Source organism: Enterococcus sp. BWT-B8 (assembly GCF_020567625.1).
In the GTDB taxonomy this organism is placed as follows: domain Bacteria; phylum Bacillota; class Bacilli; order Lactobacillales; family Enterococcaceae; genus Enterococcus_L.
Genome location: NZ_JAJDJV010000018.1, coordinates 1 through 57,671 on the forward strand (window position 1 = coordinate 1; position 57,671 = coordinate 57,671).

Annotated in this window: 48 protein-coding genes and 1 riboswitch (1 of these 49 running past the window's edge); of the genes, 17 read left to right on the forward strand and 31 right to left on the reverse strand. The window is 39.7% G+C overall.

Annotated features, from left to right (window positions below):
- Nucleotides 1-269: 269 nt before the first annotated feature.
- Complete coding sequence (locus LI951_RS13785) at nucleotides 270-1,076, forward strand: hypothetical protein (protein ID WP_202068081.1); 807 nt, start codon at nucleotides 270-272, stop codon at nucleotides 1,074-1,076.
- 312 nt (nucleotides 1,077-1,388) lie between these two features.
- Here LI951_RS13785 and LI951_RS13790 read toward each other — a convergent pair whose 3' ends face one another.
- The 9 genes from LI951_RS13790 to LI951_RS13830 form a co-directional block, all read right to left on the reverse strand.
- Complete coding sequence (locus tag LI951_RS13790) at nucleotides 1,389-2,270, reverse strand: alpha/beta fold hydrolase (protein WP_202068082.1); 882 nt, start codon at nucleotides 2,268-2,270, stop codon at nucleotides 1,389-1,391.
- 413 nt (nucleotides 2,271-2,683) lie between these two features.
- Nucleotides 2,684-2,866 carry a hypothetical protein gene (locus tag LI951_RS15280; protein ID WP_324254794.1) on the reverse strand — a complete coding sequence of 61 codons (183 nt, stop codon included), beginning with the start codon at nucleotides 2,864-2,866 and terminating at the stop codon, nucleotides 2,684-2,686.
- Between the two features lie 354 nt (nucleotides 2,867-3,220).
- Nucleotides 3,221-3,529, reverse strand: a complete 309-nt coding sequence (gene rhaM, locus LI951_RS13800; protein ID WP_324254795.1) for an L-rhamnose mutarotase — start codon at nucleotides 3,527-3,529, stop codon at nucleotides 3,221-3,223.
- A gap of 93 nt (nucleotides 3,530-3,622) precedes the next feature.
- A complete protein-coding gene (locus LI951_RS13805) occupies nucleotides 3,623-4,465 on the reverse strand; it encodes a sugar phosphate isomerase/epimerase family protein (protein ID WP_229442574.1) in 843 nt (280 codons plus the stop codon).
- Between the two features lie 11 nt (nucleotides 4,466-4,476).
- Nucleotides 4,477-7,125: a beta-galactosidase gene (locus tag LI951_RS13810; protein ID WP_229442575.1), complete on the reverse strand. Its 2,649-nt coding sequence runs from the start codon at nucleotides 7,123-7,125 to the stop codon at nucleotides 4,477-4,479.
- A 270-nt stretch (nucleotides 7,126-7,395) separates the two neighbouring features.
- Complete coding sequence (locus LI951_RS13815; RefSeq protein WP_229442577.1) at nucleotides 7,396-8,508, reverse strand: glycoside hydrolase family 88/105 protein; 1,113 nt, start codon at nucleotides 8,506-8,508, stop codon at nucleotides 7,396-7,398.
- Between the two features lie 15 nt (nucleotides 8,509-8,523).
- Nucleotides 8,524-9,360: a carbohydrate ABC transporter permease gene (locus LI951_RS13820; protein ID WP_229442578.1), complete on the reverse strand. Its 837-nt coding sequence runs from the start codon at nucleotides 9,358-9,360 to the stop codon at nucleotides 8,524-8,526.
- A 6-nt stretch (nucleotides 9,361-9,366) separates the two neighbouring features.
- A complete protein-coding gene (locus LI951_RS13825) occupies nucleotides 9,367-10,311 on the reverse strand; it encodes a carbohydrate ABC transporter permease (RefSeq protein WP_229442580.1) in 945 nt (314 codons plus the stop codon).
- Nucleotides 10,295-11,611 carry an ABC transporter substrate-binding protein gene (locus LI951_RS13830; RefSeq protein ID WP_229442582.1) on the reverse strand — a complete coding sequence of 439 codons (1,317 nt, stop codon included), beginning with the start codon at nucleotides 11,609-11,611 and terminating at the stop codon, nucleotides 10,295-10,297. The genes LI951_RS13825 and LI951_RS13830 overlap by 17 nt, the downstream gene beginning before the upstream one ends.
- A 727-nt stretch (nucleotides 11,612-12,338) precedes the next feature.
- On the opposite strand from LI951_RS13830, the gene LI951_RS13835 reads away from it, so the two are divergent.
- Genes LI951_RS13835 through LI951_RS13845 form a run of 3 tightly spaced genes read left to right on the forward strand, consistent with a single transcriptional unit; the run spans nucleotide 12,339 to nucleotide 16,172 of the window.
- Nucleotides 12,339-12,977 (forward strand): DUF624 domain-containing protein, encoded by a 639-nt coding sequence (locus tag LI951_RS13835; protein ID WP_202068089.1) that lies wholly within the window; start codon nucleotides 12,339-12,341, stop codon nucleotides 12,975-12,977.
- Nucleotides 12,962-14,746, forward strand: coding sequence for a sensor histidine kinase (locus LI951_RS13840; protein WP_202068090.1), 1,785 nt, complete (start codon nucleotides 12,962-12,964; stop codon nucleotides 14,744-14,746). Before LI951_RS13835 ends, LI951_RS13840 begins: the two co-directional genes overlap by 16 nt.
- Nucleotides 14,718-16,172, forward strand: a complete 1,455-nt coding sequence (locus tag LI951_RS13845) for a response regulator (protein WP_229442584.1) — start codon at nucleotides 14,718-14,720, stop codon at nucleotides 16,170-16,172. Before LI951_RS13840 ends, LI951_RS13845 begins: the two co-directional genes overlap by 29 nt.
- A 345-nt stretch (nucleotides 16,173-16,517) precedes the next feature.
- Here the strand turns inward: LI951_RS13845 and ribE are convergent, their stop codons facing one another.
- The 8 genes from ribE to LI951_RS13885 all read right to left on the reverse strand — a co-directional run bounded on the left by ribE (nucleotide 16,518) and on the right by LI951_RS13885 (nucleotide 26,249).
- Nucleotides 16,518-16,985 (reverse strand): 6,7-dimethyl-8-ribityllumazine synthase, encoded by a 468-nt coding sequence (gene ribE, locus LI951_RS13850; RefSeq protein WP_229442586.1) that lies wholly within the window; start codon nucleotides 16,983-16,985, stop codon nucleotides 16,518-16,520.
- 15 nt (nucleotides 16,986-17,000) lie between these two features.
- Nucleotides 17,001-18,182: a GTP cyclohydrolase II gene (gene ribA, locus LI951_RS13855; protein ID WP_202068093.1), complete on the reverse strand. Its 1,182-nt coding sequence runs from the start codon at nucleotides 18,180-18,182 to the stop codon at nucleotides 17,001-17,003.
- Complete coding sequence (locus LI951_RS13860) at nucleotides 18,183-18,803, reverse strand: riboflavin synthase (RefSeq protein WP_229442588.1); 621 nt, start codon at nucleotides 18,801-18,803, stop codon at nucleotides 18,183-18,185. It abuts the gene before it with no gap.
- A gap of 1 nt (nucleotide 18,804) precedes the next feature.
- Nucleotides 18,805-19,863 carry a bifunctional diaminohydroxyphosphoribosylaminopyrimidine deaminase/5-amino-6-(5-phosphoribosylamino)uracil reductase RibD gene (ribD, locus tag LI951_RS13865; protein ID WP_420705941.1) on the reverse strand — a complete coding sequence of 353 codons (1,059 nt, stop codon included), beginning with the start codon at nucleotides 19,861-19,863 and terminating at the stop codon, nucleotides 18,805-18,807.
- 117 nt (nucleotides 19,864-19,980) lie between these two features.
- Nucleotides 19,981-20,115, reverse strand: a riboswitch (FMN riboswitch).
- Between the two features lie 195 nt (nucleotides 20,116-20,310).
- Entirely contained in the window at nucleotides 20,311-21,258 is a 948-nt protein-coding gene (locus LI951_RS13870; RefSeq protein ID WP_202068095.1) for an L-lactate dehydrogenase, read from the reverse strand.
- Between the two features lie 72 nt (nucleotides 21,259-21,330).
- Entirely contained in the window at nucleotides 21,331-22,863 is a 1,533-nt protein-coding gene (gene cls, locus LI951_RS13875; RefSeq protein WP_202068096.1) for a cardiolipin synthase, read from the reverse strand.
- A gap of 907 nt (nucleotides 22,864-23,770) precedes the next feature.
- Nucleotides 23,771-24,931 carry an NAD(P)-dependent malic enzyme gene (locus tag LI951_RS13880; protein ID WP_202068097.1) on the reverse strand — a complete coding sequence of 387 codons (1,161 nt, stop codon included), beginning with the start codon at nucleotides 24,929-24,931 and terminating at the stop codon, nucleotides 23,771-23,773.
- 49 nt (nucleotides 24,932-24,980) lie between these two features.
- Nucleotides 24,981-26,249, reverse strand: coding sequence for a 2-hydroxycarboxylate transporter family protein (locus tag LI951_RS13885; protein WP_202068134.1), 1,269 nt, complete (start codon nucleotides 26,247-26,249; stop codon nucleotides 24,981-24,983).
- 248 nt (nucleotides 26,250-26,497) lie between these two features.
- Between LI951_RS13885 and LI951_RS13890 the strand changes: the two genes are divergently transcribed.
- Together LI951_RS13890 and LI951_RS13895 are read left to right on the forward strand one after the other, a co-directional pair.
- On the forward strand, nucleotides 26,498-28,027 hold the full coding sequence (locus LI951_RS13890) for a Spo0B domain-containing protein (RefSeq protein ID WP_229442590.1): 1,530 nt from the start codon (nucleotides 26,498-26,500) through the stop codon (nucleotides 28,025-28,027).
- Entirely contained in the window at nucleotides 28,024-28,692 is a 669-nt protein-coding gene (locus LI951_RS13895) for a response regulator (protein WP_229442592.1), read from the forward strand. Before LI951_RS13890 ends, LI951_RS13895 begins: the two co-directional genes overlap by 4 nt.
- A 282-nt stretch (nucleotides 28,693-28,974) precedes the next feature.
- On the opposite strand, the gene LI951_RS13900 is transcribed toward LI951_RS13895, so the two are convergent.
- Entirely contained in the window at nucleotides 28,975-29,214 is a 240-nt protein-coding gene (locus tag LI951_RS13900) for a hypothetical protein (protein WP_229442594.1), read from the reverse strand.
- Nucleotides 29,215-29,437: 223 nt separating this feature from the next.
- Between LI951_RS13900 and LI951_RS13905 the strand changes: the two genes are divergently transcribed.
- Entirely contained in the window at nucleotides 29,438-32,068 is a 2,631-nt protein-coding gene (locus tag LI951_RS13905; protein ID WP_229442596.1) for an HAD-IC family P-type ATPase, read from the forward strand.
- 423 nt (nucleotides 32,069-32,491) lie between these two features.
- Here the strand turns inward: LI951_RS13905 and LI951_RS13910 are convergent, their stop codons facing one another.
- The 5 genes from LI951_RS13910 to LI951_RS13930 form a co-directional block, all read right to left on the reverse strand.
- Complete coding sequence (locus LI951_RS13910; protein WP_229442598.1) at nucleotides 32,492-32,950, reverse strand: S-ribosylhomocysteine lyase; 459 nt, start codon at nucleotides 32,948-32,950, stop codon at nucleotides 32,492-32,494.
- Between the two features lie 51 nt (nucleotides 32,951-33,001).
- A complete protein-coding gene (locus LI951_RS13915; protein ID WP_229442600.1) occupies nucleotides 33,002-33,463 on the reverse strand; it encodes a class I SAM-dependent methyltransferase in 462 nt (153 codons plus the stop codon).
- Between the two features lie 146 nt (nucleotides 33,464-33,609).
- On the reverse strand, nucleotides 33,610-34,755 hold the full coding sequence (locus tag LI951_RS13920; RefSeq protein WP_202068103.1) for a cystathionine gamma-synthase: 1,146 nt from the start codon (nucleotides 34,753-34,755) through the stop codon (nucleotides 33,610-33,612).
- 1 nt (nucleotide 34,756) lies between these two features.
- Entirely contained in the window at nucleotides 34,757-35,689 is a 933-nt protein-coding gene (locus LI951_RS13925; protein ID WP_229442602.1) for a PLP-dependent cysteine synthase family protein, read from the reverse strand.
- A 445-nt stretch (nucleotides 35,690-36,134) separates the two neighbouring features.
- Nucleotides 36,135-37,067, reverse strand: coding sequence for a helix-turn-helix transcriptional regulator (locus LI951_RS13930; protein WP_229442603.1), 933 nt, complete (start codon nucleotides 37,065-37,067; stop codon nucleotides 36,135-36,137).
- A 167-nt stretch (nucleotides 37,068-37,234) separates the two neighbouring features.
- Between LI951_RS13930 and LI951_RS13935 the strand changes: the two genes are divergently transcribed.
- Nucleotides 37,235-37,726, forward strand: a complete 492-nt coding sequence (locus LI951_RS13935; RefSeq protein WP_202068106.1) for a cysteine hydrolase family protein — start codon at nucleotides 37,235-37,237, stop codon at nucleotides 37,724-37,726.
- Nucleotides 37,727-38,200: 474 nt separating this feature from the next.
- Here the strand turns inward: LI951_RS13935 and LI951_RS13940 are convergent, their stop codons facing one another.
- The 3 genes from LI951_RS13940 to LI951_RS13950 all read right to left on the reverse strand — a co-directional run bounded on the left by LI951_RS13940 (nucleotide 38,201) and on the right by LI951_RS13950 (nucleotide 41,065).
- Nucleotides 38,201-39,079 carry an AraC family transcriptional regulator gene (locus LI951_RS13940; protein WP_202068107.1) on the reverse strand — a complete coding sequence of 293 codons (879 nt, stop codon included), beginning with the start codon at nucleotides 39,077-39,079 and terminating at the stop codon, nucleotides 38,201-38,203.
- Between the two features lie 623 nt (nucleotides 39,080-39,702).
- The gene (locus LI951_RS13945) at nucleotides 39,703-40,014 is read right to left on the reverse strand and encodes a hypothetical protein (RefSeq protein WP_229442606.1); all 312 of its coding nucleotides are present in this window, start codon (nucleotides 40,012-40,014) and stop codon (nucleotides 39,703-39,705) included.
- Between the two features lie 46 nt (nucleotides 40,015-40,060).
- A complete protein-coding gene (locus LI951_RS13950) occupies nucleotides 40,061-41,065 on the reverse strand; it encodes an amidase domain-containing protein (protein ID WP_229442608.1) in 1,005 nt (334 codons plus the stop codon).
- 316 nt (nucleotides 41,066-41,381) lie between these two features.
- Between LI951_RS13950 and LI951_RS13955 the strand changes: the two genes are divergently transcribed.
- The 3 genes from LI951_RS13955 to LI951_RS13965 all read left to right on the forward strand — a co-directional run bounded on the left by LI951_RS13955 (nucleotide 41,382) and on the right by LI951_RS13965 (nucleotide 42,605).
- Entirely contained in the window at nucleotides 41,382-41,681 is a 300-nt protein-coding gene (locus LI951_RS13955; protein WP_229442610.1) for a hypothetical protein, read from the forward strand.
- A complete protein-coding gene (locus LI951_RS13960) occupies nucleotides 41,681-42,172 on the forward strand; it encodes a hypothetical protein (protein ID WP_229442612.1) in 492 nt (163 codons plus the stop codon). Before LI951_RS13955 ends, LI951_RS13960 begins: the two co-directional genes overlap by 1 nt.
- 121 nt (nucleotides 42,173-42,293) lie before the next feature.
- Nucleotides 42,294-42,605 carry a hypothetical protein gene (locus LI951_RS13965; RefSeq protein WP_229442614.1) on the forward strand — a complete coding sequence of 104 codons (312 nt, stop codon included), beginning with the start codon at nucleotides 42,294-42,296 and terminating at the stop codon, nucleotides 42,603-42,605.
- A 178-nt stretch (nucleotides 42,606-42,783) separates the two neighbouring features.
- Here LI951_RS13965 and LI951_RS13970 read toward each other — a convergent pair whose 3' ends face one another.
- The 5 genes from LI951_RS13970 to LI951_RS13990 all read right to left on the reverse strand — a co-directional run bounded on the left by LI951_RS13970 (nucleotide 42,784) and on the right by LI951_RS13990 (nucleotide 47,974).
- Nucleotides 42,784-43,944, reverse strand: coding sequence for a glycoside hydrolase family 88/105 protein (locus tag LI951_RS13970; protein WP_202068113.1), 1,161 nt, complete (start codon nucleotides 43,942-43,944; stop codon nucleotides 42,784-42,786).
- A 19-nt stretch (nucleotides 43,945-43,963) separates the two neighbouring features.
- The gene (locus LI951_RS13975) at nucleotides 43,964-44,398 is read right to left on the reverse strand and encodes an RDD family protein (RefSeq protein ID WP_229442616.1); all 435 of its coding nucleotides are present in this window, start codon (nucleotides 44,396-44,398) and stop codon (nucleotides 43,964-43,966) included.
- Between the two features lie 23 nt (nucleotides 44,399-44,421).
- On the reverse strand, nucleotides 44,422-45,279 hold the full coding sequence (locus LI951_RS13980) for a carbohydrate ABC transporter permease (protein WP_202068115.1): 858 nt from the start codon (nucleotides 45,277-45,279) through the stop codon (nucleotides 44,422-44,424).
- 15 nt (nucleotides 45,280-45,294) lie between these two features.
- Complete coding sequence (locus tag LI951_RS13985; RefSeq protein WP_202068116.1) at nucleotides 45,295-46,176, reverse strand: carbohydrate ABC transporter permease; 882 nt, start codon at nucleotides 46,174-46,176, stop codon at nucleotides 45,295-45,297.
- A 454-nt stretch (nucleotides 46,177-46,630) separates the two neighbouring features.
- Entirely contained in the window at nucleotides 46,631-47,974 is a 1,344-nt protein-coding gene (locus LI951_RS13990) for an ABC transporter substrate-binding protein (RefSeq protein ID WP_202068118.1), read from the reverse strand.
- A gap of 485 nt (nucleotides 47,975-48,459) precedes the next feature.
- Here LI951_RS13990 and LI951_RS13995 point away from each other — a divergent pair, with 485 nt between their 5' ends.
- The 6 genes from LI951_RS13995 to uxaC form a co-directional block, all read left to right on the forward strand.
- Nucleotides 48,460-49,791, forward strand: coding sequence for a glycoside hydrolase family 28 protein (locus LI951_RS13995; RefSeq protein ID WP_229442618.1), 1,332 nt, complete (start codon nucleotides 48,460-48,462; stop codon nucleotides 49,789-49,791).
- Between the two features lie 737 nt (nucleotides 49,792-50,528).
- Nucleotides 50,529-51,899 carry an MATE family efflux transporter gene (locus LI951_RS14000; RefSeq protein ID WP_229442620.1) on the forward strand — a complete coding sequence of 457 codons (1,371 nt, stop codon included), beginning with the start codon at nucleotides 50,529-50,531 and terminating at the stop codon, nucleotides 51,897-51,899.
- A 162-nt stretch (nucleotides 51,900-52,061) separates the two neighbouring features.
- Nucleotides 52,062-53,075, forward strand: a complete 1,014-nt coding sequence (locus tag LI951_RS14005) for a LacI family DNA-binding transcriptional regulator (protein WP_202068120.1) — start codon at nucleotides 52,062-52,064, stop codon at nucleotides 53,073-53,075.
- 460 nt (nucleotides 53,076-53,535) lie between these two features.
- Nucleotides 53,536-54,948 carry a tagaturonate reductase gene (locus tag LI951_RS14010; protein WP_229442622.1) on the forward strand — a complete coding sequence of 471 codons (1,413 nt, stop codon included), beginning with the start codon at nucleotides 53,536-53,538 and terminating at the stop codon, nucleotides 54,946-54,948.
- A 229-nt stretch (nucleotides 54,949-55,177) separates the two neighbouring features.
- On the forward strand, nucleotides 55,178-56,683 hold the full coding sequence (locus LI951_RS14015) for a UxaA family hydrolase (RefSeq protein ID WP_229442623.1): 1,506 nt from the start codon (nucleotides 55,178-55,180) through the stop codon (nucleotides 56,681-56,683).
- A 43-nt stretch (nucleotides 56,684-56,726) separates the two neighbouring features.
- A protein-coding gene (gene uxaC / locus LI951_RS14020) for a glucuronate isomerase (protein ID WP_229442624.1) crosses the window boundary here: on the forward strand, nucleotides 56,727-57,671 show its 5' portion. The gene runs 444 nt beyond the window's last position; the window shows 945 of its 1,389 coding nt (coding positions 1-945); the start codon lies at nucleotides 56,727-56,729; its stop codon lies off the right edge, out of view.

Here is a 57,671-nt window from a genome sequence, read left to right on the forward strand (position 1 = left end):
CTCAGTTTGCGTCATCGTGAGTTCATCCTTTATTGATTGGTGTAAGAACCTCAATAATACATGAAATGTTGCGATGACGTTTTTTTATTTTTCTAGGTGGCTAAGTTCATTATAAAATCCGCCTAAAATAATTTTTCGTGAAAACTCCAAAACTTCATCCAAAGTTATTCGGACCAGACCTTTTTTACCAGCCGTGGTACACTTATAAAGTTAGGAACCGGAATAACCGTTTTGTTTGTATTCAGAAAAACGATGGGAGATGAAGGATATTGAAAAGAGACCGGCAACAGCTTTTTTTTATCTTGTTACTGTTTGTTTTATTTGCGTTAACCAATCTTTTATTATTGTTCTTTGGTGAATCTCCTCGAGGCATTTTGCTTAATCTGATTTCCGGTCTAGCCTTTACACCAGTAGAGGTTTATGCCACTGTTTTTTTTCTGGAAGGCTTTTTACGAAAGCGGGAAGAAAAGATAGAAGAGTTACGGGAAGATACAGACTATTTTTCCATCGCTAAAGAAGAACAGGTACAGCTCATCTGGACAATTAAATATTGCTTGCTGGAAAACTTTTCAACAAACACTTATGAAGATGTTGATGCAGCATTTTACAACTTATATGCCCATCGGAAAACCGCACTTTCCGCTCAATTCTGGGAGAGCACACTGTTGGCCGAGCATTTAACTCCTTCAATGAAATCATACAATTTGGAACTCCTCGGAAAGAATCTCTCTCATCTTTCCGCTCTGGAGCTTTCAACAGAAATCGGCAACTATATGCGAAAGGAGATTACTGATTTTTATGCGATTTACTTAAAATTTATTCCTTTGGATATTTTTAAAGAGCTTCACGGTATCTATAAATCCGTTGAGGTCAGTATTTTATTCAGCGACAACGCCTATCTTCTCCAAACTAAACAAGAGCTTATAGAAAAACAAAAGATGAAAGAGCTGACTTCGGAAGAATACGAAAAACTGGCACAAATTTCTCAAACCTTACTGGCAGATATTTACCGACATATGCAGAATATTTCTGCAATGACGATGGAACACTATACTAAGCTGGCAAATGATGAGTAAAATTAAGCCAAAGAAAAGCAAAACGTTACGTGAACAGAAAATGCAGCTTGAAACAAAAGAACTGCCCCCAAAATATGCTGGGAGGCAGTTCTTTTCAACTATTGAAATTTGGTCATCCGTTTATAATTTAATTGTCCACGCCATTCTTTTCACATAACAATTGAAGCTTGTAGATAACACATACTAAGATATAGCAAAACCATTTTTCCATTACCATCCATGAATAGGTAACTAAACCCAAATTACCTGCTTCCACTAATTAAAAATGGCGGCTACTATCCAATTTTCCGGTTTGTATATTCATTCATATTTTTATTTGATTTCCAAAAATAAATCTGCCTCTTTTAAAATCTGCTGCATTCCTTCCATACTTGGAATGTGTCCACTCCTTTCAATTATTTTTGCACTTAAATTAGAGTTTTTACTATTATTCACGAAGGATTTAACCATCATCGTTGAAGTTACACTATCAGTATCTCCTTGTAAAATACGGTATGGTACCTGCATGTTCTTTAACTCTTCAGTTAAATTTACATTCATTAAATCTGTCAATAACCCTCTATTTCTCATACTTCTGTTTATAATTGCAGCTCTTGCATCTTTCAATGTATAATCTGGACTGTTTAAAATTCCTAATAATAATTTACTTAATGACATCTTTTCCCCTTCTTTTGAAAGATATCCGTCTGTATATTTTCGAATCCACCCCATAACTTTCTCTAAATCTTCTATTGTTTTTGGTTCTTTTTCCCACATTGACTTTAATTGTCGCTTTTTCTTCTCAGACATTTTAGCATTCAGTAACGTACCAAATGTTTCCTCATTAAATGCCAGTTCCTTTAGCACCTGCCCGTATATAAGTACTTTATCCACTAAATGCGGGGCTTTTTCAGCTGCTTTAGCTGCCAGAATAGACCCCCAGGATATACCAAAAAGAGTAATCTGATTTTCAGGGAATTTCTTTTTGACCTTTGTAACTAAATCTATAGTCATATTTACAAAATTGTTAATCTTAAAATTTTTGTCTAACCTGCAATTGTTAATCCCGCATCCCAACTGATCCCAATATACCATTATAAATTTATCTGTAAATTCTGGAAACATCCCCCGGCTTCCCGCACAAAAAGGAAAAGGTACTCCAGGCCCGCCATGTAAAAAAATCACAACTGGATTTGTCGCCTTCTTTCCCTCCATCAATATCTTCTGTCTGTACCCTGCCAAGGAATATATCGCTATTTCTGATATTCCATTGTTCTGTATTATTTTTTTTCTCTTTTTATTCATCTTGATCACCTTACTTTTCTTTGATAGTTTTTGTATTCTTTTGAACAAAGCTCTTTAACATTCTTCACTGGCGATTTAACTATCTAAACCATTTAGTAATTAGATGCCTCATTACCATAATTATCTATTTAATCATTAATTTTAAGGCTCTGATATGAAGTTGTTGGATGCTGTTATATCGTTTTTAATAAGCAGCCTAATGTGTTGACCGATCAAAATCTAAGTTATGCGCCAATATAAATGAACAGCTGCTCCTATTAGGAGATGAATACTTCACATTCAAAGATTGTCATACGCATACAGCTATCTCTTCGTAACTGAAGTCAATCAGTTAACAAAATATGAATTCTCTTAATTTTCTGAACAATCAGCGGATGTTCTTCTCTCAGCAGTTTTTCCAAGTACTCAAATAGTTGTTTATGATTTTCAATCTCGTAAAATTCACGAATACTTTTGCTTTTACCATGAAGGAGTCCTTCTAAAATGACAGAAATTGTCTGAGGCAAAGAAATCGTATTTCCCTTCTAGCACACTGGGATGCATATGCCATTCGAACAAGAACATCATTCAAATAATCTTGTGAGCGATTCGGACTTCATCCTATCTTTTTCAAGTCATTACTGTTCTTAATTATACAACAATCTATTTATCAAAACAGAGATTAAGCGAGATACTGATTCAGATTTATAACCCAAGCAGGCTTTTCACCGTCAAAACAGCCGTATCCATTCATTCGGATACGGCTGATCTTCCAATATACATTATGCACGTTTAAACTTTTTCTATATACCCCGATCATGGTTGGCTGCTTTACTCCCTGAGTTGATATCTTTCTTTTCTGCCGCAGTATACACTAGTGTCTACAGCTCAAATACCTTTATCAAATCAGCAGCAACTGGCGAATGATCTTCATTCGTTTCCATAATATCCGCCATATATTCCCACCATTTTTGATTAATCTCTGCAGCAGCTGTTTCCTGCCAACGTTGTTCATCTTCTATTTCCAGATAAGCAAACAACTGGCTGGTTTCCTTTTCTAAAAAAATGGAGTAGCTGATTGCCCCGTATTCATTAAGCATCCGACGCATCTCCGGCCAGAGTTGGGCGTGCCGTTGTTCATATTCCTGGTGTTTATCAGGGTAGACCTGCATAACAAACGCTTTTTTCACCTTTCAACTGCTCCTCTCCTGTATATCTCTTTATCTATGAGACTGGTTATTTCTTCTCCACTTCCCAATACTCTATAAAACAAACTTACCATTTTATAAGATGCCCTGTCTCCTTTCATTAATCAGCTTAAGTCCTCTGGCTGCTCCATCATCTTTAGTCTCCTCCAGAACAACATAGGAAAGTGGGCGGTACTTTTCAATGATTTCAAGAATTGCCAGATAGTTGATCCGTCCTTCTCCAAGATTTACAGGAACAATTCGATCCTTTTGAATTTCAAAATCCTTCAAGTGGACAGCAACAATTTTTTCACCAAAGCTTTCAAAGGCTTCCTTAACAATCCCAACTTGCTCCTGATCATTGCCGCTGTGAATCAAATTGGTAGGATCTAAAATAATACCCAGATAATCAGATTTAACAGCCGTCAAAAGCTGTTTCACCCGCTCAACGGAATACAGCGGATGATTTAGCCCAGGTTCAATCCCAACCATCATCTGATACTTCTCGCCAGTCTCAACCAGACGTTTAATGACGGAAACCAGGTCTTCAAAGGCTTCTTCAGTAAAGTTTTTTTCAGTATAGTATATCTCCGGCAGGACACAGCCGGTTTCAGATGCAACCATTGAAGCACCAAAATAGTGTGCATACTTCAGATATGCTTCAAAGCGCTGCAGCAGGCTCTCTCTTTGAATAGGATCAGGATGAAGCATGTTGATGTAACAACTTAGAAGTCCCACCTCAACTCCCTTCTCGGCCAGCTTGCGTTTTATGAACCGACCCATTCCGGGATTCAATTTATCTGCTCCAGACCATTCCGGAAAAGAGATTCCCAGTGCCAGCTGTAGAGAATAAATGCCCTGAGCTGCTGCTTGTTCTGCCATTTCTTCAATCGTGTTGCATGTTGTCAGATCATGTCCGCGAATCGCATAATTTAACATGTCTTTCCCTCCTAGTCTGAGCATTTCAGCAGCAAGGTTTCATACGCCTGCAGCTGATGCGCTCCCATGGAAAGCAATACTCCGCTCTCCATTTCCATTTCCTTAATCAGTTGATACTCTGCAGACACTCCGCTTAAATTGACCAGATAGAATTGCCGTACACCTGTTTCCTGTTCAATTCGCTGATATTTGACCAGACCATCAGATATCTGCACATACGCAATATCCCGATCATGACACCTGATTTCCTTCATCACAAACTGCTGCCAAGAGGTGGAACTGTTCAGGTTTTCAGGTAAACCACCTAAATAAAAAACTTCGCCAGTACCCACAGGACGTTTCGCCCACATCGCATTTCCTTCAGCAGTTCGCCGCAGAACTTGCCATTTATCAGTCAGAGTCAGAACAGAGACCAAGCCTGCCAATACTTCCTCTGAATTTTCCAACAAACAGGGCTGCTCTTTAGAAGTCGCAAACTGCAGTATATTCTCAACCTCAAGCCAGTCACCAAGCCGATCCAGACCATTATGCTCCGGCCAGGTCAGCATCTCCGTACGATCGCCAGTCAGCGGACCAAAAACAATGCGCCCACCGTCTTCAGCAAAAGCTTTCAGCTTTTCCAGCAGCGTCTGACTGATATAGCGGATAAACGGAACCAGCAATATTTCAAAGGAACCGAAATCGCTGCTTTCCTGTATAACCTCCGCCGACACCCCCTGATGAATCAGAGAGCCGTAGTACTCTGTGATCAAGCTGCGATAATCATAGATACCTCCAGATTCAATTGTAAAAAATCGTTTGGCACAATCGGAATAAATCAGCCCGATTGTCGCCGGCTGATGGATACTGCATAACAGTTGAGGCTTAAGCTGCTGCAGCATCTTTCCAATCTCCGCCACTTCCTGATAACCTTTCCCCGGTTTGCCCCAAGGAGTCACGACAGTACTGTGCGGCTGCTCAACACCGAAGCGATGGCCACGGAAATGCCAGTAACAAAAGCTTCTCAGTCCGCCTGCAAAACCGGCAAATGCCTCAGCAGTCAGATAACCATTAGGATGCGGAGCAATGTAGTTTTCGATATGTCCAGCATGCGACGTACTCGTCTCCAGCAGCATTACTTCCGATACATCTGTTTTCACATTTTTCCAAAGATCCAGATTTAATGTAAACCCGGGATAATTTGCTGCCGGTGCATAGGTATCAAAGGATACGAAATCCAACTCACTGAACAGCTCCTGATTTATCAGGTGAAAGCCCAATGCTGTATTATGAGTAATCGGTATATCCGTTTCCATACGAATCATATGACACAGCCCATGAGCAAATTCATTGAGAGATTCAGCAGTAAAGAGCCGAAACGCATTCATCAGGGAGGAGTTATGAACAAAGGGTGTTCTTAGCGGAAGCGGAATCTCAGCGAAAGAGGTGTATTCCTCACTCCAGATTTTAGTTCCCCACTGCTGGTTCAGATAGGCAATTCTTCCATATTCTGATTGAAGTGCTTTGTGCCACTTTTCCTGACAGGAACAACAGAAGCAAAGGTCCACATGACACTTAAATTCATTGTCCAGCTGAATCCCTATAATATTGTCAAACTCTTTTGTCAGTCGAGCAACTTTTCTGGTTAATAAATAAGCACGATGACGGAAGTACGCATGATTAGTGCAAACATGCTGACGGGAGCCATGTACCATAATAGTTTGATCCTGATTGTGAATACAGCGCTCTGGATGGTCCGCGGTCAGCCAGCGCGGCGGTGTAGGTGTTGGAATACAAAGAAGCACCTGAATCTCTGCTTCGTGATACCATTTCAGATAATGCCTCAGTGTTGAAAAATCATACACCCCTTCTTCGGGTTCCAGACTACTCCAGATAAACTCTCCAATACGAGCAAAATTCATGCCCAAGCACTTCATATGCTGAATATCTTCTTTGACAATCTCCTCCTCCCACAATTCAGGATACATACACGCACCGTAGTAGAGATCATCAAATAATGTCTCTGACCCGGATTCTCTTAATAAAGGCTGCAAACGTAAATACATATAATGTCCCAAAATATCTCCGCCTTTAACAGAAAAGCGCGTATCATCGTAACTGCCTCCGGGATAATTTGCTGCTTCTCCGGGAGCCAGCCAAGTGAAATAAGAACGGGTCTCTTCAATATTCGGTGAATAAGAATAATAGAAATAAGAATACTCATTCAAATCGATTAAGGGAATCTCCTGCTCCTTGGCCAACCTTTTAATTAACAAACACTCCCGCTCCAGGGTATGCTGAAGCATTCCTTCCTGAATTTCGTACCGTTCCGGCGGTGTACAAAGTACCGGTTGTCCACCTGCCTTCCGGGTAGTCAGCACCATTTGCTGCAGATTGCGATAATAATCATTAGGAGAAACTCCACTCATGAATTTTTGGTCGTTGTGCCCAAATTGAATGACTACAATATCATTGTTTTCGATTGCTTCAATCAGCTGCTCCCACCAACCTTCCTCTACGAAGGAGCGAGTAGTAGCACCTGACTTGGCAAAATTTTCCACTTGAATCTCCGGATGCTCTTCTTTCAATTTTTTGCTGAGTCCATCCCCCCAGCTGCTCATGGGATGATTTTGGGAACCATAGTGCGCAACGGTTGAATCTCCGGCTAACAAAATTTTCATAAGACCTTCCCTTCTTTAACAAATAATAAAGACCGGGACTTCGGTTTCAGTCCCGTCCCAGTCTTTTATCATGATCGTTTGTTTTGCTTACAGGCTGATCCCATAAGTCTGAAATGACTCAAGACAACTATCTGCAATGAATGCCAACCATTCCTTCTGCATGAGATCAAAGCCGATCGAATGGACAACCCGTTTGTACCATCATTTCCCGGAAAGTTCCAAAACAGCTCAAAGTTAGGAGCTTTTTTCTTGAAACTCCTCTGGCAGCCATCAAATAAAGTCATACAGATATTCCGAAAATGCTAAAACAACCAGCGATTGACCATAAGCCATGGAAGTCAACGGAATCGTCCGGTAGTAATCCAGATTCTCACCAATAGCAGTACCCACAGAAACCTGCTGCACCTCGCCGGAAGCTGCTACCTGATCAACCAGCGCCTGAATGGCACGTTCGCCGTTCATCTGATATTTCTCATCAATGTATCCTTTGCGCACAGCTTTTAGAATTCCGTATGCAAAGCCGGCAGTCGCCGAACTTTCCTCATAGCTTTGCGGTTCATTGATCAATGTGGACCACAGTCCGGATGCATGCTGATATTCAGCCAAGGCTGCTGCCTGCCGCTCCAGAGTATCAATAAGAAAGGCACGGAAACCATCTCCCGGCTTCAAATCCAGAATATCAATTACCTCGGGAATCGCTATTGTAATCCAACAGTTGCCCCGACCCCACAATGCTTCAGAAAAATTATGATTTCCCTCAAACGTCCAGCCATGGTACCATAACCCGCTCTTTCGATCCGTCAGGTATTTAATATGCAGCATAAACTGCCGCTTAACCTCTTCAAGATAATCATCACGTTGCAACAGTCGACCGATCTTGGCCAACGGCAGCACTGTCATCATCAGGGTATCATCCCACAATTGCTGGAAGCGTTCAGGTCCATAGGTGAGATGCTCGAACCCGTGCTCGCGGGTGCGCGGAAGCTTTTTCATCACCCATTCAGCCCATACTTCTAAATAAGGCAGATAACGTTGATCTCCTGTCTTTTCATACAGGAAAGCCATTGTCAGAAGAGGAGCCATCGTATTGACATTTTTGGGAGGGGCGCCCGTCTGCAGCTGTTTCTCAAACCATTCAAGAACCACCTGATATGCCTGCTCATCCTCTGTCAGCTCATAATACTTATACAAGCCGTATAACCCAACACCTTGAGGCCAGTTCCAGACATTCCAGCTCTTGTCATCAACGACTACATCCTCAAAATGTATAAAGAAATCTCCATTATCCTGAATCGTTGTAAGATTTTCGATAACCAGTGCTATTTTTTCCTGAATTATCTGTTTTGAAACAATATGTTCGACTACGTTGTGATCTTTTTTCATTCTATCAACCTTTCTTTACTTCAGCCCTGTAGTACTGATCCCTTCAACAATATATTTTTGAAACATGAAAAAGATAACCAGCACTGGAATCAGAGAAACAACTGACATGGCAAACATTGCGCCCCAGTTGGAGCTGCTTGAGGAATCGAGAAACTGCTTCAATGCAATAGAAACAGTGTAGCTTTCCGGTTTTGTCAAATACAGCATCGGACCAATCAGCTCTTCCCACTTCCAGTAAAAAGAGAAAATTGCTGAAGTTGCCAAAGCAGGCTTAATCAGAGGAAGGATAATCCGAAAAAAAGTTCCGATCCGGCCGCAACCGTCAATTTTTGCTGCTTCATCCAGGTCCGTTGGAATTCCCTTAATGAACTGCACCATCAGGAAAATAAAGAAGGCCTGTCCAAAATAAGAAGGAACGGTTACTGGTAAAATCGAATTGACCCAGTTCAGCCTATTGAACCACAGATATTGCGGTACCATAATAATTTCCTGAGGAAGCATCATGGTAACCAGTACACAGGCAAACCAGAAGCCCTTCCCTTTGAAAGGAATACGGGCAAATCCATAGGAGATAACCGCAGAGGAACAAACAGCCCCAACTGTAGCAATCAATGAGATTCTCAGTGAATTGCCTATATAGGTCAGGAAAGGCGTTCCTGCAATACCCTGAAAGCCCTTGGTGAAATTCGCCAGGGTCCATTCTCGCGGGAACAGCTCCGTGGCGTTTTTAAAGATATCCGTATTTGGTTTCAGTGAGCTGAAAATCAGCCAAAAAATCGGATAAAGCATCAGTAGGGCGATAATCAAAATACAGACATCAAAAATAATGCTTTGTTTTTTCACTTGTTGCATAATCTCCTATACCTCCTCTGATTCTGAGAATACCCAGAATTTTGATGACGCAAACAACACCAAGGTCACAAGCCCAATGATAATCAGTAAAATCCAGGCCAATGCCGATGCGTACCCCATCTTGAAATCATTGAAAGCCTTTTGATAGACATACAATGAGTAAACCAGGGTACCGTTTCGCGGAGCTCCGGTCCCATTCGAAATAATAAAGGCCGGTGTAAAGGTTAGAAATGATTGAATTGTCTGCATCACCAGATTAAAGAAAATGATCGGGGTCAGGCAAGGCAGTGTAATACCAAAAAACTGACGAATCTTACCGGCACCATCAATCTGGGCCGCTTCATAATAATCAATCGGAATGTTCTTCAACCCTGAAAGAAAGATCAGCATCGAAGAGCCGAACTGCCAGCCGGCCAGCAATACCAAAGTCAGAAGAGCTGTTCCGGGATTCTTAAAGAAATAAACCGGATCAATCCCGATTGATGTCAGTATTCCGTTAATCAGACCTGAATCGCCAAAGATGTTGCGCCACATGATGGAAACCGCCACACTTCCTCCAATGATTGATGGTATGTAAAACAGCACCCGGTATAAGCCGGAAAGTTTAGAGGGACGGTTAATCAGCATTGCGACCGCCAAGGCGATGACCAGACGCAGCGGAACTGCGGTAATTACATATTTAAGAGTGACACCCAGTGACTGACGAAATTTAGGGTCATCAAAAATAATTTTCTTGAAATTATCCAGCCCGCTAAATGTGGCTTCAGTCAGGAGATCATAATTGTGGAAAGCCATAAACAGGGAAATCCCCATTGGTACCACGATAAAGGTCAAAAAGCCGATAATAAAAGGGGATATAAACATATACCCCGATACTGTGTCCTGTTTTTGGGTGGAGAGGCGCCGGAAGCACCCACCTAACCCTTTGATCGAATTACTCATAGTTTTCATCGAATATCTCCTCAGCCTTCGCTGCAAAATCATCATACGCTTCCTTCGGCGTCATGGTCGCATAAGTGATTTCTGCGTACAGGTCTTTAAAGTGACTGTTCAACTCAGAATACCCTACCGGCGGTACAGGTGAAGCAGCGCCAACCATTGATTCGATTTTATCCAAATAATCAGAAGTTGCTTTTTCTGTCTCTGTCATTTCTTCATAAATCGCTTCTTTAGCTGCTGCATTCGCTGGAATTCCACGTTCGGTTCCAATGATCTTATTGGCTTCTTCATCATTTACAATAAAATCAACAAATTTCGCTGCGGCGTCCTTCTCCTTTGACGTTTCTGAAATAGAATAATAGAAGGTTGGACGGTAGTACATTGCTCCTGTTTTTTCTGCATCAAATGGCAGCTCAAGTGAGAACTCCACTCCGTCACTGGCAGACTCCTGATACGTTACGTACTGATTCGTCCATGTTTGTAAATACGCAGCTTCGCCCAAAGAGAATGGGTATTCATCGAAGCTCTTAAGATTGTTTACAACTTCTGCTGTCGGCAGAGCTCCAGATTCGGCAAGTTCTTGAATAGCTGTCATAAAGGTTACGAAGCTCTTCTCAGAAAAAGCCAGTTTGGGTTTGCCGTTTGAATCATATTTATACAGCTCTTCTCCTTGAGTACGCAGATAATACTGCAGTAAAACAGAGTTGTCAGAAACATCCATCCAACCGTATTTGCCGGTTGCTTTTTGGGTATCTGAAACAGATTTGACAAAATCATCAAATGTATACTTACTGAAATCCACCGTTGTTCCCGCTTCATCAGTAATTCCTTTGTTTACCAGCATGGACATGGCATTCATTGACGGTGCAATAGCATACAGCTTATCATTCATTGCTGCAGTTTCGATCAGAGATTCATTGATGTTGGAAATATCGATACCTCCGCCGTCTGCCACAAAATCTGTCAGGTCTGCAAGCTGATTTTTCTCTCCATACTGTGCCAGATAGGACGCATCCATCTGCATCACATCAGGCAGTTCACCGGCAGCTGATTTGGTCGCCAGCTTTTTCCAGTAATCATCCCAGGCACCATACTCATACTCAATATCGATATCCGGGTTCTGTTCCTCAAAAACTTCAATTGCGGCAATGTACTTTTCATGTCTGACTTCGGCTCCCCACCATGTAAAACTGATCTTTGTCTTATCATCGCCGGAAGCTGTCTTCTCTTTTTCCTCACTCCCTGAACCACAGGCTGCCAGTCCTAAAGCAAGTGCACTGATTCCTAAAAAAGCTAAGATTTTTCTTTTCATTTTTTGTTCCTCCTATAAGTCATACTTTCTCTCCGTGTCCGCTTACAACTTTGATTTTATGGCATTTCCTGTAGAATAAAAAGGAAAAAATCAGAGGAAAAATGTAAAAAAACCGACCTCCCTTTTTTTACCTGAAAAAGATAGACACCAGATGTGCTATACTCAAAATATACTAGGGCCGGTCGGAAAACTATCAAGAATCGAACAAGGTCCTTCAATTCTTAGTGGCTTTGCCATTTAGAAATTGATGAGATCAAAACGAAGTCCTTCAATTCTTAATGGCTTTGCCATTTAGAAATTGATGAGATCGAAACGAAGTGTAGTGTAATGTAGTGAGACTCGTAGATACAAGGATTTCCCACTGTTGCAGTAACAGCTAGTGGGATGGTATGCAATGCTCTGATTGAAATAAATGGGCAAACATTTATTTTTCTCACTAAGAGATTACTAGTATGCGAAGCGCTGATGGGGATAAATTTATTACAATTTATTCCATATACAAAGAGGTAGCTGTATGCAGACGACAAGCTTTGAATAGTAAATAGTCATCCCGGAATAGGAGCAGCTGTTCATTTATATTAGAGTACATCCATCAGCCTCATATATAATACTACTGGATATGTTCCATGTTTCTTCGATTAGAAGCATAACTTAGGTTTAAATCGGTCGATACACTAGGGTTTTTATGCAGGTCCTAAATCACATGGCTTATAGGGAGGATGCTTTCATGTTCAAATTCACTTCTTCATTAATGGATATTTTTAGTTACACAGCGTATTTTGTCTATCTTAATCTGTTGTGGCTTCTTTTTTCGGCACTAGGATTGGGATTATTTGGAATCGCTCCGGCAACGGCTTCTTTGATAACGCTTACCTCTGAATTAAGAGAAGAAAAGAACTATCACGGTATCAGGAAATTCTGGGATTTATACAAATCCTGCTTCTTTAAGACAAACACCTATTTCCTTTTAAGTACCTTCTTTTTTTGTCTATTATTATTGAATTTTCGGATCACAAACGTATTTCTCGGGGGAAACCAGCTGCTGAATATCTTGTATCTGGCAGCAGGGGTGTTCGGCTTCTTTATTATCTGGAATTTGTTTTTCAATATTGCCAAAAATCCAGAGCTGACTACCAAAGAGAATTTTTCACTGAGCTTGTTTATGCTGACACGCTTCCCTCATTTAAATCTGACCAATGTACTTTCAGTCTATGCCCTGTGGCTGCTGATTAGCCAGAAGAGCAGCTTACTTCTCTTGTGCGGAGCAACTGTGCTCTGTTACTTTACAGAGTTTTTCCACAGTCGTATGATCGAAAAAACAAAACAACTGAAAAAGCAGTGGGATACGCCATGCTCACAACCATAAAAAGGACATTTAAACAGCTGAGCTTTCGCGATAAATTCCGTGTGCTGATCGGCGGAATTATCATCGTATTTGCTATTTTTTCTCTCATTATCATTCTGGTCTGGCGCAGAGTTCTGGCACAGCAAACCTATGAAAGTGCCTATAATCAGACAATTATGAACTCCCAAAGCCTCTACAGCCATTTTGCCGAGGTAGAGCAGCTGACATATCGGGCTATCGATGATGATGATCTGCAGCGGGAGCTGAAGAGCGCCAATGCAGAGGATCTCTCAGAAGAAGAACGAAATCAGCTGAAGCGCTCCCTGTATTCCAGAGTCAGTCAGTTAACCAGAAACAGCAGCAATATCAACAACAGCTATCTTCTTAATACTAAGGATGATAATTTTGCCAACTTTATGAATAACAGCCGCAATGTCCTTCTTGACCTGTCCGTTAACGACATCAGTAACAAGCTTTCGGATTCGCCGGCCAAAGGGGTTTGGTTCTTTTCAGATTCCCTGTCTCAGGCTGTGTATGCTCGTAAAATTTTTGAAACAAGCGGACCAACACTGAATTTTCTCGGCACGATTATCTTTGTTGTAGATACCAGCTTTATCACTGAAGAGCTGAACAGTAACCCTAATTATTCGGAAGATTTCTTTTTCTTTATAAATTACAGTGATAATTTTCATCATACGCTGCAGCAAAAAGAGGATAAGGATGCTCTGCTGCCAGAGCTCAGGGAGCAGCTGCCCATGGGAAGCAATACCTTTACTCATTTCAACTATCAGGGGACTTCCTACTATGTGACGATTGCCAATCATGAAGCGTTCAATTTCATCTACCTGATTTCGGATAAAAATATTTTGAAGGATTTGGTACGCATCCAAACAATTCTGCTGGCTGCATTGGGGCTTGTTCTCCTAATACTGCTTCAGCTGATTGACCGCTTTACCAACCAGCTGACTCGTCCGATTACTGAACTGGCTGGAAAAATGGCAACTATCCCTCACACCAAACGTCTGGAAGACTTAACCCCCATCAGTGTTCCTGATCAGCAGAATGATGAGATCGTTATCTTGTATAACAGCCACAATGCGATGGTCAATGAGATCAACCAGCTGATTACCGATAATTACAAGATGAAAATTCTGTCTCAGGAAATTGAATTTGTGGCATTGCAAGCACAGCTGAATCCGCACTTTTTGTATAACACACTGGATTCAATTAACTGGCTGGCACTGGCTAACAATCAACAGGAGATTTCCGAAATGGTTACCGCACTCGCTCTGCTGTTTCGAAAGAAAATTGATACCTCGTCTCCAAACACCACACTGCAGGAAGAGCTGGAATTAATCGAAGCCTATGTAACTATCCAAAAAATCAGATTCAGAGAGCGCGTCGAATTCCTTTCACTAATTTTAGTGGAAGATCTGAGCCATCAGATACCCAAGCTGACCATACAGCCGTTGATTGAAAACGCATTCAAATATGCTGTTGAAAAAATGACCGGCTCCTGCCAGATTATCTTAAAAATTGAAAAACAGGCAGAACTGCTGGTTATCTCAGTGACAGACAACGGTCCCGGCTTTGAAGCCAATCTCAATCAAAAAAGCCAATACGGAATTGGACTGAAGAATATCAAGGAACGTCTGGCATTGTATTATGGAGACGACGCAAAATTAACCATTCATTCACAAGCTTATAAAGAAACAACTGTCAGTATATGGATCCCTTTAACTGAACGAAAGGAAGATGAGCATGATAAAACGCATACTGATCGTAGATGACGAACCGCTGATTGCTAACGGGGTCAGTGGTTTGATCAGACAGTTGGAGCTGCCGCTGGATATTGTTCATACTGTTTTTTCCAGCGAACAGGCCCTAACCATCTGTCAATCTGAGAAAATCGATATTGTCGTAACAGATATTAACATGCCTGGACTCAACGGAATCGAACTTATTAAAAAAATCAAAAGCTGTCAGCCTGACAGTCAAATGATTATTCTAACCGGCTTCGGCAGCTTTGATTATGCCAAAGAAGCCATGTCTTTGGGTCTGCGTTTCTTCCTTGAAAAGCCTGTAGAACGTGTGAAGCTGGAGCAGGCTTTAAGCGAATCCATCGAGCTGCTGGATCAGCGGGATATTGAAAACCGTCTTTGGATCAAGCGCTGCATTGAACGCAGCGTCAGCCTTCGGGAAGACATTGATCCTTGGCCCAATGTAATCTCCTTTCCACTCAAAATCATTACCTTTCACAGTGACAGCTATCAACTGATTTCTCAGACAGTTAAGGAAAACAAGCTGTCCAGCCATCTGATCACAGGGTATGTCAAAGATACCGGATACTTGATTACTACACCGAAAAATCAGAATTTTGAGGAACTTTTTGAACAGCTGAAGCAAAATAACCAACTAAATAAGGGGCTTTTTTTCTACCAAACAATTAATAGTCAGCAGGAGCTTCAGACCTGCTTTGAACTCAGCCGTGGAAATTTTGACAAGTCCTACTACTTTGATTCACCGCAGTTTTTTAACGGAACTCACTTGAAAATCAAAGATGTCGTGTACAGCAATGAACAGTTCTCCGGATTCAAAGACCAATTCCTTCACCTGTTGGCTCAAGGTGAGCTGACTAAGTGCAAGATTACAGTGAAGGGGTTTTTCGAGCAGTGTCGGTTAACTTTTTATCCTGTGCAGCTGTTGCAGCTGCAGGTGAACGATCTGCTGAATCTTCTCTTTGAGAAGTACTCCCTGAAAAAAGATTCTGTTTTCGATGACTATTCCTTAAAGGTGATTCTGCTAAGTGACTGCCGTGAGCTGCAGTATCTGCTGATTCACGGGATCGAGCTGTTTGAAAAGCAGACCTGTCTGACTGAAAATACAAGTATTGCTCAAAACGTCAATATCATTATTGAAAGCTACTATAGTCAGGAACACCTTTCCCTCAAATGGATTTCCAACAATCTGCTGTTTTTGAATCCCGAATATATCGGGAAGATCTACTACAAAGAAACAGGTGAACGCTTTAACAGCAAGCTGGCTGCCTATCGCATGGAAAAAGCCATTGATCTGTTGAAAAAGGGCTATCGGGTTTATGAAGCTGCCAATCTGACCGGCTACAGCAATGCCCCGGAATACTTTGTTCAGACCTTTAAAAAGTATACTGGCAAAACCCCTAAGCAATTTGTCAAACAAGCGGAAACAGCTAAATAAATCACAAGGATAGATTCCTTCCTCCAACATAAAAAGACGCTTTTCCCATCTTAAAGGTGGAAAAGAGCGTCTTTTTATGTTGGGGAATCTATTTTTATTGACTGATATACATACATCTTCTCAATTCACTATACAAAAATCTTTACTCTGCAACTATTACTACTTAACCATTAAAATTCTATCAAAATATTTTTATGCACAAAGATATCCCATTATTATGCTATAGTCACTAGTGTTTTACACAAATGATTTGGTACTTTTGTCCAAGAAAATGATAGAAAATGTTAATCTGTGTACTTCAATGAAAAGAACGAGCAGCCCTTCCTCTCACAGTTAATTATATTTTTATCCAATCAACTGTTTATTTAGTGAGATCATCTCAATCAATCCCTGCGCTGCTTCGCTACCCTTGTTCCCAGCTTTTGTTCCTGCCCGCTCAATCGCCTGTTCAATGGATTCAGTAGTCAGCACACCAAACATCACGGGAATATCCGCTTCCAGTCCAATATGTGCTACACCTTTTGCTACTTCATTACTGACCAGTTCATAATGAGTTGTCGCACCTCGAATAACGGTCCCCAAAGTAATTAATCCATCGTACTTTTTGGCACTGACTAATTTCTTTGTAACAAAAGGGATCTCAAATGCCCCCGGTACCCAGTAAACATCAATATTTTCTTCCAGTACGCCATGACGGATTAAAATATCTATAGCTCCGCTGAGCAGTTTGGCATTAATAAATTCATTAAATCGGGCAATGACAATACCAACTTTCATTCCTTTTCCAATAAGCTGTCCCTCAAACGTAGTCATATTCTTCTTCCTCTCTTAATTAGATAATAAATGATGAAATTTTTCTTTTTTCGTTTGCAAATACTTTTTATTTTCTTCTACCGCTGGGATTTCAATTGGAATACGATGCTTCACCTTAATGCCATATGCTTCCAGTTGTTCGATTTTTTCAGGATTATTGGTAATCAAATCAATCTCTTCAACGCCTAAAGCAGCCAGTATATCTGCCGCAAATTGATAATTTCTCTCATCCGGCTGAAAACCCAGAGCCAGATTTGCATCAACCGTATCCATTCCCTGCTCTTGCAATTGATAGGTGCGTAATTTATTTTTCAGCCCAATTCCCCGACCTTCCTGACGCAGATATAAAACAGCCCCCGTTCCTTTCTCTTCAATCATTCGCATTGACTCATGCAGCTGCTCCCCGCAGTCACAGCGATAAGAGCCAAAAATATCCCCCGTTAAACACTCAGAATGAAGCCGAACCATTAACGGCTCCTCCGTATGGCGAATGTCCCCTTTGGACAATACTAAATGTTCTTTATGCTGCTGATCTTCAAAAAGCATTAAGTCAAACTCGCCAAAAACTGTAGGCAATTTAACAGCTGATGTTTTTTCAGCATGAAGATAAGTCACCAGTTCTTCAACTGTAATAAACGGAAGGTTATGCTTCTTTGCAAATACTTCAAGCTGAGGCCGTCTTGCCATGGTTCCATCCTCGTTTAGAATTTCACATATATAAGCCGCTTCACTCCGGTTAACCAGCTTGGCTAAATCAATGGCTGCTTCAGTATGACCACGCCTTTCCAGTACACCCCCTTCTTTACCAATCAGTGGAAAAATATGCCCCGGCCGATTAAACATTTCCGACAGGCTCTCCTTGTTCGCCAACGCTTCAATCGTTTTGGCACGGTCATAAGCTGAAATACCTGTTGCTGTTTCTACATGATCAACACTGACAGTAAAGGCTGTACCAAAGCTGTCCGTATTATTCCCCACCATTTCTGCAAGATTTAAACGATTCGCAATTTTTTTAGAGACAGGAGCACAAATCAAGCCTCTCGCGAAGGTAACCATAAAGTTGACATTTTCAGCCGACACCAGATTTGCAATACCAACTAAATCGCCTTCTGCTTCCCGATCATCATCGTCTGCCACCACAATCAGCTTGCCCTTTTTTAGAAACGCTATGGCTTCCTGAATCTTCTCTCTACTCAATTAAACCAGTCCTTTCCAGTTTGTCGGCTGGTATACACCCAGCTGTGCTTTCACATATTTTCCCAACACATCAGTTTCAATATTTACATAATCGCCACAATTTAATTTCCCTAAATTGGTCTGATCCTTTGAATGAGGAATCAAGCTGACGGAAAAACTCGAACTCGTAATCTGTGTAACAGTTAAACTGACACCGTTAACAGCGATAGAACCCTGAGCAATAATTTCTCCATGAAATGAATCTGGAAAGTCAAATGTAAGAACAAGCGCATTCTCCTGTACTCTTTTTTCTTTAAGGCGAGTCATGCCGTCTACATGTCCGGTAACCAAATGTCCTTCCAAACGCCCTTCATATAGGAGTGCCCGTTCCAGATTTACTTCATCATTCACTTTCAAGCGGGAAAAATTTGTCCGCTGATAGGTTTCCGGCATAATATCTACGGTAAATTGTTGTTGAGTGATTGAAATTGCAGTTAGACAAACCCCGTTTATGGCCATACTGTCTCCAATTTGATAGTCCCTGAGCAATTCTGCCGAAGCTTGGCAGGTAAGCTTTACAGTCTGCCCCATATGGCTCATTCGAATAATTTTTCCTTTTTCCTGAATCAACCCTGTAAACATATCACTCTCTCCTTCCGACAATTCGAAAATCTTCACCGATTTTTTCTATCTCTGTGAACTTCATTGAAGCTAAATGGCTAGTCTCTCGATTACTTGACATCGCCGGAAGACTATTTCCACCCAAGAGAGTCGGTGTCATATAACAAATTATTTCTTCCCAACAATCGCTTGCTAAAAAAGCATCATGGATTATTGCTCCACCTTCTACATAAACAGACTGAATGGTTCTTTCCAGCAGCGCATGGAGTACTGCTGGAATCGTGACTTTTGATAACGAGACTACTTCTACATGCCCTGGCAATTGTTCGGTGTTTACAGCTGCTTCAGTAAAAATCAGTACGGGTGCTGTTTTATCTTTAAAAATATTAAATTGGGGATGCACTAAAACTCGTCCTCTTCGATCCAGCACAATGCGAACGGGAGGAAATGGAGACTTGTTTGTTGATAATAAATTGGGATTATCCGTTAAAATCGTTTCACTTCCCACTAAAATTGACTGATAGCTTCCTCTTTCTTCATGAACCCTTTTTGAAGCCGCTTCCTGCGTTAGCTGTGTTCGTCTTCGGGCAAAAGAAATTTTCCCATCCGCTGACATTGCCTGCTTTAAGGTAACGAACGGCATCTGCCTTTCAAAAAAATAATTGTAGTGTTCGTTTAATGAACGAACCTCTTTTTCCAGAATCCCTGTAATCACCTGGATTCCCTGTTCTCTTAACTTTTCCACACCTTTTCCTGAAACCAGCGGATTAGGGTCCAGCTGCCCAATGACTACGCATTTGATTCCTGAGTTGCTGATTATCGCTGTACATGGCGGCTGCTTTCCATAATGATCACAGGGCTCCAAGGTAACATAGAGTGTTGAATTGAATAATTTTTCGGGAGTTTTACATAAATCAATTGCATTTTTTTCAGCATGCGCTTGTCCAAATTCGAGATGTGCGCCTTGCGAAATCACTTCATTTCCACTAACGATGACTGAGCCAACTAAAGGGTTTGTATAGGTCTTCCCCTGCCCCTTTTTTGCTTCCTCAATTGCCAGCTTCATAAACATTTCATGCAAAATAATTCCTCCTTTCCAAAACAAAACAGCCCCGCACAAATACACAGGGCTGTTACAAATCAAACTCAAAGAAACGATGACAAAAAAAGATACACTTCTCCCGTCAAGTTCTACTAAGTTTTTCTTCTCCCATCCAGACTTTAACTGTCGGTTCCAGAATTTCACTGGATCAACCGCAAATATGCGGGTCACGGACTTCAAGCATTGCTTGTCACCGTCGGTCGGGAATTACACCCTGCCCCGAAGAAATCTATTCAATTAACAGTTTAAGAATACAGTTGTAAAAACAGAATGTCAATCTCTTTCCATACAGCTGATAAATTATTTACAGCAAATAGGTGCCTTCCAATCTTAGAAAAGTAAGTCGATTACAAGATGAGATTTCTTTCCCGAACGTCTTATACGATTTAGCTGCTGAAAGTACCCATCCTTTTATACCAGTCGGCTTTACCTCAATGCCGGATCTTCCAGTATACTGTCCTGCATGTTTTTTAAGGTTTGGATGGAATGCTGCATGCTCTTCTTCTCGTCCTCATCAAGAGGCGTCTCAATAATTTCCCGAATGCCTTCTCTGTTTATAACCGCATTGGAGCCAATACAAACATCTTCACTATTGTATTGTCCTTCCAAATGAACAGAAACCGGCAGCACCGAATTTTCATCCTGCAGAATTGCCTGAGTAATTCGTGCCAGAGCAATTGCTATTCCATAATGCGTAGAGCCTTTATAATTGATAATTTCATAGGCAGCGTTTTTGACATTTTCTGACAGCTTCAAAAGATCCTCCTGTGAAAACTCTGGATGCTGATCCAGCCATTCTGTAATTTTCAACCCTCCGATATTGCCATGCGACCAGACAGGAAATTGTGTGTCTCCATGCTCTCCCAAAATGTAAATATTCACATCTCTTGGATCTATCTGAAATTTTTCGCCTACCGCACTTCTGAGTCTTGCACTGTCCAAAGACGTGCCAGAACCAATTACTTTTTTTGGAGGAAATCCAGTCAGCTCTTTTACATAATGCGTCAACACATCCACCGGGTTGCTGGCAATCAGAAATATTCCATTAAACCCCTCCCGAATAACAGCTTCAACAATGGACTTCATAATAGCGGCATTCCGTTTCACCAGATCCAGTCTGGTTTCGTTTTCTTTTTGAGCAGCTCCGGCTGTGATCACGATCATATCCGCATCAGAACAATCTGCGTAAGTCGCAGAATAGATATTTTTGGGTCCGACATAAGCCAGTCCGTGAGTAAGATCCTGTACATCACCGGCGACTTTGTTCGCATCCAGATCAATAATCCCCACATCACTTCCTACCCCTTGGGCCATCAAAGCAAAGCTGTAGCTTGAACCGACATCTCCATTACCGATTACAATAATTTTATTCATACTCGTTCACCTTCCTGTCTAATAAATATGTTGATTTCAGCAATTATACACTAGGCTTATCTGTTTGCTGCCTTAAAGAATCGGCACAAACAACGCACTGATTTTTTCCTTACATTTTTCAAGCAGCGTTCTCTTTGCCTGCATGGCTTCATTCACTTGACCGGAATTGCTCAGATCAGCAGCAAACTGGTCAGTCAACTCCTCAATCGCCGGTGAAGGACCATAAATAAAGAGTGACAGTTCATGATTAAGATAAAAACTGCGGATGTCAAAATTCGTCGAGCCAACTGTTGCTGCATGATCATCAATAATCATATATTTACAGTGAATAAAAGAAGAGCGGTCATAGGCATACACTTCTATCCCTGCTGAAAGCAGCTCGTCAATAAACGAATTTGTTCCATGATACGAAATCCCACGATCCCCTTTTCCGGGAATGATCAGCTGGACCTTTACACCGCAGCGCGCTGCCCGTCTTAAAGCGCCCAATGTTTCTTCATCCGGAACAAAATAAGGCATGGCAATTTTGATGGAAACAGCAGCCTTACTGATCAGATCGACAAATGAATCTTTAATGACCCGCTCCTTGTCATACGGTCCGCCGTAAATAACCTGAACAATTTCAGAATCTATTGCTGCAGTTTCATTCTCCACTAATGGAAAATAGCGTTTATCATTAACCAGAAAATGAGATAGAGTATACTGCCCTTTATCCAAAAACAGCCAGTCATAAATAAAGCATTCCTGTACCTCAATGACTGAGGGTCCTTGTAAACGAATATTGGTATCTCTCCAGTAGACAAATTTTTCCCCTCGCCCGCTGTATTCATTTCCTATATTCATTCCGCCGACATGAGCAATTTCTCCATCAATAATAACCATTTTTCTATGATTGCGCCAGTTGGCCTTGTTACTCAACCAGGGAGAATTCAACAGGTCATAGGTTCGCACTTCAATCCCCTGACTGCGCAGCTCCTCCAACAGCTGATTCGGAAAAGCAATGGAACCCAGACTGTCATACATAAAACGAATCTTGACTCCCTCTTTTGCTTTTTCTATCAACGCATGAACCAATTCTGTCCCCGTCTCATCCCCTTTAATAATGAAATAAAAAACGTGGATATGGTCTTGGGCCTGCCCGATATCTTTCAATAAAGAGGCAAATGCTTCTTTTCCTTCACTCAAGATGTTCACATAATTCCCATTTGTTGGATATTTAGAGGAAAGATGAAAAATATCCTCCGACAGAGGATGTTCATTTTGAATAATCTCGGGATATTTTTGCAAATGCTCCGACACAAAGTCCTGCAGCTTTTGCTCATCCTCTATCTGTTTCTTTGGCAGCCTGCGCTGATGCGGTTCCTTTCCCAACAGAAAATATAAAATGATGCCAATCAGAGGCAGGAAGAGGAGTGTCAGTATCCAGGCGAATTTGGAAGCAGCATTCCTCTGATCGAAGAACACCAGCTGACCACAAACCAGAATTGCGAAAAGCTCAACTATACCAAGAATAAAACTGAAACTGCTAAAAAAAACAGCCAGCAGAACTACTGCAAGAATCAGCAGGATCAGAAGAATTTTATATTGTTGTAGTTTGCTTTTCATGGTCTCTCTCCCCGTTTATGATTTGATTTAGTGGAATAGTTTTTTTGCAGTAGTACTCTTCTTATCGTTTCCGTCCGACTGAGTACCTCATTAATGAACTCGCATAGTCTGTCTTTTTGTCGAGAATTGTACCTTCCCCTGGCAGCTTTATGGTATGAGTTCAGCTTTGGTTCTATATTTATTTCTTTGGAATTACTCATGATAATCCTACCTATCGCTCAAAAGAAATACCGTTCTTATTCCCTGCTTCGAAATAAACTATAACAAACAAAGCATCTATTTTGAGAGCAATCTTTTCATAAAGGACTGAAGAAAACTGTCTGCTCTTTTAGCTGTTTTTTTAAGATAACAACAAAAACTGCATCCAGCTGTCACTGAGTTGAGTATAGTCTGTCGTAAAAATGCAGTCAAAAAATTTGATTTTTTTGTATATACTTAATTAAATAGTTCCTTTACTAGTTAGTGTTGTGGTGATTCTATTCTAGCGGAAAAGTTGTGTATCTTCTTTGTTTTTTTATAAAAAACTGGAACCGATAGAATTTTCTCTATCAGTCCCATAAATTATAGCGCCTCTTTTTACCGAATAATTTCTTCTATATTCTTTGGCATCACCGGGTTTGCTTAACCAAAACTTTTATAGCTCCTTTAACATCGAAAAAAATCTTTCCGATTTTTATTTTCGGAAAGATTTTTTTCTTTGGTTACCCCAGCCCATAAGGAAATTTAAAAATATGCTTACTAAGTACAGAAGTCAGCTTTAGCTAAAAAGTCTCTTTATATAGAGATAGAACGCTTACTGATATTCAAACACAGAGAACATAATTATAAAGAGAATATTTTCCTGATAATACTAGGGGAACCAGTTTGATCTGGCGGTTATTGAACAAAGATTTACTTTATTGAGTCATCATTTTATAGCCTCAACAACTGATTTAGCAACAATTTTTGCTACACCGGCTTCAAAAGCATCTGGTATAATATTGGTAGTAGTCAGTTCATTTTCAGGAATTAAACTAGCAATACCTAAGGCAGCAGCAATCTGCATTTCTTCGGTAATTCTAGTTGCCTGTGCATCCAGCGCACCTCTGAAAATCCCTGGGAAAGCCAAAACATTATTGATTTGATTCGGGAAATCACTACGACCTGTACCAACAATATAGGCACCCGCTGCTAAAGCTTCATCAGGAAAAATTTCTGGTACTGGGTTTGCCATTGCAAAGATAACAGGCTTATCCGCCATCTTCTGAATCCATTCTGGCTTTAGAGCCCCTGGCGCAGAGACACCGACAAAGATGTCTGCATCAACCAAAGCATCTTCCAATGTACCAGAAACTTTATCTCTATTTGTCACTTTTGCAATTTCAGCGTGATGCGGCGGCAAACTTGCACAATCATCTTCATTGATAATGCCAATTTTATCAACAATTATAATATTTTTTGCACCGGCTGCCAGAAATTTCTTTGCAACAGAAAGTCCGGCAGAGCCGCCGCCATTGATCACAATTTTAACTTTATCTAATGTTTTATTGATTAACTTCAAGCTGTTATAAACTGCTGCTAAAACCACAATTGCTGTTCCATGTTGATCATCATGGAAAACAGGGATATCACATTCTTCAATTAATCGTTTTTCGATTTCAAAACATCTGGGTGCACTAATATCTTCTAAGTTGATTCCTCCAAAGGTCGGTGAAATAGCTTTAACAATTTGAATAATTTCTTCTGTATCTTGCGTATCCAATACAATGGGTATAGCATCGACATCTGCAAATTGTTTAAACAGAGCTGCTTTCCCTTCCATAACAGGCATTGCTGCTTCTGCGCCAATATTTCCTAAGCCTAAAACAGCAGAGCCGTCACTAACTACAGCAACCATATTTTTCTTAATTGTTAGCTCATGTGCCAATGCCTTGTTATCTGCAATCGCTGAAGAAACAGCTGCAACACCTGGAGTATACGCAACACTCAAATCGTGGCGATTGTTAATCTCAACTTTAGAAACAACAGATAATTTCCCGCCGTATTTCCTTGCTTGTTCTAATGCTAATTCTTTTACATCTTTCTTCATTGTTATTTCCTCCATAACTAAATTAGGGTTTGTCTGAATACTTTAGATTTTAGAAAATCATTCTTAAAATAGCCGTCATGGTTATCACCGTGATAGCACCGCCTAAACGTGTGGCTACTTGAGCAAAAGGCATCAAGTTCATACGATCAGTAGCACTTAAAATTGCAACGTCGCCAGTTCCTCCCATACCACTTTGGCAGGCTGATACAATCCCTGCTTCGACAGGATTCATATTCATAAAACGAGAGATGAAGAAACCAGTCGCAATTACAGTAAAAACAACGCTGATAACAACAATAAAATACTGCCATGTTAGTGTTCCAACTACATCTTTTAAAGGAATATACAGTAAACCTAAGCCTGCCATCAGCGGAAAGGTAAAGTTGCCGGAAATAAATTTGTATAATTGTTTTGAACCTGTCTGTGTTTCCTTAGGAACGATATTTACATATTTTAAGAAAGCTGCAACAAGTATCATCAAAACAGGTCCAGGAAATCCAGTTAAATGCTGCAGCAAGTTCCCTGTAATGAATAATGCACATGCAACTAGGACTCCAGCACCCATTAATTTTATATCAAATGGGCTTTTATCTTCTTTTAATGCATCTGCCATGTCATCATTGTCGGATATTTTTACCAGTTGACCCTTACCAGAATATTTAGGATATTTTTCACCAAACCGGGAAAGTAATGCTGAACATACGATAGCAAAAAAATTACCGATAATTGTTGCAGGAATCAGTTGCGCAACTAATTGCTCGCTGCCTGTGCCTGTAATTGCACTGTATCCTAAGGAAAGTGGTAAAATTCCTTCACCAATTCCTCCTGCCAAAACTGGCGTTACGATAAAGAAGAGTGTATGTTTCCAATCCATTCCCAGCAACAAACCCACAGCAGTTCCCACTCCCATTGCACAAATCATACCAACCATCATTGGAATAATCATTTTCATAAGTCCTTGAACTAAGATTTTTCGATTCATTCCTAAGATACTTCCACAAACGAGACAAGCTATATAAAAATATAAAAAGTTGGCTTGCTTCATAAGTATATCTGCTGAATCCAGCACATTTTGATTAATTAGATTAAAGAAAACTAAAATAGAAGGAACTAGTAAAGATAAAATTGCCGGCCCGCCAAAATGTTTTAAAACAGGAAGATTTGCTCCAATTGTCCCTAATAGCCACCCCATGGTTAATATAACAGCAAAGCCGCCAAGCATGTTTACTGGTAATTGCTGCAAGTAACCTGTAATCATAATAACTGCAGCCAACACTATATAGACTGGCAGAGGAGTAGAACCAACTCGGATTTTCATCCACCTCTCTAAAATAGCATTTCCTTTTTCTGCTGGCTGATTTGTTACAGTAGCTTTTTTTTCTGTTTGCTGATTTGTTTTTGACCATTCACGCTTTTCCATAAATTTCCCTCCTGATTTATTTGTATCTTTAGTATAGTCATGATATTTCAGGTAATGAAGCTTATTTAACTAATTTAAGTAGTTCAACTAATTTAAGGAAATGGCCGGGAAAAAGACTATGGTATAATTTCCATGGAGGGATCATCATGAAAAAGAGCATTAGCTTATGGCTGCTACTATCGATTATCTTTATTGTTACCTTATTAACAACAAACACCATTCTTTACGGATTAATATTAAAGGAAAATACTGATCGGGTACAAAAAGAAGAGGAGCAATTGTTGCTTTCTGTAGGTAAGCAAGTTGCTTTAGAACCAGAAATTAAAAGCGCTTTACTAATAAATGAATCCTCGGATGCACTTGAACAATATACATTAGATATAGCTGAAATCTATAATTTTGATTTTGTTGTCATTATGAATATGGAGGGGATTCGTTTAACCCATCCCAGTATAAGTAAAATCGGGCAGCCCTTTGAAGGTGGAGATGAAACAACAGCAATGTCAGGGAAAGAACATATCTCTATCAGCAAAGGAACATTAGGTGACTCATTAAGAGGATTTGTACCAATTTTTGAGGATTCCAAGCAAATTGGCGTTGTGGCTTTAGGAATTAAACTGACTTCTTTAGATACCTTAGTTAAAGCTTCCAGAGAACGCTATGCTTTTTCTCTTATCATCAGTGTTGGAATTGCTTTGTTCACATCTACCTTAGTTGCTTATTATTTGAAACGCCAATTATTAAACTTAGAACCTAAGGAAATCACAAAACTTTTAGAAGAGAGAAATGCGATGCTTAATGAAACGAAAGATGTAGTTGTCGTAATCGATAGATTAGGTAAAATCACTTTGGCAAACACAGCCGCAAAAGAGTTCTATCTTCAATTGGGCGGAAACAGCGATTCTTTAGAAGGACAATTAGTGGATGCCTTAATACAGGATAAAGCTCAGCTGAACTTTACACGTAATGCCGAGCAATTATATCGGCAAAATGGCCAAGATTATCTTTTTTATATAGCACCAATATTAGTGAGAAAACAAGCAGTAGGTTCCATTATCTTTCTTAGAGATGCGACCGAATCTCTTTTCGTTATGGATCAGCTGGCAAGTACCACTTCCTATGTATCAGCGTTACAAAATCAATCCCATGAGTTTATGAATAAGCTTCATGTTATTTATGGTTTAGTAGATTTAGCAGCTTACAATGAACTAAAAATTTATCTTAATGACATTTTAAATCCAGAAGAAACGTTTACAAACAGTCTTTCCATTTTGGTAAAAAATCCTATGATCGCTGTTTTTTTAGTTGGTGAACAAGAGAAGTTTTCAAAATATGGGATAGATTTAGCAATTGAACTTTTCTCTGAATTACCTGATTATCTGGATCAAAAAAAGACAATTACAATCATTAGCTTATACCGCTATATCCATCATGTTTTATTGCAGCAGGAATTACCTGAAAAACTGCCAGTAACCATTGACTGTACAAGTAATTTATTGACTTCAAGCTACATTTTAACCGATAGTACTATAAACACTGATAAATTATCTGTCTTTTTCCAAGAAAATTATTTTAAAGAGCTACTCAAAGATGCTGAAGGAACATTTACGATTGAAACCCAATCATCGGGAATAATTTTGATTTTAAAAACCAGCTATGAAGGAGGAGCAATATGAATGTCTTAATTGTTGAAGATGACCCTATGGTAGAATTTATTCATAGAAATTATCTGGAAAGAATGAATAGTTTTATAAATATCTATTCATCAAGTATTGTTAAAGACGCCATGGCGTTGATTACCGATAAAAAAATCAATTTAATTCTATTGGATATTCACTTGAAAGATGACAATGGCTTGGAATTTTTACGTATGTTACGAAATCAGCAAATCAATGTAGAGGTCATCCTGATTACGGCTGCAAATGAAGCCTTAAGTGTACAAGAGGGGCTGCATTTCGGAGCATTGGACTACCTAATTAAGCCTTTTACTTTTGAACGCTTCGAACAAAGTATTCAATTGTTTCTTGAAAAAGAAAAAAGTTTAAAGAGAGAAACAATCGATCAAACTGTCATTGACAATTTAAGGGGAAATTCTGCTAATACAGCTGTTTCTGAGGTAGTTCTAGAAAAAGGATTGTCCAATGAAACCTTAGAACTAATTATTGATACAATCAATAGCCTGAATCAACCATTTAAATTAAATGAATTAGTCAAAAAAACAGACCTTTCTCATGTATCTATTCGTAAATATTTACGCTATTTAGAAACAATAAATCGATTGAAGCCTGAAACTATCTATACTAAAATTGGTCGCCCATACAAAATTTATTACTTTAAATAAACCTAAACTACTAGGGCGTGTCTGAAAAGTTAGTGGTATTCAAATTTTTCAGTGATTTTTGTTGAAACCAAGGAAGAAAACGCAGCTTATGTGGTTCATAAGCGAGTATTTATGACAATGAGTTCGATAAAAATCATCAAAATATTTGCCGCTTGAGTTTTCAGACACACCCTAGTATTTTGTTCTGTCCTGTCCGGAGACTAATCGCCTATATATCCCCTATGATTCGAATAGTAACAAAGGTTTATCTCCTGTAAAACGCAACTGCAAGAATCATTAGGATCAAGCATTCGGCCAGCAGACCACAAGCAACTCGGCTGTGAAAAGCAGCTGCCCGATTCCATTACTAAATCGAGTCAAGTCAGTTGCAACTATCCTTGTAAAGCATCTGCTAATTCCCGAATCTCCTTTGATGCTGCGGAAATTCTTGCCTGTCCGATCTTTTCGTTTCTCACTGACTAAAACATAAATCCTATCATTTCTTGAGATGAATATTTCACATACAAAGACTGTCATCTGCATACAGCTATCTCTTTGTATGTGAAATAAATTCTGACAAATTTATCCCCATCAGCACTTCGCATACTAGCTATCCCTTAGTAATGAACATAAATATTTGCCCACTGTTGTTTACTATTCCTATAGATGTATTCCTACAATCAAAAATAATCATATCTTTATTCGTTTGGCTGACTCTATAGTAAAATAGAGAAGATATCTACACTTTTCCAAGGAGGAGATCTTTATGAAATGGTATCAAATGGATATGACCGCACTGTCTAAAGTGCTGGACACATCTGAAATAGGATTGAGTCAGGAAGTTAGAAAAAAAAGGCTGGAGCAAGACGGGAAAAATATACTGACCGGAGAAAAGGAAGATGGAAAATTAAAAAAATTTTTCGCTCACTTTCATGATTTGCTGATTTATGTATTGATTGCTTCCGCCGTATTAAAAGGTCTGTCCGGTGATTTTATTGATATGACCATTATCCTTTTCGTTGTACTTATTAATTCAATTATTGGTTATGTTCAGGAAGCAAAAGCGACAGATTCTCTTAAAAGTCTGAATGACATGATGAGTACCTCCGCCGTGATTCTGAGTGATGGAGAAAAACAGGTAACAGATGCTGAAACATTGGTGAAGGGAGACGTGGTTTGCTTAAATCCGGGAGATATCATTCCTGCAGATCTGCGTGTCTTTGCAGCTTATAACCTAGTCGTTGAAGAGGCAATCTTAACTGGAGAATCAACGCCCGTAGAAAAACACAGTAAGATGATTACGGAAAATGTGGAGCTTGGTGATTGTACGAACATGGTATTCTCAGGAACCTTAGTCACCAGCGGCTCCGGTAAAGGCGTAGTCGTCAGTGTTGCCGATGATACCGAAATTGGGAAAATCAGTCAACACTTAAAAAGTATTGATAACAGTGAAACGCCTTTGATTAAGAAAATGAAAATACTGAATAAACAAATTTTTTATACATTAGCTGCTCTAATCACCGGCTTGACAGTTTTCAGTATTTTTTTTCGTGATTTTACAGGAAGCAAATTATTGTCTTCCATGATTGCACTAGCCGTTTCAGCGGTTCCGGAAGGTCTGCCTGCAGTACTGTCGATTATTTTATCTGTAGGAGTTGCCAGAATGGCGCAAAAAAAAGCGATCATCAAAAAAATGCCCGCTGTAGAAACTCTGGGAAGTATGGGAATCATTTGCTCCGACAAAACCGGTACATTAACAAAAAATGAAATGCAGGTTGTTTCAATTGTAACGGTAGATGGAACTGAAAAAAGCAGTCAGATAGAGCCTGAAATGTACCAAAAAGAATTAACTCAGGCAGAAGAGGATGATGTACTAAGAAAACTGATCGAGGTTGCCCGATATTGTAATGATACAAAAATTACTTATAAAAATGGACAGCGGGAAGTGATCGGGAATCCAACAGAAGGCGCCCTGCTTGAATGGGCAAATCATTTGTCGATCATAGAGGAAGAACATGACATCAGCAAGATCCCTTTTGATTCTTCATATAAATATATGGCAACCTTAGTAGAGGTGGATCATCGCCGCTTCATTTATTTGAAAGGAGCCCCTGATATTCTATTGCGCATGGTAGAATTTCAACTCCATAAAGATGGAAGACAGCCATTTAATGAGACCTACTGGCAGGAAAAAATTCAGGCACAGGCGCAAAAAGGACAGCGCGTTCTAGCTGCTGCTTTTAAAGAGGTCCCTCAGGAAAAAGAGTCGCTCTCACATCAGGATCTAAAAGATGAAATGATTTTGATTGGGCTGTATGGCATCATAGATCCACCGAAGCCAGAAGCAATCGAAGCAGTGGCAGTTAGTAAAAAAGCAGGCATCTCTGTCAAAATGATTACAGGCGACCACAAGGACACTGCAATTGCAATTGCAAAGCAGATTGGTCTGGAACAGTATGACCATGCATTGGAAGGAAAAGATATTGAACAATTGTCTGATGATGAACTCGCAGAGATTGTTTTGAAAAACGATGTCTATGCTCGAACAACGCCGGAGCATAAATTACGTCTTGTACATGCGATACAAAAGAATGGATACATTGTCGGAATGACCGGTGACGGCGTCAATGATGCACCTGCATTAAAGCAGGCAGATATTGGTATTGCAATGGGAATAAAAGGCACGCAGGTCACAAAAGATGCTGCAGATATGGTACTGGCTGATGACAATTTTGCAACGATTACAAGTGCTGTAAAAGAAGGTCGCAGAGTGTATGACAATTTAAAGAAAACTATTTATTTTTCTCTGCCCACAGCTTTTGCACAAGGGCTGCTGGTGGTTCTTTCGATTTTATTGGATCGACCGCTGCCGCTGACTTCTGTACAAATCTTATGGCTAAATATGGTTACGACAATCACCCTTTCCTTTGCACTAGGCTTTGAACCCTTGGGAAGAGGCAGAATGGCAGCCCCTCCCAGAGATCCAGAAAAAAACATTTTAGACAGGTATGCTGTTTTTCGAATTATCTATGTTTCCATCTTACTGGCTGCTCTTGGATTTTTTGTCAATGATTTCCTGGCAACTCGTGAAGCTTCAGTTGCTGTTATGCAGACTACTCTGATTATGACAATCGTATTCGGTCAGGTTTTCTACATGATCAACTGTCGGGAAATCACTGATTTTTCCATTAATGCTCAAATACTGACCAACAAAGTTCTTTGGCTCTCCTTGCTTGTCCTGTTCATTTTGCAAAGCCTGCTTATTTATGCGCCGTTCATGCATACAATCTTAGGAACTGCCGCTATTGATTTGAATCATATCGGTCTTTCCCTGACAGCAGGAATCATTCTATTTGTTTTTGTTGAACTGGAAAAAACAATAACAAGAAGCCTCTGATAATAGATAGTTCTGAGCTGAAACACTATAAAATTAACACTGGTAATTAAAGGAAAACCAACCGTTGCCATAGACAGTCTGGTATAGAATTAAGGGACTATGACAAAAGTATGTCTGAGATCCCTAAAACCGAATAAACGGTGTTCCAAAGCCCCTCCATGCTTCGAGGATCGGAACGAAGTGAGAACCGTAGACGCAGAAGCTGTCTCTTCGGAAATAAGTCGAACTATACTGAAAATATGAGTAGCTATTTTCGTATAGTCCGACTTATTTCTTGAGACAGAACACTTCTGTCACAACCTCTTTCTCTATATTTTCATTTTCAAATTCAGCTCTTCCAGCAATAAAAAAATACATAAAAGAACCTTTAAAAGCAGATTTATCCTCTTACCTCAGAATCTTCGCCGCTCCAAAGTATCGAGCTTAAGCAAAGACATTGCCCCATTCCTCACGCTGATCCAAAAACTCTTTGGCTAATGCTTGAGCCCCTTCCAGTGTATGGCTGGCTGCCCAGCCGCACTGAACCGGATTGCTGGCCGGAACTTCAGTCGCCACCAGCACATCCTTCATGGTTAATTCTAAAACCTCCATAACCTCATCAATGTTGTCGTGATTCAAGACAGTTAAATAGAACCCTGTCTGACAGCCCATTGGTGACCAATCAACAATATAATCTGCATGATTACGAATCAATTCTGCTGTCAAATGCTCCAAAGAATGTAATGCTGCCATTGCCATGTAATCCTGATTCGGCTGTTTCAAACGAACATCGTATTTCACGATTAAATCCCCGTTCGCACCCGTTTTTTTATCTGCTACCCGGATATAAGGCGCTTTAACCTTCGTATGATCCAAATTAAAACTTTCAACATTCATTTTCATCTGCTTTTTCCTCCATTCATTTTTTTTCGATAACCAGCCAGACAAAACAATTCATTTGGCGGTAGATGGTCTGAAAACCGTTCTTGGTAAAACCTTCCTCCAGGTCGACCATGAGCGGATAATACACCCGCTCCAAATCTGCTGCAAGATTGAATTCTCCCAAAGCTTTTTCTCTGTTACGATTTTAGCATAAGTCGCCTGAGATAGAAACATTGTATCACCAAATATGATTTTTCCGCCCTCTGACAACAATTGACCACAATTCTCAACGACCCTCTTTTTTTCAGCCGCTCTCAACTGATGAAACACCCTGTTTGAAACGATCACATCAACCACTGCCGGTAATTCAGGGAAGTTTTCCATACCACCAGCATAAAAAGTTGGATTTTGAAGGCTTGTTTTTCCTTTGGCAATCTTTCGCATTTCCGGAGAAGGCTCTACCAGATAAACAGTCTTTCCCGCAGTGATCGGTTTTTCTATCAAGTTGCCGATATCACTCTCAAACTCCAGCACTATTTCACTGGAAGCCTTGATGATCTCATCCAATATTTTTCAATAGCTGGCAAATACTTTCTAATACTCCGGATTACCACCATTGACCTCCTCATCGTAATCTGCTGTCCATTCTTTAAAAATCAGCATAAATTCCAGACCTATAGTTAGGCACCAGCCTTTTCAAATGCCTGTTCAAGATCCGCTAAGAGATCCCCTGCATATTCAAGTCCCACCGACAAACGAATCAGCCCATCTCTAATCCCTGCAGCTTCTCTTTTCTCTTTCGGGATTGATGCATGCGTCATGACTGCCGGAACTTCCACCAAACTTTCCACCCCGCCCAGGCTCTCTGCTAAAGTGAACAGCTGCAGTGCTTCAACAAAAGCAGTTGCAGCAGCTTCATTCTTTAATTCGAAAGAAATCATACCACTGAATCCGCTCATTTGTTTTTTCGCCACCTCATAACCGTTATGGCTGGACAGCCCAGGATAATAAACGTTGGCGACTGCCGGATGGCTTGTTAAAAATTCTGCTGCCGCTAATGCATTTCGCTGATGTTCCTCCATTCTTACGCCTAATGTTTTAATCCCCCGCTGCATCAGCCAACTGTCTTGCGGACCTAATACAGCCCCTATCGCATTTTGCAAAAAGGACAGCTCTTGAGCAAGCTTAGGATCATTCGTTGTCACTAAGCCAGAGACCACATCGCTGTGTCCGCCGAGGTATTTTGTTCCACTGTGAATCACAATATCTGCCCCCAATGCTAACGGCTGCTGGAAATAAGGAGTAGCAAAAGTGTTATCCACCATCACAACTAAATTATGCTTTTTAGCAATATCAGCTGCAGACTTAATATCTGTAATCTTCAATAATGGATTGCTGGGGGATTCCAGATAAAGCCCCTTGGTATTTGGCTGTATATTTTTCTCAATATCTGCCAGATCACTCGTATCAACAATCGTATACTCCAAACCATTTTTAACAAAAACCTGCTCAAATATACGAAAAGTTCCGCCATAAACATCGTCACCCATAAGCAGATGATCTCCCGGTACAAATAAGGACAAGATCGCATGAATACCCGCTAATCCTGAGCCAAATGCAAATCCCTGCACACCGCCTTCCAAGTCTGCGATTAATTCCTCCAATGCATGACGCGTTGGGTTACCTGAACGGGAATACTCGTATTCCTTTGGCTGCCCAACTCCATTTTGTTTGTACGTAGAGGTTTGATAGATTGGTACACTAACTGCTCCAGTCGTTTTATCTTCTGAAATCCCGCCGTGAATTAGTTTCGTATTGATATGCATATTAATAGTCCTCCCGCGAATAAATATTTTTGGATAAATAACGATCTCCGGCATCAGGGAAAATCGTGACCACCTGACTGCCGGCAGGTAATTGTGCCGCTTCTGCCAATGCTGCGACCATTACAGCTCCTGACGAACTACCCACTAAAAGCCCATGTTCCCGAGCCAGCTTTCTGGTCATGGCGAATCCATCCGAATCAGTGATAGCGGCATAACCAGTGATAGGCAGCCCCTCCAGAAAGGTCGGCATGAACTCGACCCCAATTCCTTCGATTTCATGACTGTGACTTGCTCCGCCGTTTAAAATTGAACCCTCCGGTTCTACACCGATTAAACGAATCGCCGTATTTCTTTCCAACAGGTAACGTGCAACTCCGCTAAATGTTCCGCCGCTGCCAACCCCCGCCACAAAGCTGGTGATTGACTCACCAAGATCGGCGACCAGTTCAGGAGCAAGCGATTGATAATAGGCTTGGGGATTGGCAGGATTTTCAAATTGCGAAGGCAGATAGCTGTCTGCAAATTCTTCTTGAAGCTTTTCAGCTTTGGCAATCGCCCCGATAATTCCTTCTTCGGTAGGTGTATGAACAATTTCCGCCCCTAGAGCCCGCATCAATGCCTGCTTTTCCAAACTAAACTTTTCCGGAACCACAAAGATCGTCCGCAAACCGAAAGCAAGTGCTGCAATAGCAATACCGATACCCGTATTACCGGCAGTAGGTTCAATAATCGTCGTCTCTCTGGTTATCTTGCCGCTTGCCAACCCGACCTCAATCAGATAGACACCTAAACGATCTTTGATGCTACCGCCGGGATTCAAGTATTCCAGCTTGGCATAAACTGAGGAGCCTTTAGGAATTTCAGCAAACTCACGATGGGTGAAACGCAGCAGCGGGGTATGACCGACAGCTGCTTGGATAGAATCAATAATCATAGTAAACTCCTTTAACATTTTTTTAAACAACAAAAAAGGTACTGACTATTAATCAGCACCTTGAATTTCCATTAGGTCGTCACCAAAGAATAGAAAAGCTCCTATTCATGGTATCAAAAATAATCGAAAAATTGGGCAGTTAACAGGCATGACAAAATGGTATGCTGCTTTTTAGCACCATACAACAACAGCAAGATTTAACTGCAACAGTTTTGCTGAATGTCATGTCCGGTTCCTCCAATTTTTTTGGTTCTTACGATGTTGTAAAGGTTAGCATAGGAAAAAATTTCTGTCAACAGAAAAACTCTGCTGGATATATGCTCCTTCTTGGCGGGAAAATCCATCCTGCCTTATGCATTATTCAGTAATTGATGCAAGAAATCCATCCGAACTTTGTGGAATATTGCTCTATTTTTAAGGCTGCTTTTCCATCGTATTTCCTGTATTAACTTTTATATATGGCTGCTATATCCTGTATTCTGCACTTTATTTCTGTGCGGACATGTGCTGGCTCTAAACATTCACATTTATCGCCAAAGCTGAAAAGAATATTGTAATAATAGTCATTTTCTATAAAGGGAAAGCGAACGATATAATGCTCATCACCATCGTCCAACAAGTCTTCAACTGTACAATAATCAAGCACCCTTTCTATAGCAGATTGATGAAAACGAAGGGTAATATGTGTTCCCATTTCTGCTAAAACATCACTAACATCCAGCTGCGGTTTTTGATAGTCGCGCGGTGAAAAAACCACTTCTTGAATTTGCAGGTTTGACAGGCGAGATAGTTTGAATAAGCGAAAATCATTTCTTTCACAGCAATACCCATACATATACCAGTGATTGCTTTTCAACACAAGCTGACAGGGTTCAACTGTTCGTGCGGTTTTATTTCCGTGACGGTCTGTATAGTCAAACGAAAGCTGTCTGTTTTCCTGTAAAGCTGTTTTGATTCTTTCCAGATAGGGTTGTATATTCCTGTTGCTCATCCAAGGACTCAAATCTATAAGTAATTGATTTGTTTTTAATTCAATGTCTTTCGCTCTGTCAGCAGGGATAAAGCTCCTGACTTTCGCAAGAGCATTAACCAGTTCATCCCCATGCACCATATCGGAAAGACTGGAAAGCCCCATCAGTATCGTGGAAAGATCAGTTGGCGAAAATACTTTTCTGTCTACCTTGTAATTCTGCATGATTTCAAAGCCGCCGCCCACTCCTGATACTGAACGAACAGGAATTCCTGCCAGATTGATAGAATCTATATCCCGATAGATTGTTCGGGGTGAAACTTCAAATTTTTCAGCCAGCTCCTGTGCACCCACACGTTCTTTATCAAGAAGAATCATAATAATACTGACAAGTCTTTCCACCTTCATCTAACAGCCGCCTTTCAAAATTTATTTTTTCCATTATAGATTGTTGCCATACTGATGTCAACAATTGCCAGGTATAATAAAGATTAAACAAATCAATTACTAATATCTGTCTGACAATTATTACAGAAACAAATTTTTCAGATAGATCTTAATCAGGAGGAAAAGCCATGAAGCAAAAAGCTTTAGTCATCATCGACATTCAAAACGACATCACAAAAAATTACAAGGAAATTATCGGAAATATCAATACCGCTATTGATTGGGCAGTCAAACAGGAGATTCATGTTGCTTATATTCGACATGAAAATTTATCAGCCGGCACGCGGACATTTAAAACTGGTACTTCCGGCGCTGAATTAGCTCCTGATTTAAAAATAGTCTCAAAAAATATCTTCACAAAGTATAAGGGCAACGCATTAACCAGTGAAGAATTTACAGCGTTTATTACAGCTAATGAAATAAGCGATTTCTATATCACAGGAGCAGACGCTGTTGCTTGTGTGAAATCAACCTGCTATAACTTGCGTAAGGCAGATTATGACGTTACGGTGTTATCAGATTGCATTACCAGTTATGATAAGCGAAAAATTGATGACATGCTGCGTTACTATGAAAGTAAAGGAAGCAAGATTAGCTGCTTGGATAGCTTATTCATTTAAGAAAATTTCCTGCCTAACACATTTAAGAGGATGTAACATACTTCTGTCACATCCTCTTAAATGGTGTTCAAAGGTCTTTATGTACAGTCCCTATTAACGTTTGACTACTTACACATTTATCAGAATGGCTTCGCATCCCCCTATCTCTTACTGCAGTAATAACTGTCGACAAGTTCATTTCTATTAGAGCTGCACATACCATCACTAAAAGTTTTTATACTAAAGAAAATTCTTGTATCTACAAGTCTCACTACACTACACTTCGTTTCGATCTCATCAATTTCTAAACGGCAGAGCCATTAAGAATTGAAGGACTTCGTTTCGATCTCATCAATTTCTAAATGGCAAAGCTATTAAGAATTGAAGGACTTTGTTCGAGTCTCGGCACAAACATGTCTAATTGGCAACTCGTCACGTTTAATCTACTGTGCTGCAAGGATTAGATCAAAGTGAAAGTATATCCTCCAAGTCCAATTAATTATTATTTTTTTCACGCAGACTCTTCCTGTAAGCAATTTTCTTTTTACGGTATTGGAGCGGAGAAGTTTCAATGTATTTTTTGAAGACCCGATTATAATAGGTCATATTTTGATAGCCTACTTCTTCTGCTACTTTAGCAATCGTCCAATCTGTGTCTTCCAACAGCTTCTGTGACTGTTGGATTCTTCGAATATTGGTAAATTCAGAAACGGTATAGCCCGTCGAACGTTTAAATATTCTGGATAAATAGCTCTTATCTAAATAGAAATATTTTGCTATATTTTGTAAAGAACCGGCTGTTTTATACGAGTCCCGAATATATAGGGCAACTCGATTAACCAATTCATCTACTTCATTTGTATTCGCCACTTTCTTTTCACGCGGCCCGCTGGTCTTTAATCTCGTCAGATAGACAAACAACTCCGTTAAGCGTACTTGTACTGACAGTTGATACATAGACTGCTTCTTTTTCACTTCATTAGCCAGATCCATCAATAGCCATTCTAAATAGGAACGGTCTGTTTCAGGAATCTGAATCAATCCGTTATATAAGCTGAAAAATTCATCCATATCAAAATCCGTGTCTGCTAAAATCTTTTGAAACTTTTCCTTTTCAAAAGAGAGAAGTACCCGGTCATGAAACAATTCTTTATCAGAAGCAGTATTATGAACCTGATTGGAATCAACGATCACTAAGCTGCCGGGCTTACACACATAATCCTTGTTTTCAATAAAAAACAGACGTTTTCCCGAAAGAAAATATTGAAATTCAACTTCTGGATGCCAATGCTTTACCATTTTATATTCTTCATGCCGCGTGCAGCGTTCTATTACCAAGCCATCCATCATACCACTATAAATAATATGTCTCATACGGTTCTCCTTTCTTACTTTGATACCAATTGATTTCTGTTCTTAAAGAATCAATTGCTTGCATCCCAGAGGTCCGATAGCCAACGCTATTCTAAGTTGATGCGTTTGCGACGAGGATCTCAACGGAGAGAGAACCGTAGGAGCACTATTTCTAAATGAATAAAATCACTAAGATACTGCGGTTCTCCTCTCTAAAAGAAATGTTCAATTATCCAGTAAATCAGAAACTGCGCTTAAAGCGATGTCTGTAACTAAATAATACAAAAAAAGATGATTAAAACGCAACCAGATCATTAAAATAAAAATCAAATACTGCTGATCGGGCTTCACAGGAAAATACCTGTGTTGAATCAATAATCAGTAAAAAGAAATGACTAGAGGAGTGTTTAATGGGAAGACAAATATTTGATCAATGGAAGATACCGAAAACACCATGTAATGATTCTATGATAGTATATGTGCAATGTGACTGCGGAGAGTTGGCAAAAAAGGTATATGGCAAGTATTATTTTACTTGTGATCATTATAGCCGAGAGTACGTGCAACAATTTGGAGATTATGTAGAAATAAAGAAAAAAAGACTCCGATCATTAGAAGTTGACCAGAGCTGATGTAGTCAGTATTTATGCTTCACCAAAATATTTGGCCCAATAAAAAACTCCAAATACTGATTTTACTTCATATGTTTCTAAATAGGAATGTGTATTATCATCCAAAGGAGGAGGAGAAACTTTGAAAAAAATTGAATACCTAAACTTTTCTTTTTCTGTAGATTCTGACTTCTCTACTTTGCTTGAAAAAGCTTCTTTAAAATGACCAGAGAAAAAAATATTGGATCTAAGAGCGATTTCAGGCGTTAAATGTGTGAAACAAAATAGAGCAATAACTGTGAAAAGTATTATTTTAAGTTTTGTATTTAGGCTTGCTTTCTTCATGATTTTCCTCCATAAACGCTATCATTTATCTGTAATTATATCAAATTTAGAATTTTAATAGAATAAATGAACTGTAAGCAGAAACGTCAAGACCGTCCCATGCTTCATTTAAGCGATCAGTTGTGTGCTGTGTGATATATGCTTTAGTGCCAGATTTTTGGCTAACATATGAAGCGTGAGTAATTTCATAGGTGTTTTTCTTCCAATAAGCTACGAAAGTACCTTCAGTCATTCCTTGTTGAGCAGAGGTTTTAGTTGTGTACTGAGAAGTCGATGCTCCACTGGCTGTCCAATATACAAAAAACTGGTGTGCTAAAGTCCATGTTGGTGAGTAGGACAAAGCGTTTACATAATACCAAGTCATTCCACTAGCATTTTGATAGTAACTTTGGCTTTTTCCACCAGCGTTAGCAATTTGTGAAACAAAATTAGTACAGTCTGAAGGGAACGCACGATAATTAGTGTTGTAGCTTTTAGCATGCTTTTTAGCATATGTTGTTGCGCTATAAACACCAAATCCCGTTCTAGATTGTATTCGGCTACTACCGGCATTTTCAGCTGCTAAAATTGAAGCTCTATTTTCTTCTTTTATCTCATTGTAAGTTTTGTTCAAAAGTGACGTGCGCGCGTTAAACATATCTAATGTAGATGTTTTAATTTCGGTAATAGGCGTAATCGAACCAATTCGGTTTGTATAAATGGAAGCAAACTCATTAAATTCAATGTTTTCACTTTCGGATGATCCAATTTTAATTTTGTCAGTATTGGCAACTTCATTTAGGAAATTGAAGTATTCAGAACTAAATTTGTCTTCGAATGTTTTCCCTAATTGTTCTTTAGCGGCAACTAGTAATTTTGTTTCGGAATCTATCAATTTAGAACTTAAGTCGAAATCAGAAACTGATCTTTTTCGCTCATTTTGCATAATGACTTGTCCTAGACTGCTACCTTCATTTCCAGCTATAGTGCTTTCTTCAGCACTTGCTTTAACAGACAATACAAACGGGATGGTAATCATAACTAGCGCGACTTTCAATTTACTAATTTTCATAAAGTACTTTCCTTATTCTTTTTTTACTTTGAAATATAATTAGTGTAACTAATTTATATATATTCTACTTTCTGTGGTGTTTAATTCGTTTTAATTGTAACATTTAATACCGAAAGAAGAAAGCGTTTTCTTTGCTACGAAGTAAAATTAATGAGTCTTTTTCTCATAACATGTAGCCTTTCTAATAAAACATTATGGAAACGAAACGGATCAATCTCTTGTTGATCCGTTTCATACAATTCCAACTAAGGATCACTTTGGCTTGATTCAAAATCATCAATAAGAAAAGTGTAAACCATAATGGAAAAATGTCTAAGTGAAATTTATAAAAGATAGTATTGAAAAAATTGGCAAGCAATGTGTCCTTAGAAGAAGCAGAAGAGATATGGTCCATTCATTCTTTAAGCTTGTATACAACCTGGTTAGGTATTTCAGAAAAGGAATCAATAGTGAAACTATTGAAAATAAAGATTACATGAGAAAGTATTTTTATGATCATGTATATAATGAAGAAGACTGTGTACTTGTAAACGAAGACAGTTCTGTCAGTTTCTATAGAGATTTACCAGATGCTAGGATGCAATTCCTTAAAAAGGATCAGAAAGGTGTTAAGTAATGGAAATTACAGCGGAGCAACTGTTACATTATGAAAAAATTCCTAGTAAAAAATTTCTTGAAATTACGAATAGACTGAAGCAAGTAGCTGAACATGAAGACAAGGAACTGCTTATTGCGATTTATCAGGATCAGGATTATAAATTTCATTGGGCAGAACCAGAACAAAAAGGAAACTTGGAAGATGTACAATTCTTACTAGAGGATAAACTATTAGTAAATGAGACGTATGCTTCACTGGTTTGTATAATCCATTCACACCTGCTTAATCTAAATAGGCCTCAGTTCTCGATTGCAGATAATATAGCAGATATGCAAATTCCTTTTGTTATATCAGTAATATTTGATTGTGCAGCTGTTTATAAAAAGCAATTGTCTACAGAAGACTTAAATGAGAGATATTTTAGATTCAGAACCTATAATTCATTTGAAGAAACATTTAAATATTTTGATTTAGACAATATTTGCAAAAAGGATCGTTCGGATTCTTAGAGAAAATTTTTCGGCAGCAGCTGCAGATCGTCCGGGTCAATTTTCCAAAAGGCGAACAGTCAAAATTCCTAAATCTGAAAATAGTTCGGCTTTTCAAAAATGATCAGTAAGAGGAAATCTTATGAAGATAAATAAAGAAAAAATAAGAAAATTGTTTTCTTATTTTGAAAATGTAAAATTTTCTAGTATTAAGGAAATAAAATTAGCATTTGAGAGCTGCACAACATTATGTATACAAGCAATTACTGATAAAATATCAAATTCAATAGTAATCATTTATTCAGATGAATCAAGAGACCAAGTGTATTATTCCCTAACAGAGGGGAAATATGTTCTCATTAATGACGAGAAATGTACAGCAGAAAAAACACTCCTGCTCCTATCCAAACACGGTGAAAATGATCGAGCTATTCCCTCTTTCCTGCCAAACTAATGAAGACAGGGGGAACAGCTCGATCATTTACTAAGATATTCTCCAAGCAAACTTTAGGGAAAACTGGATTATTTGACTTGGTTCCCTATACTTTTTCAAAAAAATATTCCAATACCGGAAGAGGCTATCCATTCCTGTTATACTGGAATTAGATAGTCAGCATGTATCACTTATCCAGTCATTCAAACAGCGAATCAACCGTTGCCTCCATATATTCAGAATAAGCATAGATTAAGGGACCAATTCCTTTGCCGTCATCACTTACTACAGGCTCAGAAATATAGTATTCATAAGTGCCGTCCCGTTCATGATACTCTCCCTTTCCAGGCATTCCGCCTAAGCCGGCAACCAGACAAATGTCCTTTAGTTTGATCCGTCCATTCTCTTGAACCATCTTTTGATTCATAACCTCTCTAAGAATTTCCCCACCCTTTTCCACATATGATTGATCAATAATTCCAAGTCTTACACCCTTTATCAAAATATACGCAATTGCACACGAGGCGCTGGTCTCAAGATAATTTCCTAGTCGATCTGCCTGATCCGTCACCTGATAAAAGAGCTTGCTTTCCTGATCCTGATACACCATTATAGAATTGATTAATTCAACCAGGTAAACAGACAGCTCTTCGGCAGCTTCCGAACAGGTGGTCTGAAGGAGTTCAATTGTGTCAATCAATCCCATTGCGTACCAACCGATTGAACGGCTCCAGAAGCTCTTGCTGCAGCCCGTTTTCTGATCAGACCAAAACATCTTTTTACTTTCATCATAGCCATGATAAAGTAATCCGGTTTGCTGGTCTTTCATGTATTTCTGTACATTTCTAAATTGAATTAATACGTCTGACAGATTGTTTCCAGCCAGCCACCGCAGACCATAGGCCAGATAGAAGGGCTGAACCATGTTCAACCCATCCAACCATATTTGGTTGGGATAAATCAGTTTATGCCAAAAGCTGCCGCTCTCAGTACGCGGCTGTTTTTCCAACTGACCGTATAATCGGTCAAGTGCTTTCCGATACTTCTCTTCCCCCGTCTGATCGTATAAGTCGAAGAGAACTTTCCCTTCATTGATGGAATCTGAATTCATACTCTCCAGCGAATAACCTAGAATTTCACCCTCTTCATTAATGAAATAATCAATGAACTTCTTTAGAAAGTCAATATATTGTTTCTCTCCTGTTACATTGTACATTCGTTGAACAGCAATTAATACACAGCCATCGATGTAACTCCAGTGAGGCTTTTTCTTTTCCAAAATCGCTTCCTGATTCCAAACGGATTTCTCCGGAGAAGAATCAGCGAGAAGTTCATCAAAATACTGCTTAATCATTTCCATCACATTGCTCCTTATTCTTTCATTGCACTTCTTCTATTTCTCTCTTTACCCGAACTTTTTTCAGTTCAATAAGTGTCGTATGCGTTGCTTCCTCATGCCCGCCTAATTTGCCAGTCAGCATCGGTACGCAGATAAAGAAGCAGCTCATCAGCTTACACAGGATTTCCCGTTGAAATACGATAGCTGCAGGAACATCCGTCCGTTCTTCATCTGTGGAAATAATTTGCAGGCGATAAAAGCCTTTGCCAACTGTCTGTCCATTTATCATAAATGGATATTGAATCAAAAAATAGGCAAGAACGAAAAGAAGCATCCCTAAAATTGATCGAACCACATCATTTGAAATAATCAGCTTTACTTGAGGCAGCAGCAGACCGAAACATACAAAAAGCAGCAGAATACCTAAAAAGAAATCAATGGCCTGTGCCATTATTCGTTTTATTAAGAATGTCATCTTTCTATTCCTTTCCTGACCTATTATTCTTTACCACCTGTACTTGCAACGCCATCAACAAAATATCGCGAACCTGCAAAGAACAGTGCAATCATCGGCAGCAGTCCCAAACAAGAAGCCGCAAAGACTCGACCGTAATTGACCATCGCTTCTCCATCCAACTGCTGTTTCAGCACAACAGACAGGACTGTCTTATCTGCACTGTTTAAATAAATCAATGGACCCTGGAAATCATTCATTCCCCACATAAAGCTAAGCAATGCAACAGTGATCAAAATTGGTTTAATTACCGGAACAATCACTCTCCATAAAATCTGAAAATCATTACAGCCATCCATAACAGCTGCTTCATCCAATTCTTTTGGAATCGTCCGCATAAACTGAACAATCATAAAGATGAAGAAGGAAGAGGAGGCGAAAATATCACTGACATACAAACTAGCAAAACTATCCAGCAAACCTACTTGTCGATACAATAGATATAATGGAATCCGAAATGCCAATTCCGGCATCAGCAACGTAACAATAACTGCGCCAAAAACAAATTTTTTCCCTTTAAATGACTTACGTGCAATAACATAGGCAGTCAGTGTACAAGAGATAACAGTGAAAATTGTTTTAGGAATCAAAAATTTCAATGTATTGGTAAAATAAAACCAAATATTATTCTCCTTTGTAATCTGCCATGCCTCCTGAAAGTTTGTCATAACAGCTTTTCCTGCAGGAGGAAAAAGGGTTAACGTACCGAAGATGTCTCGGTTTTCCTTGAAGGCAGAGCCGATCATCCACAGCAGTGGATAAATCAGAATAATCCCGACAATAATCAGCAATACATAACGGATAGCTTCATTAATGCGTCTTCTTGACTTGCTCATTTCCATCTTATTGTTTCCTCCTTAATCGTTGTAGTAAACCCAGTGATTGGAACTGCGGAAAATGACAATCGTGAAGACACCAATAATTGCCAGTAATATCCATGTCAATGCACTGGCATAGCCGTAGTTTCCATTTTGAAAAGCCTGGTCATAAATATATAAGTTTAAAAAATAGGTTGATTTATTCGGTCCGCCCTTAGTGATCAAATAAGCTGAGTTAAATTCCTGGAAAGCTTTGACCAGTACATTGACTGCATTGAACAAAATCACCGGAGTAATAATCGGAATCGTAATACTGAATAACTGGCGGATACGACTTGCCCCATCAATGGAAGCTGCTTCATAGACGGATTGTGGAACGCCTTGAAGTGCTGACAGGAAAATCAGCATCGTTGAACCAAACTGCCAGGTCTTCAAAATAACTAGAGTGAAAATAGCAAAGGTTGGATCTTTCGTCCAGTTGATTGCCACGTCTCCACCCAAATTAAAAATACTCAGGACCGTGTTGACCGGCCCGTTTACGTCAAACAGCATTGTCCATAAAATGGAAACCGCTACGTTCCCGCCAAGAATAGAGGGGATGTAGTATGCTGTACGGAAGAAATTTACTCCTTTTAACTTAAAATTCAAAATTGCAGCAACAATGAAGGAAACAATCACCACAGCAGGTGTCCCGATCAATACATACTTTAAAGTAGCACCCAACGCCGCCATGAAGGTTTCATCTTTAGTAAAAATTTCAATATAATTTTGCAGTCCGACAAACTCCGGATCTCCCAGGATAGGGTATTCCTGCAAACTGTATACGAAAGATGCACAGATTGGATAAACTTTAAAAATGACAAACCCAATCAGCCATGGAAGAAGCATCACATACATCAGATAATTTTTCTTTGTTTTCATATTTTGTGTCAACTCCTTATCAATATCACGTAATCGTATTTTTTATAATTATATCTCCTGCAGACAACTCGGATTGATTAAGCAGGCTTATGTGTATAATGAAATAGTTTCTGTTTCAGTGGAACAGAAAACCTGTCAACCACGCACATGAACCAGCGGGATTCGGATAGCCTCAAACCTTTGGATTCACATAGGATAGATGCAGCTGTCGGGGAACTTTAAAAGAATGACTGCTCGCCTTTAGGTTTTCTTTTTTTAAACGATTATGTAAAACCTCTTCAAGTTTTGCAGCAAATACCAGCTGAAAATTACCGAAATGCATCAGTTGAAAAAATCGTTCATAAATCCTCTCAATAAACTAAAGTATCTACACGCCCCCATATTCTTTTAAGCAGAAAGAAGGGACTGTGACAAACACTCATGAGGGCTGTCACAACCTCTTCTTTCCAGCAAATTATTTCTGGTAATGCTTATCTAATGCATCTTGTTGTTTGCTGATATACTGTTTCGCTGCTTCACCAGCGGTCAGCTTACCTGTACGGAATGCTTCGATTACTGTGTAGCGTTCATTACGTACATTTTCATCTTCAAAATATGGATCCATTACTGTTTGTTCGTATTGATCCAGTTTTTCATAACCGTCCTTTACAACACCTTCCAACAAATTGTTCTTCACTTGAAGCTCATTCGTAATCTTATTACTGGAGATGCCCAACGTATCGCCAGTTTCTTTCACTGCTTCTTCATCTGTCAGCAGGAAATTGATAAAGTCTGCCGCAACTTCCGGATTTTTTGAATTACGTGAAACTGCATAACCAAAGTTCGGTTTAACGTAGATACTCACGTTTTGATCAGCAGCTGGCAAAAGATAGTCTCCAACGAGCAGTTCATCTTTCGCTTCACCGCCTTTGTAGGACTCTGCCCATTGTGCCAATGAGTTCGCCCATTCATATACACCGCCGGCTTGCCCTTCCACCCATTCTGGATTGGCATTTGTATCAATAGAGCCGTCTTGTGCAAATGTTGGAAAAGCATTTGCATCTTCAAATGCCTGATATTGCTCTAGAACTTCTTTTACATCTGCTTCAGAGTAATTAACTTTTCCATCTGTCTGCATTACTTCTCCAGTTTTATTAAAGAGCATTTGAGCGATAAATAGATCTTTAGAAACTTTACCCATGTTGACGAAAGCATATTTATTGTCTTCCCCGGTTGCTGTATTGTCTTTTCCGATAACTTCTCCAGCTTTAATCAGATCTTCATATGTTTGAGGCAGCTCCAAACCGTTATCTTTATATAGCTGTTCGTTGTACATTGGAACACGTCCTGTCATACCATGAGGAACAGCTGCCTGTTCGCCATTCACCTGCATGGCTTCAAGATATTTTTTATCCCAATTGGATAAATCCAAATAATCTTTCACTTCATTTAAATCATAAAAAACATTCTTTCCTTTTCCATAAGAGAACAGCCAGTTGTAATTCACCTGCATAACATCCGCTTCTGTTTTACCAGATAGCTGAGTTAAGGTTTTAGCCTGCCAGCCTTCCCAAGCGCCGTATTCTACTTCTACAGTAACGTTCGGATGCTCCTCCTCATATAACTCAACAACTTTTTTCATAGCTTCATGGCGGATATCTGCTCCCCACCAGGCAAACTTGATAGTCACTTCTTCATCTGTCAATACACCTGCTCCCTCTACTTTCGATCCAGCTGAACTGCTTCCGCTGCAGCCGGACAACAGCATGGTAAGTGCTATACCTGAAACAAGTGTCCGTCCAAATAATTTCATTTTCATTTTTATTTCCTCCAAAAAATTATTTTTAAGTATGCGTTTACAATAACTATATATCAATAATTGTTCACGTCAACATTTCTTGAGTATCAAGACAAGTTAGTGGCTAAAACTAATCGTTTTTATACTATATTGACTTTAAAAAAATATACTGGATTATCTTTGAAACAGCCTTGATTTTATTTTAGCAACCGCTACAATGATTGTTATATCAATCATTTATCAACTTAGTGAAAAATACGATACTGCAGAAGGCAAATAAATTTATTTTAACAAAAATACTATATTTTTAATGAACACTCTTTTGTGAAATTAATTTCCGTACATTTCAATAAAATAACAAAAATAAAAACTAGCTACTATCAGTTTTTTCTCTTTCAAAAGCATGCACACGTTAACAAAACAGTTGTTATGACAGTATTTGTCAAATTAGTCGGCAAGAATTTTTGTTGACCTTTTAATACCAATTTAAGACAGGAGAATATCAAATGTATTACATCACAAATTATGGTGCAAAAGAAGGAAAATTGAACACACTATTTATTCAACAGGCAATTGATACCGCCTTTGAATCCGGCGGCGGCAAGGTCATCATTCCTCATGGAACATATTTGACAGGTGCACTCTTTCTTAAAAGCAACGTGGAACTTCATCTTGAGATTGGGGCAGCACTTCAGTTTTCCACCTCACAAAATGACTATCCAGTGGTTGAGTCACGCTGGGAAGGTGTCCAGCGCGAAGTTTATGCGCCCTGTATCTACGCAGAAAATCAGACTAATATTGCTGTCACGGGATTCGGTACTTTGGATGGCTGCGGAGAAAGCTGGTGGGAAATTTTTCGTGATGATTCTGACATCCTTAAATATCCCAGACCCAGACTGATAAGCTTCCATCAATGTCAAAGAGTCACAATTAAAGATATACGCTTGGTGGACTCTCCAAGCTGGACCGTTCACCCCTTATTATGCGAAAATGTAACCATAGATAATGTAACTATTAAAAATCCTGCTAATTCGCCCAATACCGATGGAATCAATCCAGAATCTTGTACAAATGTTCGAATCAGCAATTGCCATATTGATGTAGGGGATGATTGTATCGCTGTAAAAGCAGGAACAGAAGATACTCCTGAACGTGTTTCCTGTGAAAACATCACCATTTCCAACTGTACAATGGTTCATGGACACGGCGGGGTCGTGCTTGGGAGTGAGATGAGCGGAGATATCCGAAACGTGACGATCACTAATTGTATATTTCAAGATACGGATCGGGGAATTCGTTTAAAATCCCGCCGCGGCAGAGGAGGAACAATAGAAGATATTCGTGTAAACAATATTGTTATGGATAACGTTCTCTGTCCATTTATTCTTAATTTGTATTATTTTTGCGGACCAAAAGGAAATGAGTCTTATGTTTGGGATAAAACCCCCTATCCACTTGATGAACGAACGCCACGTTTCCGCCGGATTCATTTTGCAAATATTACGGCTAGAAATGTTCAGGCTTCTGCAGGTTTTATCTATGGATTGGCCGAACAGTACGTTTCCGACATTACATTCAGCTCCGTCGATATCTCCATGGCAAAAAACTCAAGAAGCGGTGTTCCTGCAATGATGGCAGGAATCTCTGAGACGAAAAATCAAGGCTTTTACATTGGCTTCTCAAAGGATCTGATTTTTGACCGTATTTCCATCGAAAATCACATTGGATCAGCCTTCCAGCTTGTCAATTGCAACAATATACAGCTGGAGAAAATCCGCTCTTACAATTCTGAAAAAAATGAACAGTTGATAGAAGAAATCAATACAATCCTTGATTGACTATTTTTAAATGGTCTGAAGCAGCTCCTGCTCTATCGCGGTTTGGTAAAACCTGTCAATGAATCATCAATCAGCTAACAACCTATATGCAGGACGACACAGAACAAACACAATAAAATTACGTTAGATTTAGGAGGGATTGTGGTATTAATACAGAAAAAAGAGACTATTGCCGATAAGTTTATGAGTATTGCTTTATCGAAGGAATGATCAATTTTATTTTTTGCTGTGAAGTCAGCTTTTCATTACCGACTTCACAGCGATGAAAGCTCTGAGTCAGATTATATTGCAGCAACCTCAACACCGAAAGATCAACAAGCAGGCCTTCATTCCTATTTCTGTCTTTTGACCAGCGATTAAGGAGGAACAAATACCTATTTGGGCAGACCTTGCCTTTTGTCACTGCTACCTTTGAAGACTGCTTTTTAGGCAATCACAGTGGAAAGGTAGGCTAGCCAGAACAATACTTAAAATAAGCAAACCATTGATTTTAGAAAAATAAACAGCCTGCAAGCTCCGCTTGGATAAAAACATAAAGCAATCATTTTAGAGAATGTCCTATAATAAAAGTACAAAAGGCAAACAGGAAATTTCCAGCTTTTTCTCTCCTTGCCAGATCAACCACCTGTTAATAACAAACTCTATTCAGTGCTTAAGGTAATTAGCCATAGAATTAACTTACTTGCATTGCATTTTGCAAATAACCGTATGAAAATAATTTAGGAGGATCATGCCTGTTGTACTCATTATCTGAAAAAATCAAAATTCTTTTCTCCGGAAAAGCAATCCCTTTTTCTTTTGTTGTTTCACTTGTCATTCCGGTCATTATTGATCAATTCTTTCTTGTAGGGTTCAATTTCATCAACACTGCTATGATCAGCTCTTCCGGAACACAAGCTGTCAGTGCTGTAAACATGGTGGGAAGTCTGCATTTCTTTCTCGTTCAGATTTTCACCTCCGTTGGTTTAGGAGGAACTGTGTTGATTGCCCAATATTACGGTCGCCGATACTACAAGGAATTAAGTAAAGTCTGCAGCGGGACCATTTTTAGTGCTGTAATAATGGCGTTGATTGTCACAGGCAGTTTACTTATTTTTCATGAAGGTATTCTTAATTTGCTGTTTGGAAATGCAGAAGCTGCTGTATTAAAAAATGCAAAAATTTATTTAGTAGGACTGCTTCTCAGCTATCCTATGCAGGCAGTTGTAGAAGGAGTAAATGGAAATTTACGAGGAATTGGGCAGACAAAAGCATCACTAAAGCTTTCTTTGCTGATGAATGCAATGTATATTTTATTTAACTTCATTTTTATTAACCAATTAAACATGGGTATACGTGGTTTAGCTGTTTCAGTAAATATTTCCCGTTGTATAGGTATGCTTTTTGCTTTCTATACTCTTTATGCCAACCGTGAACGATTATTCCTAAAGAAAAAAGATTTCACTCGGATTCGATTTTCACTCATCAGAAAAATTGTCAGAATCAGTTTGCCCTTTGCTGCAGAAGCCATGTTTTTTAATGGAGGAAAAATCATCGTCCAAATCATGATTGTCGGCTTGGGAACTAATGCCATTGCCGCTAATGCCATCGCTTCTTCATGGATTCAGTTGGCTGAGATTATTCCAAATGCCTTGGCCATTTCCCTAGTCCCTATTGTAGGACAATGCATTGGTAATGGAAACATCGGTGATGCAAAAAAGCTAACAAAGTCTTTTGTTATCTTAAGTATGATTGCGTTCTTAATAGTTGATTTGACCCTGCTGCCCTTGTTTCCTCTGGGAATGAAGCTTTTCAATCCTCCGGAAATCATCCTTCCAATGATTTTCCGCTTGTTTATCATTGCTCTGGTCATGCACTTTATCTCTTGGAGCATTAGTTTTGTTCTTCCGGCAGCTTTGCGGGCTGCGGGTGATGCTAAGTTCACTACAGTTGTTTCACTACTCTCAATGTGGATCTTCAGAATTGGCGTGGGCTATCTGATTGGCATTCATTTTGGTTTTGGCTTAACAGGAATTTATACAGTTATGACAATAGAGTGGTTCATTCGCGGAAGTATTTTCCTGCTGAGATTTAAAGGAAGCCAATGGTATCGTCACCAGCTGATCTAAACAAATTTTTTTTGATTAAGATAACATAAATTACTAAATTCTACAATTAATTTTAACGTGTGCAATGCTTTTATACAGGCATTTCATATCATTTTATAGATTGACAAAAGCGACGACACGTTTTATAATGTGAACGTTAACAAAAATAATTCGAGGTGCGCTATGGTCACAATCAAAGATATTGCAAAAACTGCCGGCGTTTCCCATACGACGGTTTCCAGAGCATTGAATAACAGCCCGCTCATCAAGGAAGCAACACGAAAAAAGATTCATGAATTGGCAGCTGAAATGAATTATGTTCCAAACTTCAATGCAAAAAGTCTGGTAAACCAGAAAAATTATATGATCGGTCTGTTCTTCTCCAGTATCGAAGAAGGAACCAGTTCCAGTTTTCTTGTCGATGTAATCAAAGGAATCCATTCCAGACTTGACGAAAGCTATGGTCTTTCAGTTCAGGGAATTGATGAAATTCAAAACCTGGAGCAGATTAATTTTCAGCGTTACGATGGGATTATTATCATGAGTCAGAGTGACAGTGATCAGGGCTTCATTGACTTCCTCAAACAACAGCAAATCCCGTTTGTCGTTCTCAATAGGCAGCTGGAGGATAAACATATTATTAATATCAGTGCTGATGACGCTGCCGGTGTTGAAACAGCCATCGATTATGCAATCAGTCAGGGTCACAGGAAAATTGCCTGTATCGGCGGGATAGAGGGCTTTCGCTCTGCAAGAGAACGGAAAGCCGGACTGATAAACAGTCTAACCAAACACCATTTGCCGATCAATGTGACTTATTTTTTTGAAGGAGATTACAGCATCGAAGGCGGCTTTCAGGAAATGAAGAAAATTCTCTTATTAAAAGATTTGCCGACACTGGTGTTCTGCGCAAATGATGACATGGCAATCGGAGCCATTCGAGCAGCTGAGGAAAGCGGACTTCATATTCCACAGGACATTTCTTTTATAGGCTTCGATGATATTCCATTCGTTGCTTATCTAAATCCGCCATTAACCACTGTGCATAAACCAATTAACGAAATCAGCAGGCAAGGAACTGAGCTGCTTTTAAATTTGATTGCCGGCAACCAGACAACAAGCTCACAAGTCAAGATCCCAACTCGACTGGAAATCAGAAAATCAGTAGCCAAGCTGGAAACAGAAAAAAATCTTTAACAGCTGAAAAATGAACGTACGGATACATATCCGCTATTGAATCAGAATAAACAAAAAGATACGGCCAATATTTTAGTCGTACTGATACTTGGTTTTTGGAGCAGGAGTCTGTGACATTAGTATATCCAGAACTTTTAAAACCAAATAAACGGTGTTCTAGAAGTAGCTCCCTCGGAAATAAGTCGAATAATCTCAAAAATATGGAAAGCGCCAAGTAGGTATCAATCCACAGCTATTCATTTCATGAATAGTATTCCATGACAATTTTCAGATTATCCTTCTTATTGACATAAATCACTACGATTGACTTGTCAGAGTAGATGATGATACTACTTGGTTCTTGAGGGGAATACTTCTACTCCTGCGATTACTCGTCGCATGGAGAAGCTTTGTCACAACCTCTCCTCTTATTATAAACAAAAATGTTCACGTGTGCACACAAAGAAAGGATGTCATTCTAATGGAACAATTATCAGCAGCAGTACTGAAAAAAGAGCTCCCACTCCCTGTAAAAGTCATTCAATTTGGTGAAGGCAACTTTATGAGAGCCTTTGTTGACTGGCAGCTTCAGCAAATGAATAAACAGAACCTGTTCAATGGGCGGGCAACGATTGTCCAGCCAATCGCTCAGGGATTGGGCGCTATGTTGAAAGAACAGGATTCCCTTTATACCGTTATTCTTGAGGGGTTGATGAATGGAGAAATTATCAATGAAGCAGAGATTATTTCCTCTGTCGAATCAGTTATTAATCCATATGAAGACTGGATAAAATATCTTGCTTTAGCCGAAAATGATGCAGCCGAATTTATTATATCCAATACAACAGAAGCCGGAATCCAGTATAATCCGAATGACACTTTGGATAATGGTCCGCAGCAAAGCTTCCCGGCAAAACTGACAGCTCTTTTATATAGGAGATTTCAACTGAACAAGTCAGGCTTCACTATCATTCCCTGCGAACTAATTGATCGAAATGGCGAGCGGTTGAAAGAAATTGTTTTGACCTATGCCGAAGAGTGGCAGTTGGGGGATGACTTTATTCAGTGGCTGGAAACAGAAAATACCTTTTGCTGCAGTCTTGTTGACCGAATCGTTCCCGGTTATCCTCGTGACACAGCCCAAGAGCTAAATGAAAAACACGGCTACATCGATAATTTAATGGTAAAAGCAGAACCTTTCCTGCTCTGGGTGATTGAAGGACCTGAAAAACTAAAAGAGACACTCCCCTTGGAAAAAGCCGGTCTAAATGTTGTTGTTACAAATGATATGACTCCTTATCGAGAACGCAAAGTTCATTTATTGAATGGTCCGCATACAGCAATGGTTCCGTTAGCTATGCTGGCTGAACTGGATACTGTTGAATCAGTCATGAAAGACAGCGATTTTCGAACCTTCATTGACAACCTGTTTACAGATGAGTTGATTCCTGTACTTTCCCTTCCGGAAGAAGAACTGATTGCCTACTCGGAACAAATCAAGGAACGATTCCTGAATCCTTTTGCCAATCACCAATTGTCGGCAATTTCTTTAAATAGTATCTCAAAATTTCAGGCCCGTTTACTGCCGGTATTTCTGCAATATGCGAAAAAAAAGCAGATGCTGCCGCCATATATGACCGCTGCTCTGGCTTCCTTACTCCTAAGTTATCGAGGAGATAAAATCACTCCTCAAGACGACACAGAAGTAATTGCTGCGATCCAAACCGCCTGGAACACCCCAGAGACCGCAGTCTCAACCATTTTGAGCAACAAATCTCTATGGGGACAAGATCTGACCAGCGTTCCAGAACTCATCTCGCAAGTAGAACAAGATTGTGCCTTTATAGAAAGACAAGGGACTCGAGCACTGATACAACAGTTAAACAAAGGTTAATTCTAGTTTCAGCTATTTCAATCGCTTAGAAATGAGGATATCGGACCTTAAAAATAAACACAATCCAATAATTGATTAGCAAGGGATTGATCTCAATTAAGAAAAGGAGAACCGCAGTTCTTGCTATTTCAATCGCTTAGAAATGGGGATATCGGACCTTAAAAATAAAAACAATCCAATAATTAATTAGCAAAGGATTGATCTCAACTAAGAAAAGGAGAATGAGCTCATGATCAACACTCAAACAAAAGCAGCTTTATTAAAGCTGAATCCAAGAGACACCGTAGCCGTAGCTTTGCGTCCCATTATTGCTGGAGAGTCTATCAACATTGACGGCATCCAGTTAACCGCTGAACAGAATATCCCGCAGGGACACAAAATTGCACTGCAGCCAATGAAAGAAAATCAGGATGTCATCAAATACGGCTATCCGATCGGTCATATGCTTTCTGCTGCAGAAACAGGCGCCTGGCTGCATACGCACAACGTAAAAACAAATTTATCCGGGGAACTAGACTATACGTATACACCTGAACTCCACCAAGTACACTATCCAAAAAAGGAGCTGACGTTCAAAGGCTATCGCCGGAGCAACGGAAAAGTCGGTATTCGTAATGATTTATTTATCGTCCCAACAGTAGGCTGTGTAAACGGGATGGCTGAACTGATGTTAAAGCGGTTTACAGTGAATCATCCAGATTTGGGACCCTTTGACAACATCACAATTTTGAAGCACCCCTATGGCTGTTCACAGCTGGGAACTGATCATGCCAATACACGTGAGGTTCTGATTGATGCTGTCAAACATCCAAATGCAGGAGGAGTCCTCGTTTTTGGTCTTGGCTGTGAAAACAATACGGTTGACGCGTTCGAAGAAAAACTGGGTGACTATGATTCTGATCGAGTGAAGTTTTTGATCGCTCAGGATGTTTACGATGAAGTAGAATCTGGTGTCGCTTTACTGGAAGAGCTTTTTGAGGCTGCGAAAAATGATCAGCGAGAAGATGTGCCACTGTCTGAGTTGAATGTCGGCTTGAAATGCGGCGGTTCAGATGGCTTTTCAGGGATCACTGCAAACCCATTATTAGGAGCTTTCTCTGACTTTTTAATTGCACAGGGCGGTAGTACGATTCTAACTGAAGTCCCTGAAATGTTTGGAGCAGAACACATGCTGATGGCTCGTGCTGAAAACGAAGAAGTCTTTGACGCAATTGTTCAGCTGATCAATGACTTCAAACAGTATTTTCTGGCATTCGGAGAACCTGTTTATGAAAATCCTTCTCCCGGAAATAAAGACGGTGGCATCACTACGCTGGAGGATAAATCACTTGGCTGTACACAAAAAGCAGGAACAGCCCCCGTTGTTGATGTCTTAAAATATGGAGAAAAACTCAAAACACAGGGCTTAAGTCTGCTGCAGGCACCAGGAAACGATTTAGTTGCCGCTTCTGCTCTGGCTTCCTCCGACTGTCATCTTGTATTGTTTACTACAGGACGGGGAACGCCATTTGGTGCGTATGTCCCTACTGTGAAAGTGGCAACCAACAGCAACATCTTTAAACGTAAAGGTCACTGGATGGATTTTAATGCCGGCACATTACTGGAACAGCCGATGGAAGCTGTCTTAGAAGAATTCATTCAGAAGATCATTGCTGTAGCCAGCGGTGAATCAACAAGAAATGAAGAAAACGATGTAAGAGAAGTGGCTATTTTCAAAACAGGTGTCACTCTTTAGATAACAGAAAAAAGAACGATTCCCTTAGAAAGAAGGAAAATAAATGTTTTTAAACGATGATTTTTTACTCTCTACAAGCTGGGCAAAGAAGCTGTTTCACAATCATGCTGCCCAAATGCCGATCATTGATTATCACTGTCATTTAGAGCCTCAGGAAATTTATGAAAACAAAGCCTTTACATCCATTACAGAGGCCTGGCTAAAAGGTGATCACTACAAATGGCGCTTGATGCGCGCCTGCGGTGTTCCAGAGTCTCAGATTACAGGTGATGCCTCAGATTATGAAAAATTCCTGGCCTGGTGTCAAACTGTTCCTAAAACAATCGGCAATCCTCTGTATACTTGGACGCACCTTGAATTGAAGCGCTTCTTCGGAATTGATTTATTGGTAAACGAAGAAAATGCAGAAGCGATCTGGAAACAGGCGAATAAAAAAATCACCAGTGCAGCTTTTAAACGACGAGAAATCATTAAAAATTCGAATGTAAAAGTGGTTTGTACAACAGACGATCCTGTAGATGATTTGGGCTTCCACCAATTATTGGCAAAAGATGAACCTGCCTTTAAAGTCCTGCCCTCTTTTCGCCCGGATAAAGCACTGAACATCGATCAAAAAGGCTTTTCAGTTTGGGTAAAACAATTGGCTGAAAGCAGCGGACTGGATATTTCTACCTATGAAGAACTGATTGCCGCACTTGGCAGCAGAGTTGAATTTTTTCATTCACTGGGTGGACGCTTATCTGATCACGCACTGGATACTCTACGATATAAGGAAGCAGATACAGAAACACTGGAACGGATTTTCCAAAAAGCCTGTCAGGGACAGCCGCTGTCAGAAGAAGAAATTGATGCCCATCGCACAGAAACACTGATACGCTTAATTCATTTTTACCACCAGCATAACTGGACAATGCAGCTTCATATCCATGCGTACCGCAACTGTAATCAGACAATGTTTGATCAATTAGGACCTGATACAGGCTATGAC

What these genes read in the sequence shown, in the direction of transcription:
- LI951_RS13790 (WP_202068082.1), bottom strand. Translation starts at nt 2,270, where the DNA reads ATGGAGGGAAAGAAGGCGACAAATCCAGTTGTGATTTTTTTACATGGC.
- LI951_RS13805 (WP_229442574.1), bottom strand. Translation starts at nt 4,465, where the DNA reads ATGTTAAATTATGCGATTCGCGGACATGATCTGACAACATGCAACACG.
- LI951_RS13810 (WP_229442575.1), bottom strand. Translation starts at nt 7,125, where the DNA reads ATGAAAATTTTGTTAGCCGGAGATTCAACCGTTGCGCACTATGGTTCC.
- LI951_RS13815 (WP_229442577.1), bottom strand. Translation starts at nt 8,508, where the DNA reads ATGAAAAAAGATCACAACGTAGTCGAACATATTGTTTCAAAACAGATA.
- LI951_RS13820 (WP_229442578.1), bottom strand. Translation starts at nt 9,360, where the DNA reads ATGCAACAAGTGAAAAAACAAAGCATTATTTTTGATGTCTGTATTTTG.
- LI951_RS13825 (WP_229442580.1), bottom strand. Translation starts at nt 10,311, where the DNA reads ATGAAAACTATGAGTAATTCGATCAAAGGGTTAGGTGGGTGCTTCCGG.
- LI951_RS13830 (WP_229442582.1), bottom strand. Translation starts at nt 11,611, where the DNA reads ATGAAAAGAAAAATCTTAGCTTTTTTAGGAATCAGTGCACTTGCTTTA.
- LI951_RS13835 (WP_202068089.1), top strand. Translation starts at nt 12,339, where the DNA reads ATGTTCAAATTCACTTCTTCATTAATGGATATTTTTAGTTACACAGCG.
- LI951_RS13840 (WP_202068090.1), top strand. Translation starts at nt 12,962, where the DNA reads ATGCTCACAACCATAAAAAGGACATTTAAACAGCTGAGCTTTCGCGAT.
- LI951_RS13845 (WP_229442584.1), top strand. Translation starts at nt 14,718, where the DNA reads ATGATAAAACGCATACTGATCGTAGATGACGAACCGCTGATTGCTAAC.
- ribE (WP_229442586.1), bottom strand. Translation starts at nt 16,985, where the DNA reads ATGACTACGTTTGAGGGACAGCTTATTGGAAAAGGAATGAAAGTTGGT.
- LI951_RS13860 (WP_229442588.1), bottom strand. Translation starts at nt 18,803, where the DNA reads ATGTTTACAGGGTTGATTCAGGAAAAAGGAAAAATTATTCGAATGAGC.
- LI951_RS13870 (WP_202068095.1), bottom strand. Translation starts at nt 21,258, where the DNA reads ATGAATAAAATTATTGTAATCGGTAATGGAGATGTCGGTTCAAGCTAC.
- cls (WP_202068096.1), bottom strand. Translation starts at nt 22,863, where the DNA reads ATGAAAAGCAAACTACAACAATATAAAATTCTTCTGATCCTGCTGATT.
- LI951_RS13880 (WP_202068097.1), bottom strand. Translation starts at nt 24,931, where the DNA reads ATGAAGAAAGATGTAAAAGAATTAGCATTAGAACAAGCAAGGAAATAC.
- LI951_RS13885 (WP_202068134.1), bottom strand. Translation starts at nt 26,249, where the DNA reads ATGAAAATCCGAGTTGGTTCTACTCCTCTGCCAGTCTATATAGTGTTG.
- LI951_RS13890 (WP_229442590.1), top strand. Translation starts at nt 26,498, where the DNA reads ATGAAAAAGAGCATTAGCTTATGGCTGCTACTATCGATTATCTTTATT.
- LI951_RS13895 (WP_229442592.1), top strand. Translation starts at nt 28,024, where the DNA reads ATGAATGTCTTAATTGTTGAAGATGACCCTATGGTAGAATTTATTCAT.
- LI951_RS13900 (WP_229442594.1), bottom strand. Translation starts at nt 29,214, where the DNA reads ATGCAGATGACAGTCTTTGTATGTGAAATATTCATCTCAAGAAATGAT.
- LI951_RS13905 (WP_229442596.1), top strand. Translation starts at nt 29,438, where the DNA reads ATGAAATGGTATCAAATGGATATGACCGCACTGTCTAAAGTGCTGGAC.
- LI951_RS13910 (WP_229442598.1), bottom strand. Translation starts at nt 32,950, where the DNA reads ATGAAAATGAATGTTGAAAGTTTTAATTTGGATCATACGAAGGTTAAA.
- LI951_RS13920 (WP_202068103.1), bottom strand. Translation starts at nt 34,755, where the DNA reads ATGCATATCAATACGAAACTAATTCACGGCGGGATTTCAGAAGATAAA.
- LI951_RS13925 (WP_229442602.1), bottom strand. Translation starts at nt 35,689, where the DNA reads ATGATTATTGATTCTATCCAAGCAGCTGTCGGTCATACCCCGCTGCTG.
- LI951_RS13930 (WP_229442603.1), bottom strand. Translation starts at nt 37,067, where the DNA reads ATGAAGGTGGAAAGACTTGTCAGTATTATTATGATTCTTCTTGATAAA.
- LI951_RS13935 (WP_202068106.1), top strand. Translation starts at nt 37,235, where the DNA reads ATGAAGCAAAAAGCTTTAGTCATCATCGACATTCAAAACGACATCACA.
- LI951_RS13940 (WP_202068107.1), bottom strand. Translation starts at nt 39,079, where the DNA reads ATGAGACATATTATTTATAGTGGTATGATGGATGGCTTGGTAATAGAA.
- LI951_RS13945 (WP_229442606.1), bottom strand. Translation starts at nt 40,014, where the DNA reads ATGAAGAAAGCAAGCCTAAATACAAAACTTAAAATAATACTTTTCACA.
- LI951_RS13950 (WP_229442608.1), bottom strand. Translation starts at nt 41,065, where the DNA reads ATGAAAATTAGTAAATTGAAAGTCGCGCTAGTTATGATTACCATCCCG.
- LI951_RS13960 (WP_229442612.1), top strand. Translation starts at nt 41,681, where the DNA reads ATGGAAATTACAGCGGAGCAACTGTTACATTATGAAAAAATTCCTAGT.
- LI951_RS13965 (WP_229442614.1), top strand. Translation starts at nt 42,294, where the DNA reads ATGAAGATAAATAAAGAAAAAATAAGAAAATTGTTTTCTTATTTTGAA.
- LI951_RS13970 (WP_202068113.1), bottom strand. Translation starts at nt 43,944, where the DNA reads ATGGAAATGATTAAGCAGTATTTTGATGAACTTCTCGCTGATTCTTCT.
- LI951_RS13975 (WP_229442616.1), bottom strand. Translation starts at nt 44,398, where the DNA reads ATGACATTCTTAATAAAACGAATAATGGCACAGGCCATTGATTTCTTT.
- LI951_RS13980 (WP_202068115.1), bottom strand. Translation starts at nt 45,279, where the DNA reads ATGGAAATGAGCAAGTCAAGAAGACGCATTAATGAAGCTATCCGTTAT.
- LI951_RS13985 (WP_202068116.1), bottom strand. Translation starts at nt 46,176, where the DNA reads ATGAAAACAAAGAAAAATTATCTGATGTATGTGATGCTTCTTCCATGG.
- LI951_RS13990 (WP_202068118.1), bottom strand. Translation starts at nt 47,974, where the DNA reads ATGAAAATGAAATTATTTGGACGGACACTTGTTTCAGGTATAGCACTT.
- LI951_RS13995 (WP_229442618.1), top strand. Translation starts at nt 48,460, where the DNA reads ATGTATTACATCACAAATTATGGTGCAAAAGAAGGAAAATTGAACACA.
- LI951_RS14005 (WP_202068120.1), top strand. Translation starts at nt 52,062, where the DNA reads ATGGTCACAATCAAAGATATTGCAAAAACTGCCGGCGTTTCCCATACG.
- LI951_RS14010 (WP_229442622.1), top strand. Translation starts at nt 53,536, where the DNA reads ATGGAACAATTATCAGCAGCAGTACTGAAAAAAGAGCTCCCACTCCCT.
- LI951_RS14015 (WP_229442623.1), top strand. Translation starts at nt 55,178, where the DNA reads ATGATCAACACTCAAACAAAAGCAGCTTTATTAAAGCTGAATCCAAGA.